Origin of the sequence: Streptomyces sp. KL2 (genome assembly GCF_046529545.1) — a bacterium.
Taxonomy (GTDB): domain Bacteria; phylum Actinomycetota; class Actinomycetes; order Streptomycetales; family Streptomycetaceae; genus Streptomyces; species Streptomyces radiopugnans.
Map to the genome: position 1 here is coordinate 2,039,457 of NZ_CP127170.1, position 56,561 is coordinate 2,096,017.

Consider the following 56,561-nt stretch of genomic DNA (forward strand, 5'->3'; position numbering starts at 1 on the left):
CCACCTGGACCCCGGGCTCCTCCGGCTGGCAGCAGCTGAGGACCTCCTTCACCACCGGCCCGAACACCACCTCGGTCACCGTCCACACCCACGGCTGGTACGGCCAGAGCGCCTACCTCGCCGACGACTTCTCCCTCACCGGCCCCGGCGGCGACCCGGGCGAACCCGACCCCGAACCCGAGCCCCCGGCCGCGCCCGGCGGACTCACCGTCGGCACGACCACCTCCTCCTCGGCCACCCTGAACTGGAACGCGGTCGCCGGCGCCACCGGCTACACCGTCTACCGGGACGGGACCAAGGCGCTGTCGGTGCAGGGCACCTCGGCGACCGTCACCGGGCTCGCGGCCGCCACCTCCTACGAGTTCCGCGTCAGCGCGGTCAACGGCGCCGGCGAGTCGGCGAAGTCCGCCCCCGTCACCGCCACCACCCGCAGCCGGGACGACGGCGGCCACAACCCCGGCACGGGCGTGCCCAAGCACGCCGTAACCGGCTACTGGCAGAACTTCGACAACGGCGCGCGGGTGCAGAAGCTGCGCGAGGTGCAGGACCAGTACGACATCATCGCCGTCTCCTTCGCCGACTCCACGGCCAGGACGGGTGAGATCACCTTCAACCTCGACCCGGCGCTCGGCTACTCCTCCGTGCAGGAGTTCAAGAACGACATCGCCGCCAAGCAGGCCGCCGGAAAGAAGGTGATCATCTCGGTGGGCGGCGAGAAGGGCAACGTCATCGTCAACGACTCCGCCTCGGCCGCGCGCTTCGCCGACAGCACCCACCGCCTGATGCAGGAGTACGGCTTCGACGGCGTGGACATCGACCTGGAGCACGGCATCAACTCCACCTGGCTGACGCAGGCGCTGCGCTCGCTGTCGGCGAAGGCCGGGCCCTCCATGGTGCTCACGATGGCCCCGCAGACCATCGACATGCAGTCCACGTCCACGGAGTACTTCAAGCTGGCGCTGAACGTGAAGGACATCCTCACGGTCGTCAACATGCAGTACTACAACAGCGGTTCGATGCTGGGCTGCGACGGGAAGGTGTACTCGCAGGGCTCGGTGGACTTCCTCACCGCGCTCGCCTGCATCCAGCTCGAGGGCGGCCTCGACCCGTCCCAGGTCGGCCTGGGCACCCCCGCCTCCACGCGCGGCGCGGGCTCCGGCTACGTGGACCCCTCCGTGGTGAACGCCGCCCTTGACTGCCTGGCCAGGGGGACGAGGTGCGGCTCGTTCAAGCCCGCGCGGACCTACCCGGGCATCCGCGGCGCGATGACCTGGTCCACCAACTGGGACGCGCTCAACGGCAACCGGTGGTCGGACACCGTCGGCCCGCACGTCCACGCGCTGCCGTAAGCGGCGAGACGTCGGAACAGCGGAACAACGGGACAACGGGACGACGGGACAACGAGAAAGGGGCCCGGTCCGCGGCGGACGCGGACCGGGCCCCGTGCCGTTCCCGCACGGGCGCCCGGCAGGGCGGTCACCAGGGCAGTTCGCGCACCTGCTGGACGCACAGCACCACGAAGAGCAGCCCGGCCACCGCCAGCATCACGTTGCTCAGCGGCCCGTTGCGCCACTGGCGCGGAGTACGGCCGGAGTTGAGCAGCCACAGCAGGGTCCCCGCCAGGAAGGGCATGAAGAATGCGCCCAGCACGCCGTAGGCGATGACCAGGCCGAAGGGCTGGTCCAGCCACAGCAGGCCCATCGGCGGGAACGTCAGCCACAGCAGGTAGCCGCGGAACGGCCAGGATCGCTCGCGCTGCCCGCGTGCGACCTCCAGGACGGGGGGCTCGCCGCCGGTGCCCTGCGCCCGTGCCGCGCGCGTACGCTCCACGAAGTCGGCGAACAGCAGGCTGACGCCGTGCCAGACGCCCACCAGGGAGGAGAAGGACGCGGCGAGGAAGCCGATCAGGAAGAGCTTGGCGGTGACGGCCCCGAAGCGCTCCTCCAGGATCCGGCCCAGGTCCAGCAGCCCCTGGTCGCCGGAGCCGATGGCGGTGCCGGCGGCGTGCAGCAGCTCGGCGCCGACGATCAGCATCGCCACCACGAAGACGCCGGTGGTCAGGTACGCGACCCGGTTGTCCAGGCGCATCATCCGCATCCAGCCGCTGTCGGTCCAGCCCTTGGCGTTGACCCAGTAGCCGTACGCGGCCATGGTGATCGTCCCGCCGACGCCGCCGACCAGGCCGAGGGTGTACAGCAGCGAGCCGTCCGGCAGCACCGGCAGCAGCCCGGCGACGGCGTCGCCGAGGTGCGGCGTGACGCGGACCGCCACGTAGACGACGACCACGAACATCACGCCGACGAAGACCATCATGATCTTCTCGACGACCGCGTAGCGGTTGAACCAGACGAACGCCAGGCCCGCCAGCCCGCACAGGATCGCCCATGTCTTCAGCCCGAGGGCGCCGGGGAAGAGCGCGACCAGCGGCAGCGCGCTGGAGGACATGGCGGCGGCGCCGTAGACGAAGCCCCACACCGTGACGTAGACCGCGAAGTAGGCGGTGGTCCACGCGCCCAGGCTGCGCCAGCCGTCGAAGATCGTGCGGCCGGTGGCCAGGTGCCAGCGGCCTGTCGCCTCCGCCAGCGCGATCTTCACCAGGCAGCCGACGACGGCCGCCCACAGCAGGGTGTAGCCGAACCTGCTGCCGGCGACGAGGGTGGCCACCAGGTCTCCGGCGCCGACGCCGGTGGCCGCCACCACGATGCCGGGGCCGACCAGCCGCCAGCTCGCCCTCCGTTCGGCCGGGGCCGCGGCGGTCCCCGCGGCGGTCTCCGCCCCGTCCGCGCCGCCCGTTCCGTCCCTCTCGCCCGTACTGGCCATGTACGACCTCCGCTCTCGTCCCCGCAACCGGCGTGGCGCATACAACAGCGCGCCGCCGGTCGGCACAAGAGGGCGCGTCGGTGCGCGCGGGCGCCTGGGCCGTTCGAGGCACCGGCCGTCAGGCTTCGGGCGTCGCTTGCCGTGCCTCGGGCGTCAGTCCAGTACGGCCATGGCGTCGATCTCGACCAGCAGGCCGGCGGGCAGGCCGACGTAGACGGTCGTCCGCGCGGCCGGAGGCCCGGTGAGGCCCGCCGTGCCGGCGAGGTACTCGTCGTAGATCTCGTTGAACTCGGCGAAGTGGCCGGTGTCGGTGAGGTAGACGCGGACCATCACCACGTCCTCCCAGCTCGCGCCGCCCTCCCTCAGGACCGCCTCGACGTTGGCGAGGGTCTGGAGGGTCTGCTCGCGCAGGGTCGGCCCCGCCGGGGTGGGCGGCTGCCCGGGGACGGCGGGCAGGAAGCCGACCTGTCCGGCCACCTGGAGGATGTTCCCCTTGCGCACGCCGTGCGAGAAGCGGGCGGGCGGGGCGGTGTGGGTCGGCGGGGTGAAGGCGGTCTTGGCGGGGGCCTGGGCGGGGGTGTCGCTCACGGTCGTCCTTCCGGATGGGGGCGTTCACAGTGTTCCGCGGGACTCAGGGGGGCTCAGGAGGCGGGCGGCCTGCCCGAGTACTCGGCGCTGACGGCGTCGGCCGTACGCCGCACCAGGGGCAGCAGGCGCATGAGTTCGTCGGCGCCCGCGACGGCGGCGGGCGCGGAGACCGACAGCGCGGCGGCGACCCGGCCGTCCGCGCCGCGCACGGGGGCGGCGACGCAGTTGACCGTCTCCTCGTGGCCGCCCAGGTCGGTGGCCCAGCCCTGCTCGCGCACCCGGGCCAGCTCCTTCAGGAAGGCGGCCGGCCCCGGCGTGGAGCGGGGCGTGTGGCGGGGGTAGTCCAGGCGTTCGGCGAGCGCGCGCCGCTCGTCCTCGGGCAGGTCGGCGAGGATGACCTTGGCGACCGCGGCGACGGTGACCGCCACCGGTCTGCCGATGCGCGAGTACATCCGCACCGGGTAGCGGCTCTCGACCTTGTCGATGTAGAGGACCTCGTCCTCCTGCCGCACCGCCAGGTGGACGGTGTGCCCGCACGCCTCGTTCAGCTCGGTCAGGTACGGGTGGGCGACGGCGCGCACGTCGATGTTCTCCACGGCCTCCTGGGCCAGCGCGATCAGCCGCGCCCCCAGGCGGTAGCGCTGGTCGCCCTGGCGGTGGACCATGCCGTGCTCGTGCAGGGTGCGCAGCAGCCGCAGGGCGGTGGACTTGTGGACGTCCAGGTGCCGGGCGACCTGTTCGAGGCCTGCCGGCCCGCGCGCGAGCAGGGGGAGGATGCTCAGCGCCCGGTCGACGGTCTGGCTCATCTGTCTCACGCCTTCCGTGTGGTCCAGCCGGGGGTGAGCCGCAGTCTGCCCCAGGCGGCGTCGTCGAGCGCGGCCAGCCGGTCGGCCAGGGCCCGGGCGGGCGGCTCGGCGAGGTCGCCCGGACAGGTGAGCGCGGCGGCGGCGGCCAGATGGCCGTGCCGCAGCCGTGTCCGCAGGGGCAGTCCGCGCAGGGTGGCCGAGAGGAACCCGGCGGCGAAGGCGTCCCCGGCGCCGACGGGGTCGGCGGTCTCCACGGACAGGGCGGGCACCTGGCAGGAGCCCGAGGGGGTGTGGGCCGCCGCGCCCCGGGCGCCGTCCTTGACGACGAGCACGGACGGCTCCGGCAGCAGCTCGCGTACGGCGGCGGGCCCCGCCGCGCCCCAGGCCGCCCGCGCCTCGTCCGCGCCGGTGAAGACCAGGTCGCAGCGGCGGGCGAGGTCGAGCAAGACGGCCGGGTCCCGCCTCTTCCACAGCCCCACGCGGTAGTTGACGTCGAAGGACAGCAGCGGCCGCCCGGGCCGGGGCGCGGTCAGCTCGTACAGCAGCGCCAGGCAGTCGTCGGACAGGGCCGCCGTGATGCCGCTGAGGTGGAGGATCCGGCCGGAGTCGGCGGCGGCGCGGTCGACGGTGGCCGGGGACATCGCGGAGGCGGCCGATCCGGTGCGGTGGTAGAGCACCTCGGCCAGGGCCGGGTCGGTGGGCCGCTCGCCGGTGGTGGAGCGCTCGCCGCCGGTGCGGAAGTAGACGCCGGTGGGGCGGTCGGGGTCGCGCACCGCGGAGACGTCCACGCCGTGGGCGGCGATCTCGGCCAGAACGTGGTCGCCGAAACCGTCCGTGCCCACACGCCCGATCCAGCGGACCCGGTGCCCGGCGCGGGCGAGCAGGCAGGCGGTGTTGGACTCGGCGCCGCCGACGCCGCGGACGAAGACCGGGGAGTCGGCGAGCCGGCCGGGGCCGGCGGGCCGGAAGGCCGCCATGGTCTCCCCCAGGCAGACCACGTCGAAAGGGGCCCCGGCGCGGGGTACGGAGGGCGCGGGGGGTGTGGGGCCCGCGGGGGGCACAGGGGGCTGGGAAGGCTGGGGAGACCCGGAAGGCACTGCCACGGTCGCCCCTCCCTCCCCGGCTTCCGGGCGGCTCGCGGGCCGCTCCCGTCCCGGCCGTCCGTTGACCGGGCGTTCGCGGGGATGCTAGACAGCAGCGAGCACTGTGCGCAACAAGCGTTGCACATGACGCAATACCAGTCCCTGGGTCAGCCCCGGGGCCCGTCCCGGAGTCCGGAGTTCACCATGGCCGCCGAGCACCCCGAGCACCCCGAACACCTCCAGCGTCCCGAACGCCCCCGGCGCACCGGGGGCCCCGGATCCCCCGGGCACGCGGACCCCGTCGCCCGCCTCGCCGACGAGGTCGTCGACCACCGCTTCAAGGGGCTGCCCCCGGACGCGGCCGGACTGACCGTGGGCGAGCTGGCGGCCGAGCGCCGCCCGCTGTTCACCGGCGGCTTCACCACCCCGGTGCTGACGCTGGCCGCCGGGGCGCTGGAGCACAACCTGCGGCAGCTCGGCGCCTACGCCGCCCGGCACGGTCTCGCCTTCGCCCCGCACGGCAAGACCTCGATGTCCCCGCAGCTCTTCCGCCGCCAGCTCGACCACGGCGCCTGGGGCATCACGGCGGCGGTGCCCTCCCAGGTGCGCGTCTGCCGGGCCTTCGGGGTGCGGCGGGTCTTCCTGGCCAACGAGGTGGTGGACGCCGCCGCGCTGCGCTGGATCGCCGCCGAGCTGGCGGCGGACCCGGAGGCGGTGATCGTCTGCTACGTGGACTCCGTGCGCGGCGTGGAGCTGATGGACGCCGCCCTGGCCCCGGCCCGCGGCGCCTCCCCCGCCCGGCGCCCCCTCGACGTCGTCGTCGAACTGGGCGTCCCCGGCGGCCGCACCGGTGTGCGCACGGCCGAGGAGGCGGCCCGGGTGGCACAGGCGGTGGCGGAGACGGCATCACTGCGGCTGGCCGGTGTCGCCGGGTATGAGGGCGAGGTGCCGGACGCCGACGCCGGGCGGGTGCGCGCCTGGCTGGAGGACCTGGTCGCACTGGCCGCCGACCTGGACGCGGCGGGCCGCTTCGCCGCTCTGGGGCCGGAGGAGCAGATCGTGGTGAGCGCGGGCGGCAGCGCCTGGTTCGACGTGGTGGCCGAGGTGTTCGGGCGCGTGCCCGAGCTGTCGCGGCCGGTGCTGAGGCTGCTGCGCTCAGGCGCGTACGTCTCCCACGACGACGGCCACTACCACCGCGCGACCCCGTTCAACCGCGTTCCCGGGCAGGGCTCGCTGCTGCCGGCGTTCCGGCTGTGGGCACAGGTGGTCTCCCGGCCCGAGCCGCACCTGGCCTTCCTCAACGCGGGCAAGCGCGACGCCTCCTACGACCTGGACCTGCCCCAGCCGGTGGCCGTCCGCACCGCCGGCGGCGCCGAGCGGGCCGCGGACGGGGTGGAGGTGGTGAAGCTGGCCGACCAGCACGCCTTCGTCCGCCTCGCACCGGGCGCGGAGCTGGAGGTGGGCGACTGGGTGGCGCTGGGCCTGTCGCACCCGTGCACGGTCTTCGACCGGTGGCAGCTCATCCCGGTCGCCGAGGCCGACGGCACCGTCACCGACTTCGTCCGCACCTTCTTCTGACACCCGCCCCCGCCCCCGCCCCTGCTGCCCCTGCCCTGTCCCCGAACGGAACCGGAGTCCGCCGTGGATCTCGTCCTGCGCGGCGCACGCGTCGCCGACGGCACCCCGTCCCCCGCCCACCGGGCCGACGTCGGCGTCGACGGCGGCCGGATCGCCGTGGTCCACCGCGAGGGGGACCCGGGACCGCGTCCCGGCGCGCGGCGCGTGCTGGAGGCGGACGGCCTCGTCCTCGCGCCCGGGTTCATCGACATGCACGCCCACAGCGATCTGGCGCTGCTGCGCGATCCCGCCCACCTTGCCAAGGTCGCCCAGGGCGTGACGCTGGAGGTGCTCGGGCAGGACGGCCTGTCGTACGCGCCGGTGGACGACCGCACGCTGGCGCGGGTGCGGCAGGCGATCACCGGCTGGAACGGGGACGGCTCGGACGTCGAGTTCGACTGGCGGACCGTCGGGGAGTACCTGGACCGGCTCGACCGCGGCACCGCCGTCAACGCCGCCTACCTCGTCCCCCACGGCACGGTGCGGGCGCTGGTGGTCGGCTGGGAGGACCGGCCCGCCACGGACGGGGAGCTGGAGGAGATGCGGCGCCTGGTGGCCGAGGGGCTGGAGCAGGGCGCGATGGGGATGTCGTCCGGTCTGACGTACACCCCGGGGATGTACGCCCCGGACTCCGAGCTGACCGAGCTGTGCCGGGTGGTGGCGTCCTACGGCGGCTACCACTGCCCCCACCACCGCTCCTACGGCGCCGGGGCGCTGGAGGCGTACGCGCAGATGGTCGAGGTCGCCCGCGCCTCGGGGTGCGCACTGCACCTGGCGCACGCCACCGTGAACTTCTCCGTCAACGCCGGACGCGCCCCCGAGCTGCTGGCCCTGCTGGACGCGGCCCTGGACGAGGGCGTGGACCTGACGCTGGACAGCTACCCCTACCTGCCCGGCTGCACCACCCTGGCCGCGCTGCTGCCGAGCTGGGCCGCCGAGGGCGGCCCCGACGCGACCCTGGCCCGGCTGCGGGACCCGGCGGCCTGCGCCCGGATCCGGCACGCGATGGAGGCCGAGGGCTCGGACGGCTGCCACGGGGTGCCGGTCGGCTGGGACACCGTGGAGGTCTCCGGGGTGACCGACCCCGCCCTGGCCGGATACGTGGGCCGCACGGTCGCGCGGTCGGCGGCCGAGCGCGGCGAGGAGCCGTTCGCGGTGGCGCGGCGGCTGCTGCTGGCGGACCGGCTGGGCACCACCGTCCTCCAGCACGTCGGGCACGAGGAGAACGTCCGGGCGATCATGCGGCACCGCGCCCACACCGGCGGCAGCGACGGCATCCTCGTCGGCGGACGGCCCCACCCGCGGGCGTGGGGCGCCTTCCCGCACTACCTGGGCCGCTATGTGCGCGAACTGGGCGTGCTGTCGCTGGAGGAGTGCGTGGCGCATCTGACCGGCCGGCCGGCCGCCCGGCTGCGGCTGCCGGACCGGGGGCTGGTGCGCGAGGGGTACCACGCCGACCTGGTGCTGTTCGATCCGGAGACGGTGGCGGCGGGGGCGACGTTCGACGCGCCGCGCACCCCGCCGCTGGGCATCCCCCATGTGCTGGTCGGCGGCCGGTTCGCCGTCGAGGACGGCCGCCGCACCGGTGTGCTCGCCGGCCGCTCGGTGCGGCGCGGCGGCTGACGTCCGGCCGGGGCAGGGATGGGGCCGCAGGGCCGGGTGTCAGGCGTCAGGCGTCAGGCGTCAGGCGTCAGGTGGCGTTGTAGGCCACCAGGGAGATCCCCACGTAGTGGACGGCGAAGGCGGCCAGCGTGAGGGAGTGGAAGACCTCGTGGAAGCCGAACCAGCGCGGTGAGGGGTTGGGCCGCTTGATGCCGTAGACGAGGCCGCCCACGCTGTAGAGGAGGCCGCCGACGATCACGCACACCAGGACGGCGACGCCGCCCGCGCGCAGGAAGTCGGGCAGGAAGAACACCGCGGCCCAGCCCATCGCGATGTAGCAGGGGGTGTAGAGCCAGCGCGGCGCGCCGACCCAGAAGACGCGGAAGGCGATGCCGGCGACGGCGGCGGCCCAGATGCCCCACAGCAGCAACTGGCCGCGGCCTCCGGGGACGAGCAGGATCGTCAGGGGCGTGTAGGTGCCCGCGATGATCAGGAAGATGTTCGCGTGGTCGAGGCGGCGGAGCACCGCGTTGGCGCGCGGGCCCCAGTTCCCGCGGTGGTACAGGGCGCTGACGCCGAACAGCAGGCAGGCCGTCAGCGTGTAGACCGCGCAGGCCAGACGGCCGCGCGGGGTCTGCGCCAGGGCGGTCAGGAAGATTCCCGAGATCAGCACGGCCGGGAACATCCCGGCGTGCAGCCAGCCCCTCAGACGGGGTTTGACGGGGTGGACGAACCTCTCGGCAGCGCGGTTCTCGTGGTCCTCACGGCCGTCGCGGTCGTCGGCGGGCAGAGTCCTGGGGGGTTCGGGCACTGCGGCGGTCATGCGTCTCATCGTACCTACGTGACCGTAGGTTTCCCCGCCGCGTGGCCATGCTCACCATACGGCCGTCTGGACAGAATCGCCCCGAAGGCGGAATATCAAATGAGCGTGGTCGGCACCGGATGAGCAACGCCGCAGCATCCGGGTCGCAGCCCCCACGGGGCCGTGTCTGAAGTACGGATGAACAAAACGGATACACGTGCGGTATCCGGCATGAAACCCTCGACATCTGGAGCGATTGTGGCGCGCAGTACTGCGGCTCCCGGCAACACGACCCCCACCCGTCACCAGGAGCTGACCACCTGGGTCGACGAGATCGCAGCCCTCACCCAGCCCGACCGCGTCGTCTGGTGCGACGGCTCGGAGGCGGAGTACGACAGGCTCTGCGCGGAGCTGGTCGAGAAGGGCACCTTCACCGAACTCGACCCGATCAAGCGCCCCAACTCGTACTACGCCGCCTCCGACCCCTCCGACGTGGCACGCGTGGAGGACCGCACCTTCATCTGCTCCGAGAGGGAGGAGGACGCGGGCCCCACCAACCACTGGATGGACCCCGCGAAGATGCGCGAGGTCTTCACCGGGACCGGCGGCGAGGGCGGCATCTTCCGCGGCTCGATGCGCGGCCGGACGATGTACGTCGTCCCCTTCTGCATGGGCCCGCTGGGCTCCCCGCTCTCCGCACTGGGCGTGGAGATCACCGACTCCGCGTACGTGGCCGTCTCCATGCGGACGATGACCCGCATGGGCAGCGCCGTCCTGGAGGAGCTGGGCGAGGACGGGCGGTTCGTCAAGGCGGTCCACACCGTCGGCGCCCCGCTCGAGCCGGGCCAGGAGGACGTCCCCTGGCCGTGCAACCCCACCAAGTACATCTCCCACTTCCCCGAGACCCGCGAGATCTGGTCCTACGGCTCGGGATACGGCGGCAACGCCCTGCTGGGCAAGAAGTGCTACGCGCTGCGCATCGCCTCGGTGATGGCGCGTGACGAGGGCTGGCTCGCCGAGCACATGCTGATCCTCAAGCTCACCCCGCCCCGCGGCGAGTCGAAGTACGTCGCCGCCGCCTTCCCCAGCGCCTGCGGCAAGACCAACCTGGCGATGCTGGAGCCGACGATCCCGGGCTGGACGGTCGAGACGATCGGCGACGACATCGCCTGGATGCGCTTCGGCGAGGACGGCCGCCTCTACGCGATCAACCCCGAGGCCGGATTCTTCGGCGTGGCGCCGGGCACCGGCGAGCACACCAACGCCAACGCGATGAAGACCCTGTGGGGGAACGCGATCTTCACCAACGTCGCGCTCACCGACGACGGCGACGTGTGGTGGGAGGGCATGACCGAGGAGCCCCCTGCCCACCTGACCGACTGGCGGGGCAACGACTGGACGCCCGACTCCGGCACCCCGGCCGCGCACCCCAACGCCCGCTTCACCGTGCCCGCCTCGCAGTGCCCGATCATCGCGCCGGAGTGGGAGGACCCCAAGGGCGTGCCGATCTCGGCGATCCTCTTCGGCGGGCGCCGCGCCAGCGCGGTGCCGCTGGTGACGGAGTCCTTCGACTGGCAGCACGGCGTCTTCCTCGGCGCCAACGTGGCCTCGGAGAAGACCGCGGCGGCCGAGGGCAAGGTCGGCGAGCTGCGCCGCGACCCGTTCGCCATGCTGCCGTTCTGCGGCTACAACATGGGCGACTACATGGGCCACTGGCTGGAGGTCGGCGCCAAGGCCGACCCGGCGAAGCTCCCGAGGATCTACTACGTGAACTGGTTCCGCAAGGACGACGGCGGCCGGTTCGTGTGGCCGGGCTTCGGCGAGAACAGCCGGGTGCTCAAGTGGATCGTCGAGCGCCTGAACGGCGAGGCGGAGGGCACCGAGACGCCCATCGGCATCGTCCCGACCAGGAGCGCCCTGGACACCGACGGCCTGGCGCTGGCCGAGGCGGACCTGGAGTTCCTGCTGAAGGTGGACGAGAAGGTGTGGCGCGAGGAGGCCGCCCTCATCCCCGAGCACCTGAACACCTTCGGCGACCACACCCCGAAGGCGATGTGGGACGAGTACCGCGCCCTGGTCGAGCGCCTGGGCTGAGCGGCCAGCGGGGGCGGCCGGAGTGAACCCGCCCCGTGAGAGGCCCGCGGGCCCCGTCCCGGCACAGGATGCCGGGACGGGGCCCGCGGGCCTCCCGTCCTCCGGGCGGCGCCGGCACGGCGGGCCTGCGGGTCTCGCCGTACCGGCGCCGGTCAGCCGACCTCGGCCAGGCCGAGCGCCCTGGCGTGGGCCTCCATCCGCTCGGCGGCCAGCTCGGCGGCCGCCGAGTCCGAGCGGGAGGTGGCCACGACGAGGGCCTGCCCGGCGAGCGTGTGGGCCCGCTGGTGGAGGGCCGCGACGCGGGAGGCGCCGGCCCCGGCGGCGGACGGCTCGGCCCGCAGCGGGGCACGCCCTCCGCACAACCGGGTGACCTGGGCGTCGAGCCGCTGCGCGGCGTCGTCCAGCTCCGCGTCCGGAGTGTGGACACGGAGTTCGTCGGTCACGGTCAGCAGCGCGGTCAGATGACCGGCGAGCCTGTTGTCCAGCTCCTCCTCACGGGAGCGGCGCGGGAGGAGTCCCTCGGTCCTGGCCGGATCGGCCATGGTGTGGACCGACGGCGTGCGAATCGGTTCGTACATGGGATGGCCTCCTGGCTGATGCAGGAGTCCATCTTAACTTGGACTCTGTCTAAAGTTGTCGCGGGTGCAGAAGGTTTCCCGGCTTCTTCCCCGCTCCCGCCAGGCCTTTTCCAGCCGTCCGGACTCCGGTCGCTCCGCACCGCCCACCGGGCGCGGGCGGCTCCTCAGCGTGTCTCAGTGCTGGCCGTAGCCGTCCAGGAACTTCCCGATCCGCCGCACCGCGTCCGCCAGGTCCTGCGCGGGAGGCAGCGTGACGATGCGGAAGTGGTCCGGCTCGGGCCAGTTGAAGCCCGTGCCGTGGACGACCATGATCTTCTCCGCCCGCAGCAGGTCGAGGACCATCTGCCGGTCGTCCTTGATCTTGTAGACCTGGGGGTCCAGCCGCGGGAAGAGGTACAGCGCTCCCCTGGGCTTCACACACGTCACACCCGGGATGGACGTCAGCAGGTCGTACGCGGTGTCGCGCTGCTCCAGCAGCCGCCCGCCCGGCAGCACCAGATCGTTGATCGACTGGCGTCCGCCCAGCGCGGTGGCCACCGCGTACTGGGACGGCATGTTGGCGCACAGCCGCATGTTGGCCAGGATCGTCAGGCCCTCGATGTAGCTGGCGGCGTGCGTCTTCGGCCCGCAGACGGCCATCCAGCCGCAGCGGTACCCGGCCACCCGGTAGGACTTGGACAGCCCGTTGAAGGTGACGGTCAGCAGGTCGGGCGCGATGGCGGCGGTGGGGGTGTGGGTGGCGCCGTCGTAGAGGATCTTGTCGTAGATCTCGTCGGAGTAGACGATCAGGCCGTGGCGGCGGGCGATGTCCGTCAGGCCGCGCAGCACCTCTTCGCCGTAGACGGCGCCGGTGGGGTTGTTGGGGTTGATGATGACGATCGCCTTGGTGCGGTCGGTCACCTTGCGTTCGATGTCGGCGAGGTCCGGCATCCAGTCGGACTGCTCGTCGCAGCGGTAGTGCACGGCGGTGCCGCCCGACAGCGAGACCGAGGCCGTCCACAGCGGGTAGTCCGGCGCCGGCACCAGCACCTCGTCGCCGTCGTCCAGCAGCGCCTGCATCGACATCTGGATCAGCTCGGAGACGCCGTTGCCGATGTAGACGTCCTCGACGTCCAGCTCGATGCCCTTGGTCTGGTAGTACTGCATCACCGCGCGCCGGGCCGCCAGCAGCCCCTTGGCGTCGCCGTAGCCGTGCGCCGACCCGACGTTGCGCAGCATGTCCTCGAGGATCTCCGGCGGGCACTCGAAGCCGAAGGGCGCGGGATTGCCGGTGTTGAGCTTGAGGATGCGGTGACCCGCCGCCTCCAGCCGCATGGCCTCCTCGAGAACCGGACCCCGGATCTCGTAGCAGACATTGGCGAGTTTCGTCGACTGGATCACCTGCATGACGGCCACTGTACGGACACCTCCGGCGAGGCGCTCCGTGTTTTTCCCCACGTGGACGCCGTACGGGTGACGCCACGGGCGGCGTACGGACCGCCGCGGGAGGGCGTACGGACCGCCGCGGGGGTGCCGCCCGCCCTCACGCCCCGGCGGACGCTCCCACCGTCCGCGCCAGCCGCTCCGGGTCGGCGGTGGGGGCGTCGCACGCGAAGTGCCGGCAGACGTACGCGGCCGGGCGGCCGTCCAGCAGCGGCCGGCCGCGCAGCAGCGCGGGCGTGTCCGCGTCCGCGCCGCCTCCACCGTCCGCGCCCCCGGCGCCGTCCGCCGCCGGCTCGCCGACGGCCACCACCGCGCCGGGCGCGGTGGCCAGCAGTGCGGTGCGGTGCAGCACGGCGGTGGCAGGGTCGCCGGCCGGGCCGACCACCGCGATCTCGCGCGGTCCGTCCAGCGCCGCCTCGGCCGCGGCCAGCCCCCAGCCGATGAAGCGCGGTACGCGCGGGGCCAGCGCCGTCACGACGCCCAGCGCCCGCTCGGCCGCCTCGCGGTGGCGGGAGGAGCCGGTGTGGGCGGCGTACGACAGCAGGGCCGCGGCGGCTGCCGTCCAGCCGGAGGGCGCGGCGTTGTCGGTGGGGTCCTGGGGGCGGCGGATGAGCCGCTCGGCGTCGTCGGCGGTGTCGTACAGGGTGCCGTCGGCGGCGGTGAAGCGCCTCAGCACGGTGTCCAGCAGGGTGCCCGCCAGCTCCAGCCAGCAGCTCTCGCCGGTCACCGAGTACAGGGCGAGGAAGCCCTCGGCCACGTCGCCGTAGTCCTCCAGCACCCCGGCGCCGGAACCCGCGGCGCCGTCGCGGGAGGTGCGCGCCAGGCGCCCGCCCGTATCGAGGTGGACGGCGACCAGCAGGTCGGCGGCGGCGGTGGCCGCCTCCACGAGGTCGGGACGGTCGAAGTAGGCGCCGGTCTCGGCGAGCGCGGCGATCGCCAGCCCGTTCCAGGCGGCGACGGCCTTGTCGTCCCGCTCCGGGCGCGGGCGCCGGGAGCGGGCGGCCAGCAGCCTGCTCCGTACGGATTCGATCCGCCCGGCGTCCGCGGGGCCGTCGGCGTCCGGGAGCCGGAGGACGGAGGCCCCCTCCTCGAAGGTGCCCTCCTCGGTCACCCCGAAGTGGGCGGCGGCCAGTTCGGCGTCCTCCTCCCCGAGGACCCCGCGCAGCTCGGCGGGCGTCCACACGTAGTACGCGCCCTCCCTGTGCCGCCCGGTGCCGTCGTCGCTGTCGGCGTCCAGCGCGGAGGCGAAGGCCCCCTGGGGGGTGCGCAGTTCGCGGACCATGAAGTCGGCCGTCTCCAGTGCGACCCGCCGCGCCCGCTCGCTGCCTGTGGCGCGCCACAGATGCGCGTACACCCTGCACAGCAGGGCGTTGTCGTACAGCATCTTCTCGAAGTGGGGCACGATCCAGGCGGCGTCCACCGAGTAGCGGGCGAACCCGCCGCCGAGCTGGTCGTAGATGCCGCCGCGGGCCATCGCCTCGCAGGTCGCCTCCGCCATCTGCAGCGCGCCCTCGGAACCGGTGCGGGCGTGGTGGCGCAGCAGGAACTCCAGCACCATCGACGGCGGGAACTTCGGCGCGCCGCCGAAGCCGCCGTGCCGCGCGTCGAACTCGCGGGTCAGTCCGAGCAGCGCCGCGCCCAGTTCCTCCGGCCGGGGCGGGTGCGGGGCGTCCCCGCCGTCGCCGTAGCCGATGCTCCGCCCCGCCAGGTCCCCCACGATCCGCCCGGCCACCTCGGCGACCTCCTCGCGCCGGTCGGTCCAGGCGGCGCGCACCCCCTCCAGCACCTGGCGGAAGGAGGGCAGCCCGTGCCGGGGCTCGGGCGGGAAGTAGGTGCCGAAGTAGAACGGCTCGCCGTCCGGCGTCAGGAAGACGGTCATGGGCCAGCCGCCCTGGCCGGTGGCGGCCTGGACGGCCTCCATGTAGACGGCGTCGACGTCCGGGCGCTCCTCGCGGTCGACCTTGACGGACACGTAGTGGGCGTTGAGGTACTCGGCGGTGGCCCGGTCCTCGAAGGACTCGTGCGCCATCACGTGGCACCAGTGGCACGAGCTGTAGCCGACGCTGAGCAGCACCGGGACGTCGCGCCGCCGCGCCTCCTCGAACGCCTCCGGCGACCAGGGCCACCAGTCGACGGGGTTGTCCGCGTGCTGGAGGAGATAGGGGGAAGTCTCGGCGGCGAGTCGGTTGGCCATGTCCCCATCCTGCCTCCTGTGTGCCCGGGAGGGGCAAACGCCGCGTCGCAGCCGCGTCGCGGCCGCAGCGCGGAGGCCCGCCCCCGGACGCCTTCCGGGGGCGGGCGGGGGCGGACGGCGTCAGGAACCCTCCGCCTGGAAGTCGGAGAGGGCCTGGTTGAAGCGGGTGAGCAGTTCGCAGAAGACCGTCCGCTCCTCCTCGCTCCAGTCCCGCGTCAGCAGTTCCATCAGCTCGCGCCGCGAGGCGCGCACCTGTTCCAGCCGCGAGACGCCGCGCGGGGAGAGCTGGAGGACCACGGCGCGGCCGTCGTCGGGGTGGGAGGTGCGTTTGACCAGGCCGGACTCCACCAGCGGGGCCACCTGGCGGGTCACGGTCGAGGAGTCGATCCCCATGCCCGCGGCGAGCGCCTTGACGCCCGTGGGCCCGTCCCTGTCCAGCCGGTTGAGCAGCAGGTAGGCGGCGCGGTCCATGGAGTTGCGGGCCTGTCCGACGCCGCCGAGCCGGGTCTGCTCCGCGCGGCGCGCGAAGAGGGCCACCTGGTGCTGCAGGGTGTCGAGAAGGGGTGCGGAGCCGGTCCGGTCCTGGTCGGGGTCCGGGCGGCCTGCTGTGGGGGGCATGCTGGCCTGCACGCTCTCTTCGCTCGTTTCGTCGTGGGGGTGGGCGGTCGTCATGTCCGGGTGCGTGGGCATGGCCGGTTGCTCGCTTCTTCGTGAATACGGGGTACGACGGGCTGAGGGTGTGCCACAGAGTACGCGCCCCGGGTCCGCCCCGTACCGGCACCGTACGAATGAGCGGCTCCCGCCGCGGGACACCGCGGGACCCGGCCAGGTCCCCGCGAGCCGCCCGCGAGCCGGGCTGCCAGACTGGCTGCATGGTCGCCAGCACTGTCCAGCACGCCGGCCGCGACGAAGCGCCGGCGCTCACCCTCGACGACGTACGCGCCGCCCAGAAGACGCTCTCCGGGGTGGCCCGGACGACCGCGCTGGAGGGCAGCCGCCACCTCGGCGAGCTGGTCGGCTCGCCCGTCCACCTCAAGTGCGAGAACCTCCAGCGCACCGGGTCGTTCAAGGTCCGCGGCGCGTACGTGCGGATAGCCGGGATGTCCGCCGGGGAGCGCGCCCGCGGGGTCGTGGCGGCCTCCGCGGGCAACCACGCGCAGGGCGTCGCCCTGGCCGCGTCCCTGCTGGGGGTCCGCTCGACGGTCTTCATGCCGGTGGGCGCGGCGCTGCCGAAGGTGGCGGCGACCCGCGACTACGGCGCCCGGGTGCGGCTGCACGGGCAGGTGGTGGACGAGACGCTGCGGGCGGCGCAGGAGTACGCGGCCGAGACCGGTGCGGTCTTCATCCACCCCTTCGACCATCCCGACATCGTCGCCGGCCAGGGCACGGTGGGGCTGGAGATCCTGGAGCAGTGCCCGGAGGTCCGCACGGTCGTCGTCGGCATCGGCGGCGGCGGGCTGGCGGCGGGGCTGGCGCTGGCGGTGAAGTCGCTGCGGCCGGACGTGCGCGTGGTCGGGGTGCAGGCCGAGGGGGCCGCGGCGTACCCGCCCTCGCTGGCCGCCGGGCACCCGGTGACCTTGGAGGCGGTCTCGACGATGGCCGACGGGATCATGGTCGGGCGGCCCGGTGACGTGCCGTTCGGGATCATCGCCGAGATGGTCGACGAGGTCCGTACGGTGAGCGAGGACGCGCTCTCCAGTGCGCTGCTGCTCTGCCTGGAGCGGGCCAAGCTCGTCGTCGAGCCGGCCGGCGCCAGTCCGGTGGCGGCGCTGCTGTCGGCTCCGGAGACCTTCGAGGGGCCGGTGGTGGCCGTGCTCTCCGGCGGCAACGTCGATCCCCTGGTGCTGCAGCGCACGCTGCGGCACGGCATGGCGGCGGCGGGCCGCTACCTGTCGCTGCGGCTGCGGCTGACCGACCGCCCGGGAGCGCTGGCGGCGCTCCTGGCGGAGCTGTCGGTGGCGGACGCCAACGTCCTGGACATCAGCCATGTGCGGACCGATCCCCGGCTCGGGCTGACGGAGGTGGAGGTGGATCTGCACCTGGAGACCAAGGGCCCGCAGCACTGTGCCGAGGTGAAGGCGTCGCTGGTCAGAGCCGGCTACACGGTGACGGGCTGAGGCGCGGGGCCGGCCGCGCGGGGCGGCGCGGAACGGGCCGCCGCCTCCCGGGAGCGGACATGCCGGGCGACACGCCCACGGAACACACCATAAATCGCTTGAAGCGATATATCGCGTTGCCGCATAGTGCTGACCCGCACCACGCCCGCGGCGCACCCGCCCGCACCGTCGCATTCGGCGCGGAACGGCTCCGCACCTCGCGCCGCCCGTCCTCTCCGGATTCATCGAATCCTCCGACCCCCACACCCATGGGAGACCTCCATGCCAGGTGCCATCCACGCCGAAGGGCTGGTCAAGACCTTCGGCGACGTCAGGGCTCTGGACGGTGTCGACCTCGACGTCCCCGAAGGCACCGTGCTGGGCCTGCTCGGACCCAACGGCGCCGGTAAGACCACCACCGTACGAGTGCTGACCACCCTGCTGCGGCCCGACAGCGGCCGCGCGGTCGTGGCGGGCATCGACGTGCTCGAGCATCCCCAGGAAGTGCGCCGCTCCATCGGCCTGTCCGGGCAGTTCGCCGCCGTCGACGAGTATCTGACCGGCCGTGAGAACCTCCAGATGGTCGGCCGCCTCTACCAGATGTCCGCACGCGACGCCAAGCGGCGGGCCGCCGAGCTGCTGGAGCGGTTCAACCTCGCCGACGCCGCCGACCGGACCGCCAAGACGTACTCCGGCGGCATGCGCCGCCGCCTCGACCTCGCCGCCGCGCTGGTCGTCAGCCCGCCCGTGATGTTCATGGACGAGCCGACCACCGGCCTGGACCCGCGCAACCGCCAGGCGCTGTGGGAGGTCATCGAGGAGCTGGTCGCCGGCGGCACCACGCTGCTGCTGACCACCCAGTACCTGGAGGAGGCCGACCGCCTCGCCCACGACATCGCCGTGGTCGACCACGGCCGCGTCATCGCCCGCGGCACCTCCGACGAGCTCAAGGCCCGCATCGGCGGCGAGCGCATCGAGGTCGTCGTGCACGAGCGCGACGGCATCCGCATCGCCGAGGAGGTCCTGCGGGGCCTGGGCCGGGGCGCGGTCGCGCTGGAGGAGCACACCCGCAGGCTGACCGTCCCGGTCGTCGGCGGCGCCAAGCTCCTGGCCGAGGCCATCCGGGAGCTGGACGCCCGCGGCGTGGAGATCGACGACGTCGGCCTGCGCCGCCCGACCCTCGACGACGTGTTCATCTCGCTGACCGGCCACGCGGCCGAGGAGGCCGGGGCCGGCGGGAACGGCGCGGGCGACCGGGCCGACGCGCAGGCCGCGGACCGGAAGGAGACCGCCAAGTGAGCACCGACACCGGTTCCGCGCCCGCCACCCGCGCGCCCCGCGCGGGCGGCGGCATCGGGCAGTCCGTGACGGACTCGCTGACCATCGCCAAGCGCAACCTGCTGCGGATGATGCGCATCCCGGAGATGGTGGTCTTCGGCCTCATCCAGCCGGTCATGTTCGTGGTGCTGTTCAGCTACGTCTTCGGCGGCTCGATCAGCGTCCCCGGCGCCGGTGTGGACGCCGGCGCCTACCGCGAGTTCCTCATGGCGGGCATCTTCGCCCAGACCGTCACCTTCGCCACGGCCGGCGCGGGCGCGGGCATCGCCGAGGACATGCACAAGGGCCTCATCGACCGCTTCCGCTCCCTGCCGATGGCGCGCGGCGCGGTCCTGACCGGCCGCACCCTCGCCGACCTCGTCCAGACCGCGCTGACCCTGGTGGTGCTGGCCGTCGTGGCGACGATCGTCGGCTGGCGGGCCCACGAGGGCGTCCTCAAGGCGCTGGCGGGCTTCGGCCTGCTGCTCCTGCTGGGTTACGCCTTCACCTGGATCGGCGCGCTGATCGGCCTGTCGGTGCGCACCCCGGAGGCGGCGACCTCCGGCGGGCTGATCTGGCTGTTCCCGCTGACCTTCATCTCGATCGCCTTCGTGCCCTCGGAGAACATGCCGTCGTTCCTCCAGCACGTCGCCGAGTGGAACCCGTTCAGCGCGACCGTGCTGGCGGCCCGCGAGCTGTTCGGCAACCTCCCGCCCGGCTACCAGGCGCCCGACGCCTGGCCCATGCAGCACCCGGTACTGGCCTCGCTGCTGTGGTCGGCGCTGATCATCGCGTTCTTCCGCACCCTGGCGGTGCGCAAGTACCGCTCGGCGGCCTGACCGCCCGGCCCGCGCGCCCGGCCCGTTCCCGGGCACGCCGGGAGCACGGCGAAACGGCCCCCGGCCGCCACGGAAGGCTTCCGTGGCGGCCGGGGGCCGCGCGTCGTCCGGAGCGGGACGGGGCGGGGCCGTCCCGGCCGCCGCGCCGCCGTCCCGCGGGGCTCAGCCCCGGTACGGCTTGGCCTCCAGGACCCGCACCGAGGCCGTCTTGCCGTTGGGCAGCTCGTACTCGGCGTCGTCGCCGACCTTCTTGCCGTTCACACCCCGGCCCAGCGGGGACTGCGGGGAGTAGGTCTCGATGTCCGAGCTCGCGTACTCGCGGGAGGCGAGGAGGAAGGTGATCGTGTCGTCCTCGTCACCGTCGAAGGCGACGGTGACCACCATGCCGGGCTCGACCACGCCGTCGTCCGCCGGAGCCTCGCCGACCTTGGCGTTCTCCAGCAGCTGGGTGAGCTGACGTACCCGCAGCTCCTGCTTGCCCTGCTCCTCCTTGGCCGCGTGGTAGCCGCCGTTCTCGCGGAGGTCGCCTTCCTCGCGGGCCGCCTCGATCTTCTTGGCGATCTCGATGCGGGCAGGACCCGACAGGTACTCCAGCTCGGCCTTGAGCTGGTCGTACGCCTCCTGGGTGAGCCAGGTGACGTTGTCGCTGGTCTGGGTCACAGGTGCTCCTCGTAGGTACTCTCGGGATATAAAGCAACGCCCTACCCGAAGGGTGCGCCTTCATGGGTGGGCGAAACCACGAGCCTAACAATTCCGCCGGAAAAGGGAAGAAGGTTAAACCTTCAGGGCTCGGGGAAGATCGTCAGTTTCCGCCGGCCGCCGTACAGCCGACCAGCTGGGCGCTGGTGGCCCGCTTGGTGGTGCGTACGGTGACGACCTCGTCGATGCGGCTCTGCGGCCCGTCGAAGGTGAAGTCGGCGCGGCCCACGTCCCCGCCGTCCTCCGCGAGGGTGTTGACGGTGCACACGCCGGTGACGCCCTCGTCCTTGCGGACCTCCAGGTGAACGGCCACCTCGCGGTCCGAGACGATCTCGAACTTGATCAGCTCGCCGCTGACCTTCGTCCCGGCGACGTAGGACACCCCGAACCAGGCGATCAGCGCCAGGAACACCGCGCCCAGCACCGCGCCGACCGCCATCAGGCGGCGGTCCGAGCGCGCGTCCCCGGAACGCCCGTAGCGCCCCTGGGGCAGTCCCGGGCGCGTGGGGTCGGCCGAACTCGTCGCCATGTCCTGTCGGTCCTGTCAGTCCTGTCGGGAATACAAGCGGATACCGCTTCGGTCACTATAGAAGCCGTCTCCCATGACCATGTAACGAGGATCGAGCCTTGACTGAACAGCTCAGACTGATGGCCGTGCACGCGCACCCCGACGACGAGTCGAGCAAGGGCGCGGCGACCATGGCGAAGTACGTGTCCGAGGGGGTGGACGTGCTGGTCGTGACCTGCACGGGCGGGGAACGCGGCTCCATCCTCAATCCCAAGCTCCAGGGCGACGCCTACATCGAGGAGCACATCCACGAGGTGCGGGCCAGGGAGATGGCCGAGGCCCGCGAGATCCTGGGCGTGAAGCAGGAGTGGCTGGGCTTCGTCGACTCCGGTCTGCCCGAGGGCGACCCGCTGCCGCCGCTGCCGGAGGGCTGCTTCGCGCTCCAGGACGTGGAGGAGGCCGCCGAGCGGCTGGTGCGCAGCATCCGCGCCTTCCGGCCGCATGTGGTCACCACCTACGACGAGAACGGCGGCTACCCGCACCCGGACCACATCATGACCCACCGGATCACGATGGTGGCCTTCGACGCCGCGGGCGACGCCGACCGCTACCCGGACGCGGGCGAGCCCTGGCAGCCCCTGAAGCTCTACTACAACCAGGGCTTCAACCGCCCCCGCACCCTCGCCCTGCACGAGGCGATGCTGGAGCGCGGCCTGGAGTCCCCCTACGGGGAGTGGCTCAAGCGGTGGGAGGAGTTCCAGCGTCCCGAGCGCACGCTGACCACCTATGTGCCCTGCGCGGACTTCTTCGAGGTCCGGGACAAGGCGCTGATCGCCCACGCCACCCAGATCGACCCCGACGGCGGCTGGTTCAAGGTCCCGATGGAGCTCCAGAAGGAGGTCTGGCCGACGGAGGAGTACGAGCTGGCCAAGTCCCTGGTGGACACGTCCCTCCCCGAGGACGACCTCTTCGCGGGCATCCGCGACAATTGATGCCATGAGCCCGACCACTCTCGCCCTCACCCAGGCCCCCGGCCTCGCCGACCTCGCCAAGGAGTTCGACGAGACCAAGGTGACGCCCGGCATCCTCGGCTTCCTCGTCTTCGCGGCGCTGGGGCTGGCCGTCTGGATGCTGATGAAGTCGCTGAACCGCCACATAGGGAAGGTCGACTTCGAGGAGTCGTCCGCCCCGGACACCGGGCGGTCCTGACCCCGTCCGGCACCGCCCCGTACAGACCCCGCACACCGGCCCGGCCGCGCGGCCGGGTACCGCACACGCGACGCACACCGCGCACAGGCCGGAGCGCCGCCGCACACCCCTCGGGTGTGCGGCGGCGCTCCGGTGTGCCCCGGCGGGCCGTGGCGCCGCGCCCGGACCCGCCGCCCGGGTCCGTCAGACCTGTGCGCCGCTGTCGCCCCGCTCGCGCCCGTCCCGCGTCCCGGAGCGTCCCGGCGCCGACGACCGGGACCGCGCCGGCCTCGGCGGCGGCGCGCTGCTGCGCGCCTCCAGCTCGATGGCCAGGGGCGTCGCGGTGAACACCGAGGACCAGGTGCCCACGACGATGCCGATCAGCAGCGCGACGGCGAAGTCGGTCAGGGTGTCGCCGCCGAGCAGGGCCAGCGCGGCCAGGATGAACAGCGCGCCCATGCCGGTGTTCACGGTGCGGGGCACGGTCTGGAGGACCGCGGCGTTGGCGACCCCTGCGAAGGGCTCCTTGCGCCGGGCCGTCCACAGCTCGCGCACCCGGTCGAAGACCACCACCGAGTCGTTGACCGAGTAGCCGATCACGGTGAGCAGGGCGGCCAGGAACACCCCGTCGACCGGCTTGCCGAGCCAGGCGAAGATCCCGACGAGGATCAGCACGTCGTGGACCATCGCCAGCACCGCGCCCACCGAGAAGGTCCAGCGGAAGCGGATCGCCAGGTAGAGCATCTGGGCGGCCAGCGCGATGCCGAGGGCGATCAGGGCGCCCCTGCGCAGCTCGTCCCCGAGGCTGGGGCCGATCAGCTCGTCGCGGATCTTCTCCGTCTCCCCTCCCAGCTCCTCGATCGTCTCGGCCACCTCGGCCGCCTCGGCGTTGGACAGCTCGTCGGTGCGCACCGTGAGGTCGCCGTCCCCCGAGGTCTGGACGACGGCGCGGGGGAAGCCCGCGTCCGCCAGCGCCGAGCGCGCCTGCTCCGGGTCGACGGGGGAGGCGGTGGAGTACTCGATCAGCCGCCCGCCGGTGAACTCCACCCCGAAGTCCAGCCCGCGGGCCACGATGCCCGAGCCCGCCAGGACGACGGCGGCCAGCGAGACCGCCAGCCAGCGCCGCCGCCGGCGCATCAGGTCCGGCTCGCGGCGGTTGATCCACTCCCGCACCCGGCCCACGCCCGCGATGCCGGTGAGCCCCGGCCGTCTGCGCAGCGCGTCGCGGGAGACGGCGAACTCGGTGAGCACCCGGGTGATCAGCAGGGCGCTGACCATGGAGGCGAGCACACCGATGGACAGGGTCACGCCGAAGCCGCGCACCGGTCCGGAGGCGAAGAAGAACAGCAGCCCGGCGGCCAGCAGCGTGGTGACGTTGGAGTCGGCGATGGCGCTGAGGGCGTTGCGGAAGCCCTCCGTCAGGGCCCTGAGCAGGTTCTTGCCGCGGCGGGCGGCGTACTCCTCGCGGGCGCGTTCGAAGACCAGCACGTTGGCGTCCACGGCCATGCCGATCGCCAGCACGAAACCGGCCAGTCCCGGCAGGGTGAGGGTGGCGCCGAGCGCGACCAGCGCGGCGTAGGAGATGAGCCCGTAGCAGGCCAGGGCCACGGCGGCGAGTGCGCCCAGCAGACGGTAGACGGCGATGATGAACAACGCGGTCAGCGCGGTGCCGATGACCGCGGCCCGGGCGCTGGCCTCGATGGCCTCCTGGCCCAGGGTCGGGCCGACGGTGCGCTGCTCGATGATCTCCACCGGCACCGGCAGGGCGCCGCCGTCGATGAGCAGGGCCAGCTCCTTGGCCTCCTCCTGGGAGAAGTTGCCGGTGATCTGGGTGGAGCCGCCGGTGATGCCCCGCTCGCAGGCGACCGAGGGATCGACCTGCGGCGCGGAGATGATCTCCTCGTCCAGGACGATCGCCACCCGCCGCCTGGGGTCGCCGGGCGGGGCGCAGGCGGCCTGGCCGGTCAGTTCGGCCCAGGCCGCCTCGCCGCCGCCGCGCAGGTCGACGGTGACGTACCAGCCGCCGCCGGTCTGCTGGTCGATGGCGGCCTCGGCGTCCTCCACCCCCTCGCCGGTCAGCTCGGCGGGCCCCAGGCGCAGCCGCTGGCCGGAGGTGTCGGGCAGGACGCGTTCGCCCTCCTCGGCCTCCTCCCCCTCGGCGGCGGCGCCGAGGACGGGGTGGAAGGTGAGCTGCGCGGTGCGGCCGAGGACGTCGGCGGCCTCGCGCGGGTCCTGCAGGCCGGGAAGTTCGACGATGATCCGGTTGTCGCCGGACCGGGTGATGTTCGGTTCCGCGACGCCGAGCGCGTCGACGCGGCGGCGCAGCACCTCCAGGGTGCGGTCGGTGGCCTCGCGGTCGGCCTCGGTGGTGGGCGAGTCGCGGGTCTCCAGCACGATCTGGGTGCCGCCGCGCAGATCGAGGCCGAGCCGCGGGGAGGAGGTCACCGCGGCGTAGACGGACAGGGCGATCACGGCGAGGGCGAGGAGCGCCCGCACCAGGGTGGCGCGTTTCAAGGTATGCCTCCAGCAGGGCGCCGCGGCCGGGTGCCGGCCGCGGCGGTGGGACGACGGGAAACGTCAACTGCCCGGCGAAGGCGGCGGCGCCCGGCCCTGATGGCGTGCGGTGTACGGGGGACGGCCGGCGGTGTGCGGCGGGGGCGCGGGCGGGCGTATGCCCGCGGTGGGCCGAGCGGGGCGGGCCCGGACCGGCAGGGCGGCCCCCGCGGGGTGCGGGGCGTGCCGCTCGGCCGCGGTGTCCCGGTGCAGCAGGGGCGTGCGGTCGCACTCGGCCGCGCAGGGCCCGTCGGCGGTCTGCGTGCCCGCGGCGCCCGGCGCGGCGGGCGGGGCGGGGGTGAGTGCGGAGGCGGTGGGCGCCAGGGCGCCCAGCAGGAGGGCCGCCACCGCCAGCAGGGCCCGGACCGGCGCGGCGCGGAGCACGGCGGACCGCTGGTCCATGCCGCCTCCTCCTCCGCCGTCCTCGGCCGCCCTGCGGCGGCACCCTCCGGTGCCGCCGGCGCCGCCGGTGCCCGCCCGCATCCTCCCGCATCCCCGGCCGGGCGCGGAACCGGGATCAGGGCTCGATCAGCCCCGCGCGGATCGCGTAGCGGGTCAGCTCCAGGCGGTCGCGCAGCCCGAGCTTGTGCAGCATGTTCGCACGGTGCCTCTCCACCGTCTTGACGCTGATGACCAGTGTCTCGGCGATCTCCTTCGAGGAGTGGCCCTCGGCGACCAGTTTGAGAACCTCCTCCTCCCGCGCGGTGAGCACCCGTTCGGGGACGTCCCCGCCCTGCCGGACGCGGTCGAGGTAGCTGCGGATCAGCGCGGTGACCGCACCCGGGTAGAGGAACGGCTCGCCGCGCACCGCCGCCCGGCACGCCTCCACCAGATCCCGGTCGGCCACCGACTTCAGCACGTATCCCGAGGCCCCGGCCTTGAGCGCCTCGAAGAGGTACTGCTCGTTGTCGTACATCGACAGGATCAGGATGCGCAGGCCGGGATGGCGGGCGGACAGCTCCCGGGCCGCCTGCAGACCGGTCATACGGGGCATGGCGACGTCGAGGACGGCCAGGTCGACGGGGTGCTCGCGGGCCGCGGCGACGGCCTCGGCACCGTCGCCGGCCTCGGCGACGACGCTCAGGTCCGGTTCGCCGTCGAGGATGAGCCGCACCCCGCGGCGCACCAGTGCGTGGTCGTCGGCGAGCAGAATGCGGGTGACGGCGGGCTCGGGCGCGTTCACGCGGCCGCCTCCTCTCCGGTCGTGTCCGTGCCGCCGGCCGTGTCCGTGCCGCCGGCCGGCGGTGCCGCGCACGGGTGCCCGCCGTCCACGGGCACCGCCAGGCGTACCCGGGTGCCGCCCTCCGGCGCCGGGCCGATGTCCAGGTCCGCGCCGACGAGCAGCGCGCGCTCCCGCATGCCGCGGATCCCGGCGCCCTCCCGGGCGGAGCCGATGCCCCGGCCGTCGTCGCGCACGCTCAGCACCACGCCGCCGGCGGCGCGCCGCAGCCGCAGCTCGACGCTGTCGGCGCCGGCGTGGCGGGCGACGTTGGTCAGGCTCTCCTGGGCCACGCGGTACAGGACCAGCTCCCGCTCGCCGTCCAGCGGCGGCAGCCCGCCGTCGAAGCGGCGGCGCACCGTCAGCCCGGTGTGGGTGGAGTAGTCGACGGCCAGCGCGGTGAGGGCGCTGACCAGGCCGAGGTCCTCCAGCACGCCGGGGCGCAGCCTGCGCGCCAGCCGCCGCACCTCGTCCAGGCTGCCGCGGGTGGTCTCCTGGGCGTGCTGGAGCTCGGAGCGCAGCTCCTCGTCCGGGGTGCGGTCGGCCGCCCGCTTCAGTTCCAGCAGCACGGCCGTCATGCTCTGGCCGACCTCGTCGTGGAGCTCCTGGGCGATACGGCGGCGCTCGGCCTCCTGCGCGGACAGCACCCGGGCGCTGCTGGCGGCCCGCTCGGCCTCCAGCCGGTCGAGCATGTCGTTGAAGGTGCGGATCAGATCGGCCACCCCGCCGTGCCCGGCCACCGGCAGCCGGTGGCCGGGCCTGAGCAGGTCGACCTCGGTCATCAGCCGGGTCAGCCGCTCCAGCGGCGCCAGGCCGACGCGCAGCAGGGCGGCGTTGGCCACCAGCATCACGGCCAGGCCGGTGACCAGGACGACGGCCTCGGTGAGCAGCACCGGCACCGAGACGGTCACCGGCGCCCACAGCAGCAGTGCCGTGGCCGCACCGAGCACCAGGGCGTTGAGCCCGAAGATCCGCCAGAACAGGGACACGGCGTGCACTTCCTCCTCGATCACCTGCGTCCCCACCACTATCCGCCACCGGCGCGGTCCGGCCGGCCTCGCCCGGCCCTCCCCGCCAGCCTGCCGCGGCGGAGGCGGCGCGGTCGATCGGTGGCACGGGCCATCCCTTCCGGGTCCGGCCCCTCTCCCCCATCCGGTGCGTGCAGCCCTCCCCCACCCCGGAATGGGTGATGCCACCGATGGACCGCGCGCGGCGCGCCGTCCATGGTGGGGAGCGCAGGGGCGCGTGGCCCCTCTTCGGGGACGGGCCGCGCGCCCTCCCGTATGCCATCGGTCTCCCTCACCCTCAGCACGGAAGGAACACGACCGCGATGACGATCGACGCGGGCCGCTCCGCGGACCCTCCCGAACGCCTCCGGGCGCACGACGTGCGCCTGCGCCTGGAACACGAGCGCGAATCCCGCCTCTCCCAGCTCGACGCCGCCGAGGAGGCCGCGGACCAGGCGTCCGCGGACCTGCTGGCCGTCCGGACGGACGCCGTCCGCCGGGTGCTGGGGGAGATCGACCTGGCGTTCGCCCGGCTGGAGAACGGCACCTACGGAGTCTGCGAGGGCTGCGGCAGCGCCATCCCAGCCGAGCGGCTGGAGATCCTGCCGTACGCGAGCCGCTGCGTCGGCTGCCAGCAGCGCACCACCTGACGGCATGGGGGGCGCCGGGGGCGCGGACACCGTACGCCCGCGCCCCCGTGATACCCGCCCCCGCGTACCACCCGCGCCCGCAGAGGACATGACGCATTGAACGACCAGGCCGCCGGCGTCCACGACGCCGCCCTCACCCAACGGGAACTGGCCGCGCTGCGCGAGGACCTGGAGGAGCAGCGCCGCTTCCGCCTCGACCAGTTGCGGGAGTTCGGCCGCCACCGGCCCGTCTCCCCCTCCGCTCCCCGGCAGGGACCCGCCCGGGCCGAGACGGCGCGTGCCGAAACGGCGCGTGCCGAGGTCGACGCCCGGCTCGCGGAGTCCGCCCGGATGGTCCTGGCGGATGTGGAGGCCGCCCTGGAACGGATGGACCGGGGCGGCTACGGACGCTGCCTGCTGTGCTCCCGCCCCATCCCCGCGCGGATGCTGGAGATCGTCCCGCAGACCCGGTACTGCGCGCACTGCCGGCGGACCGGAGAGACGCGGCGGTGACACCAGGGGCCGCCGCCCCTCCGCCTCCCGTGCAAGACGGCGGGGACCGCGGCCCCCGCCGCGATCCCCGCCGAGTTCGGTCCGGCCCGGTTCAGCCGAGCGCCTGCGCCAGATCCGCCACCAGATCGTCGGCCGCCTCGATGCCGACCGACAGGCGCACCAGATCCGAGGGCACCTCCAGCGCCGAGCCCGCCGCCGAGGCGTGCGTCATCCGGCCCGGGTGCTCGATCAGGGACTCCACGCCGCCCAGCGACTCCCCGAGCGTGAACAGCTCCGTCCGGTTGCACACCTCGACCGCCGCCTCCTCGCCCCCGGCGACCCGGAAGGAGACCATGCCGCCGAAGTCGCGCATCTGTTTGGCCGCCACCTCGTGCCCGGGGTGCGTCTCCAGCCCCGGGTAGTACACCTGGGCGACCCTGGGGTGGGAGACGAGCAGTTCGACGACCCGCGCGGCGTTGGCGCAGTGCCGGTCCATGCGCACCGCCAGCGTCTTGACACCGCGCATCACCAGCCAGGAGTCGAACGGCCCCGCGATGGCCCCCATCGCGTTCTGGTGGAAGGCCAGTTCGTCGCCCAGCCCGGAGTCGGCGGTGATCAGCGCACCGCCGACCACGTCGGAGTGGCCGCCCATGTACTTGGTCGTGGAGTGCACCACCACGTCCGCGCCGAGCTCCAGCGGCTGCTGGAGGTAGGGGCTGGCGAAGGTGTTGTCCACCACCAGGCGGGCGCCCCCCGTACGGGCCACGTCGGCCAGCGCCGCGATGTCGGCGATGCCCAGCAGCGGGTTGGACGGCGTCTCCACCCACACCGCCTTCGTGCGCGGGCGCAGCGCGGCGCGTACGGCCGCCGGATCGGAGGAGTCCGCCACGTCCCACTCCACGCCCCACCGCTCGGCGACCTTCGCGAAGAGCCGGAAGGTGCCGCCGTAGGCGTCGTTCGGGATGACGACGTGGTCACCGGGGGTGAGCAGGGTCCTCAGCAGGCAGTCCTCGGCGGCCAGTCCGGAGGCGAAGGCCAGCCCGCGCCGACCGCCCTCCAGCGCGGCGAGGTTCTCCTCCAGGGCGCTGCGGGTCGGGTTGCCGCTGCGGCTGTACTCGTAACCGCCGCGCAGGCCCCCCACCCCGTCCTGTTTGAACGTGGAGACCTGATGGATCGGCGGCACCACCGCCCCGGTCGCGGCGTCGGGCTCCTGCCCGGCGTGGATGGCGAGGGTCTCGAAGTGCTGCGCCGGGGTCCGCGCGGTGTTCCGCGCCTCGTCCCGTGCTGCGTGCTCGTCACTCATGGCCACGAGCCTAGTACCGCTGGCCGTACGGTGGAGGCATGGAAGCCCTGCTGTTCCTCATCGCCATCGCCGCCGTCGTCGGGTTGCTCATCGTGCCCGCGGTCCGCCGCCGCCGGGAGCTGAACGGCTCCGGTGGCTCTCCCGGGGTCCGGGCCGCCGGCGATCCGGACCGCTACGGCCTCGTACCGCCGGAACGGCTCGACGTGAGGCTGCCGGGCCCCGACCCGGAGCTGGTCGAGGCGCTGGAGGAGACCCAGCGGACCCAGGACTGGCAGCCCGTCGCCCGGCTGCTCGCCCTGACCGGCGACGACTGGGAGCTGCGCTGGCAGCGCGTGCAGTCGCTGGCGGGCGCCGCGGCCGTGGAGCTGGCGCGCTCGCGCACCACCCCCGCGCCCCCCGAGGCTCCGGCGGGCCCGGCCCCCTCGGCGGACCGGCCCCCCTCCCTCACCAAGGAGCAGCCGGCCCCCGCGCCCGCCCCGGACGCGCGCTGGCTGCGGAACTGGCGCACCGCCTCCCCGCGCGACGTCGGCTGCGCACAGGTGTACGCGCAGTTCCTGGTCTGGCAGGCGCTGGGCGACACCGGCCCGGCCGACCGGCGGATCATCCTGGAGGAGGCCCGCGAGATCGCCCGCGAGGCGATCCGGCTCGCCCCGGCCGACCCCACCGCGTACATCACCGACCTGTTCGCCGCCCGCGCCCTGGGCGTGCGCCGGCCCGAGTTCGAGGAGCGGTGGGAGGAGGTGCGCAGGCGCGCGCCGCACCACATGGGCGCGCACCTGGTGGCGCTGCCGTACTGGTCCGCCAAGGGCCACGGCTCCAAGGAGGACGCCTACGCCTTCGCGCAGCGCGCCGCGGGCGAGGCCCCCGAGGGCAGCCTGCTGCCGGCCCTGCCGCTCTTCGCGGTCTACGACCACCTGCCGGAGGCCAACATGGTGCGCGGCCTCTACCGGAGCGCGGTGGTGGAGCAGGCGATCGAGGGCGCGCGGTACGCCCTGCACCACGCCCCCGCCGGCCACCCCGTCGCCCCGCACGTGCGCCATCTGCTGCTGTGCTTCCTGGTGCGCGCCGAGCGGTACGCGGAGGCCCTGGAACAGGTGCGGGCCGTCGATGGTTATGTCGGTGCGCTGCCCTGGGTCGACGGCGGCGACCCGGCGGCGGAGTACGCGGCGTACCGCGCCCTGGCGGTCGCCGGCTACGAGAGCCTGGGCGGCGACGCCGCGCACACCCCGCCGGCGCACTGAGAGACGTACGGCGGCGTACGGCGGACGACACACGCCGTACGCCGCCCGAGGCGGCACCGGGCCCACCGGGCCCGCCGAGGCCACGAGGAGAGTTGAGCATGCTGTTCGGCCACTTCAAGAAGTCCCTCCCGACGGCGGAGGAGGCCCTCAAGGGCCGCCCGGAGCGCCCCTACACCGTCCCCGGGACCCACACCGTCCTGGGCAACCCCCTGCTGGGCCCCTACCCGGAGGGGCTGGAGACCGCCGACTTCGGCCTGGGCTGCTTCTGGGGAGCGGAGCGGAAGTTCTGGCAGACCGAAGGGGTGTGGACCACCCTGGCGGGCTACCAGGGCGGCCACACCGAGAACCCGACGTACGAGGAGGTCTGCTCGGGCCTGACCGGCCACACCGAGGTCGTCCGCGTCGTCTTCGACCCCTCGAAGGTCACCTACGAGGAGCTGCTGCGGGTCTTCTGGGAGTCCCACGACCCCACCCAGGGCTTCCGCCAGGGCAACGACGTGGGCACCCAGTACCGCTCGGCGGTCTACACGCACTCCCCGGAGCAGGAGGCCGCGGCGAAGGCGTCGCGCGACTCCTACCAGGCCGTCCTGACCTCCTCCGGCTACGGCGAGATCACCACGGAGATCCTCCCCGCCGGCCCCTTCTACCCTGCCGAGGCCTACCACCAGCAGTACCTCGACAAGAACCCCGGCGGCTACTGCGGCATCGGCGGCACGGGCGTCAAGCTGGATGCCCCGTCCGAGACGAACTGGGGCCGCTCCTGCCCCACCGGTATCGCCCCGGCTCCGGAAGTGTCGGAGAAGTAGCCGGTCCGCCGACCCGGGGCTGGTGCCCGACCGGCCATGGCATCGATCGCCACCCGCTCGGTGCCACGGCCGGGTCGGCTCGCCTGAGCGGCCGAGCTGCCTGTGCGTGGCACCAGCCGCAAAAGCACTGGTCGTAGAGATTACGACGCATCTGACTGGCATCGCACCCGCCGAGGCCGGAGACGCCGGTTCTGCCGCATCCGAAAATCAATGGCTTACAGGAACCGATCGGCCTCACCCTGGACGCCATGGAAGAACCGCAGCACAGGATCCGCGCGCTCCACACGGTATCCACGGTCACCGTCTACCAGGCATACCCCCCGGAGATCGGCGTGCCTGCGGTTCGTCAGGGCCGTTTCCCCACTGCGTGGAAGCGGGACCGGATGACGTGGGTCAAGCCGTCGTTCCTATGGATGATGTACCGCTCCGGCTGGGGTACGAAGACGGGGCAGGAGACCGTTCTTGCTGTCGAGGTCACTCGCGACGGCTTCGAGTGGGCGCTGCGCCACGCATGCCTGTCGAGTTACGTACGTGGACTGCACTCCGACCGCAGCGCCTGGCAACGCCAGTTGAAACGTGCCCCGACCCGCGTCCAGTGGGATCCCGAGCGCGATCTGCGTCTCCAGCCGCTGCCCCACCGCTCGCTGCAACTCGGGCTCTCAGGCGAGGCCGTACGACGATACGCAGACGAGTGGACGGTCTCCATCAGCGATGTGACTCCGCTCGCCCACGAGATCCACACACTCGTCAGCAGCGGCGACCCGGACTCCGCGGCTCGACTGCTGCCCAAGGAGCGGACATACCCCGTCAGTGATGAACTGATGACCCACCTGCGTTCGTGACCGGGCACGCTCGCCGGACAAACGGCTGCCGCCCATGGATCACATGGCAGCACACAACCGCGGGCACAGGCGTCTCCTGGCCGGTGGGCGTCGTGCCTGCCGGGGAGTGGGCGGCGCCTCGGCGGTCCCGCGCGGAACGCGCCGTGAAGGCCGGGCGAGGAACGGCGGTGACAATTCCTCACCCTCCGTACAACCATTTGCCGACACCGATGATCTATTACACGAGTCAGAAGACTCCATGGTCATCTGGGCCCGGTGCGACCATGAGCCGTTGGAAGTCGGCGCACGGGCCCCTCTCCACTTTGGGGAACGTATGCGTATTCGCGCCACTGTGGCCGTCGTCTCCGGCGCCCTGGCCCTTTCCGTCTTCGTCGCGCCCGCCGCGCAGTCCGACTCTCGCGGCGCCGCTGACCTGGACAAGCCGAGCGCCGCCGAGCGCTTCGGCGTCTCCTCCGCCAAGTCGGCTTTCAGCGCCGCCGCCGCGGCCGACGAGCCCGTCGTGTCCAAGGTGACGGTCAACTCTGGCAAGAGCGTCGTCGTCGGCACCACGTACGCCAAGACGTTCACGGTGTCGCTGACCGCCAGCCACGCCTCGGGTATCGAGGACGCCTACATCGACCTCTGGCACGGTACCGACGTCGAGACCGACATCGATGGCCTGCTGTGGCCGAACGAGGAGACCGCCACCTGCAGCGCCTCCAGCGCCACCACCTCCACCTGCAAGCTCACCATCACGGCCGAGCCGGGCACGGATCTGTACATGAACGCGCTGGCCGGCACCTGGCATGTCACCGCCGGTGTGCTCGCGGGCGACGGCACCGTCTTCTGGAACGACTACTTCACGACCCACAAGGTCCAGCGCGCAGCCAGGCTGACCGCCAACGCCTCGCCCGAGCCGGTGAAGAAGGGCAAGACGATCACGGTCACGGGCAAGCTGTCCCGCGCCAACTGGCAGACCTTCAAGTACGCGGGTTACACCAACCAGTCCGTCAAGCTCCAGTTCCGCAAGAAGGGCACCGACACCTACACCACGCTCAAGACCATCAAGTCGAACTCCACGGGCGATCTGAAGACCACCGTCACCGCCTCCACCGACGGCTACTTCCGCTACTCCTTCGCGGGCACCTCGACCACCCCGGCGATCAACGCCGCGGGTGACTTCGTCGACGTGCAGTAATCGCCGCCGGACAGTGCGCCGCCGATCCCGGATTCGCTTCGGGGTCGGCGGCGTTCGTCGTCCTACGGGGTCACACAGCCCTCTCCGCCTTCCCCCGCCGACCGCGCCCATCGGAAACGACGCCGAAGCACGGTAACCGCGCTGAGCAGGTACGTGGTCGAGCGCGGCCATCAGCGCGGGGGGCCCAGCCCGCCCTTCGCGCCGGACCATCAGCAGTTCCCCGAGACCTCGCGGACAGAGTCGGCAGATCCGGCGCGTGGAAAGGACGGCGGACATCGCGTCGAGGCCCGCTCCACGCCGTGACAAGAACGGCTACTGCGGCACGGGCGTCAAGCTGGATGCCCCGTCCGAGACGAACCGGGGCCGCTCCTGCCCCACCGGCACCGCACCGGTCGACGGCTGATCCGGCCCCGACGGCCTGCGCACCGCCCCGGTCTCCCCGCACGTGCGTACCCTCATGGCGACCTGCTGGCGCCTGCCCGGGCTGGAACCGCTGCGGCTGCGCGCCTGGGCCGGCGCCCTCGGCCACCGGGGCCACGTCCTGACCAAGTCCCGTGCGTACCCCACCACTTACGCGGCCCTGCGCGCCTACCGTGCCGAGTACGAGCGGGCCGCTCGGGGTGCGGAACCGTCCCCGGCCCGGACACGGTCACCGATGCCCACCGGCGCCACGTCGGCTCCGGCCGCTCCCCCGGCGCCGCGCCCATCGCCGCGGGCACCGCCGAAGACCTGGCAGCCGACAGAGAAGCTGCCCGGGATGCTCTGGGACCCACCTCTGGGGGCGCTTTTGGCGCCTGAGGAACTGAGAGAGCGGGTGGCCGTGTCCCGTGCCCGGCAGGGGCTTCCGCCCGTCATCGAGGACCTGGCGGTGATGGAGCGCGTGGCGCGAGTCCTCACCCTAGTGAGGCCTGGGACTCGCTCCCGTGCCGCGGTCCCTGCTCGGGGAACTTCACGGGCCGGTAGTCTCCCAGCGTTGGAGGGTGGGCGGAAGTAAGGGGGCGCGGGTCCGTGAGACGCTGGTCTCCCTGGAAAGTGGGATGCTCCGTGCTGGCCGCGGTGGCGGCGCTGCCCCTGGTGTTCCTGGCGGTCTTCGCTCTCCTGGTGGCATTCGACCCGGAGCAGGTGCCCCTGGGGAAGGCCGATGTCGTCGGTTCCTGGCGCGGCGATGACGGCCGGGGACGGGTCGACTTCCACGCTGATGGCCGGTTCGAGATGTCCGGTATCCCCCGTAGTGCCATCGACTCCGGCTTCAACGAAGCTCCGCCCGGGAGAGGGCCGCTTTCCGGAGAAGGCACCTGGGAGTTCGCGTACGACGAGCCCAGCACCGGTATCCATCTCCGCATCGAAGCCGGCGGTTCGTTCTCCGACCCCGAGATCGCTTCGCTCGAGTCGATCGAGGAGGACGGGAGAACGAGGATGTACTTCTCGGTCAACGTGGACAAGATGTACGGCTACGAGATCCGGCGTGTGAGCAAACAGCCGCAGTGATCCGCTCACGCGCCGGTCCCGTGCCGCTTTCCCAGGCGATCCAGTCGAAGACGAACCGGTCCGGGTCCCAGCGCTTGCGCGGGTTGGCGGGGGCCACCTCGATGGCCCGTACGGTCGCTGTGACGATCGCGCGGCGCTGGGAGTCGTTCATCTTCTCCCATCACTCCCGCATGTCCTCGTAGCCGCCCACGAACTCCAGCAGAACGGCCGCCCTCGACGTCTTCGACAGCTTCGCGCGGTTGCGCTCCAACCGCTCCTCGACCGACTGGCGCGCGATCATCCACTCCTTGCGGCTGACCTTGCGGTTGCCGAAGTCCCGGGCAAGCTCCTCCGACTCCTCCTCGCCGGCCCGGGTCTCCTCGGCAAGCCGCTGCCGTCCTCGTCCGGCCGCTGGAGCCGCTTCCGGAGCGCGGGCGAGTCCAGCGCGGTCAGGATCGTGTCGCGTACGTGCTCGTCCGTCTTCTCGGCGTTGGTCGCCGTTCCGGCGCATGCGTCGGCGCCCGGGGTGCTGGGAGCGGACGTGGCGCCTTCGGTGTTCAGGGGGTGTCGGGGGCGGGCTCGCCGGGGAGGTCCGCCAGTTCGGCCAGGTCCCGTCCGTCGGAGTCCAGCCAGTACCTGGGGCCGGAGGCATAGCCCGGCCGGCTCCCCGTCAGCTGCTCGACCATCTCCTTCACCAGCGACGTCGGCGCGTAGCACTGGCCGTCGTACTCCCACCGCAGGGGGCGGCTGCGGTCGCCGGTCCAGGTCGCGCGGCCGCGCCTGGGGTCCTCGGCGACCCACCTCTCGATCTCGTTGTTGTCCCAGGCCACGGACTCCGGAAAGGCGCGGAAGCGGAGTGTCTGGCCGGGCTCGACCGAGCCGTTGTCGATGATGCGCAGCACCGCCTTGCGGTTGCGGGTGCTGTTCGCGGCGCGCTGCGCCGTCTCGGCCTTCTCGGCACGGGCGGGGACCACGGTGAACTCCTCCAGCCCCGGTACCGGGTAGAGCACCGAGGTCGTCATCACATGTTTCCCGCCGGCGGCCCAGAGCCGGAACTGGACCAGTTTGACGTCGAGCCCCATCTCGTTCAGCCATACGGCCGACGAGGTCACCTGCTTCGGGAAGGAGCGGGCGACCAGCACGAGTCGAGGCTGTTTGAGCAGTGCGGCGTCCAGCTCGTCACCGCAGTGTCTCCGGATGTCCTGCATCGCTTTCGACACCTCGTGCTCCTCACCGGAGCGCCGCAGGAAGTCCGCGTGGATGCGGGCGAGGTCCTCCTCGGTGAAGCGGGACACCATGGCCGCATAGGTGATGGCCTGGAGGTGCACGTCGTCCGGGGCGTCGTCACGTTTCAGCTCGATGACGACGAGGTGCCCCTCGGAGTCGAGGGCCAGCAGGTCCAGCCGGTCGCGGACCCTGTCCCCGCCCGACGTGGCCCACTTGTCGTACTCCTCGGTGAGGATGAGCAGGCCCGGCTCGATGAGGGAGGGATCGGCGATGATCCACTTCTGCAGATCGGCCCGCTCCCGCAGTCCCAGATCGGCCAACCGGGCCTCCTCCGCTTTCACGGGCTGTGCTGCGTCGATGATCGACACCCGTTCAATCGCCATACCGGTTCCCCAGGTTGCCGTTCGCCTCGCGCTGCTCGAGAAGTCTAGGAAGGGACCGCGGTCCGCCGAAAGCGCCTGACGGACGGGAACCGGAGCCGCCGCCGGTCCGCCGGAGACGACGGTGGCAGGCGGAGGACGGCGATTTCGCGGGTGGGAGGCCGCTGGGGGAGGCCGGCCGGGTCCGGGGAGGTCCGTGGGTCCGTACGCCGGAGCGGGGTCTCCGTACGCCGGAGCGGGGTCGGGGGGCGCGGTCCGGTCGTATCGTCCTATGCTGCGCGCAGTCATGGCGGTGCGGCCGTCCGGAAGCGGGTTCACGCCGTCCGAGCGCCGGGGTCCGCCGGTTCCCCGAAGGTTCTGAGCGACACCAAGGAGACTTCCAGTGCTCTCACGGGACGAAGCCATCGGTTCGGCACGCCGGTTCCTCGACGAGGCGTTCCCCGAGGGGGAGTTCACGATCGTCGTGCAGCCCGAGCTGACGCAGGAGCATCCGGTGGCGTGGGCGGTGCGGTTCGACTCGCAGGAGCACATCGACACCGGGAACATGGCGCTGGCGCCCTTCGTCCGCGTGGTGGTCGTGCCCAAGGACGGCAGCGGGCCGCACTTCCCCCCGACCCACCAGCCCCTGGGCGAGTACCTGGGAGAGCTGGCCAGGGACGCCTACACCACCGGCGCCTGACAACCGGCCGCCCGCCGCCCCGCCCGGGATCGGGTGGGGCGGCGGGCGGGCTGCGGTGCGGTGGGCGCGCCCCGTCGCGGTCGGTCACACCCGCCGCGCCGGGCACCGGACGCGGGCCGGTTCAGGCCCCGGCCGCCGCGCGCAGTGCGTCGATCCTCTGCCGCGGGTGGTAGTCCGGCCCGACGCCCTCGACGAGGAGGGCTCCGCCGTCGATGTGGGCGGTGCGCAGCGGCAGGATCTCCTGGTAGGCGGCCGAGTCGTACCAGGCTCGCGCCTCGTCCGGCCCGGGGAACCCGATCACCACCACGGACGCCGGCGGCTCGCCTTCCCGGACCTCCATCCGGCCGCCGTGTACGAGGAAGCGGCCGGAGTAGGGGTCAAGGGTGTCCTGGATGCGCTCCAGGTAGGCGACGATGTCCGGGTGGGGGCCGGGGTGGTTGCGGAAGTGGGCGATGGCGTAGGCGGTCACGGCTCCTCCTCGGGCGCTGTCGGTCCTCGGTGCCGGGCGCGTCCCACGGGGCCCCGCCGGTGGGACGCGCCCGGCACCGGCGATGCTGCCGCCTCCCGGCGCGGCGGTCGATGACCTGCCGGGTAATGGCCCCGGGGGCCGGACGGACGGGGCGGAGGCGGTGGGCGCGCGTGTGGGCCGCCCGCGCGCGGCGGGCGGCCCACACCGGTCGGGGGCCGTGCGGCGGGGTCAGGCCGAGACGGTCTGGAACTCCCGCACGAACGCCTCGTCGAACGCCTTGAGGTCGTCCGGCTTGCGGCTGCTGATCAGGGTGTTCGGTCCTTCGGTGCAGACGGAGACCTGCTCGTCGACCCAGTTGGCGCCGGCGTTGCGCAGGTCGGTCCTCAGGCTCGGCCAGGAGGTGATCTTCCTGCCGCGCACCACGTCCGCCTCGATCAGCGTCCACGGGCCGTGGCAGATCACCGCCACCGGCTTGCCGGTCTGGAAGAACTCCCGGACGAAGGAGACGGCGCCGTCGTCCGTCCGCAGGAAGTCGGGGTTGGCGACGCCGCCGGGTAGTACCAGCCCGTCGTAGTCCTCGACCGCGGCCTGGCCGACCTGCTCGTCCACCTCGAAGGTGTCGGCCTTGTCGAGGTGGTTGAAAGCCTGGATCCGCCCGCCGGTGGTGGACAGCAGGCTCGGGGTGCCTCCGGCGTCGATCACGGCCTGCCACGGGTCGGTCAGCTCGATCTGCTCCACGCCCTCGGGGGCGACGAGAAAGGCGACCTTCACTTCTGCCACGTCCTTTCGGCAGCTCGGGTCCTCGGTGCATGCTCTGTACTCCCCCGTACTCGGGTACGGGTTTCCGCCGGAGGCGGCCTTATGCCGCTTTCCCCGCCTTTCCGGGCGGAATATCCCCGTCCCTTCCAGACCGCCGGCACCACCGCCACCTTGCGCCCCGCCCGTCCCGCCCGGAGACGCGGACGGCCCGCCGGAGCGGATGCTCCGGCGGGCCGTCGCCCGTGTCGCGGGCCGCCTTGTCACCGGTGGCTCACGGGCACGGTGCCGCCCGGGTGACAGCGGAGGTCACCTGGTGCGGTAGGCGTTGACGATCGTCTGGGACAGGGTGTTGCCCTTCTTGTCCTTCACGTTCGCCTTGAAGGAGACCGTCCCCTTCCTGCCGGGGTTCTTGAAGGTGATCTTCCCCTTCTTGACGGCGGTCTTCTTCCAGTTCTTGCCGCCGTCGAAGGAGACGTGGACGGTCAGCGACTTCAGGTTCCTGCCCGCGGCCGATCCCTGGACGGTGACCGGTACCGGCATGGTGGCCTTCGCCTTGGCCGTGCCGTCCAGGGCCAGCTTCGGCGTGAAGCGCACCGCCGTCGCCGGGAGGGCGGTCTCCTGGGAGGTGCGGGCCGAGGTGAAGGTGTGGGAGGTGCTCACCTTGGTGCTCAGCCTGGAGACCTTGCCGCGGCTGAGGGTGGTGACCAGCTTGTACTGCGCCTTGCCCTTGGGGAGGGTGAAGCCGGTGTAGTCGAGGATCTCCTTCTCCTCGGCGTACTTCTTGCCGTTGCGGTACAGGGTCGTCCGCGCCGAGTCGTACAGGCTGTCGCCGTGGTTGCCGGCGCCGTCCGCGAGCGGGTTCAGCGTGCCGTAGAGGTCGTCGCCGTCGCGGAAGATGCCGCTGTACTCGTCCAGGTGGGGTCCGAAGACGCCGTTGTTGAAGGTGCGCTCGTAGGTCCTGCCCGCGGTGAACTTCCGCTCGTCGGCGTAGTAGCCGGCCTCGAAGTCGCCCTTGGCGTCGAACTGCATGAAGTACTGCGACCACCGGGCGCCCTTGGCCTTGACGTAGACCGTGGTGGTGCGCGGGAGCTTGCGCTCGGCCCCGGTGAACGAGCCCGTGTGGGACGGCACCGTGGCCAGGACGCCGAGGCGGCCGGGGGCCGAGGCGCCCTGGCGGACGTTCAGCCTGGCCATCTCCGACTTCTCGGTGTGCGTCTTCAGGCCGGTGTAGAAGCCGCCCTCGCGGACGTGGAAGGTGTTGTAGTCGGTGTCCTTGCGGGTCCACACGGTGCTGGCGGTCGAGGTGGCCTCGACCCGGCCCGTGCCGCCGACCTGCGCGGTGCGCAGGCCCCGGTCGCCGCCCCCCGTGCCGCCGTAGACGCCGACGAAGCCGTCGTCGCCGAGGGCGCCGGTGTACTCGACGGACAGGTCGATCTGCTTCGCCTTGCGGTCCGGCACCGTCATCCTCACCTCCTTGGCCTTGCGGGCGTCGAAGGTGAGGGTGGTGTCGCGGTCGATCTCGACCGCCGGGGCCATGAGCCAGTCGCTGCCCTCGTACTCCTCCTCCGTGCTGCCCGGCAGGGCGATGTCGGTGGACAGGACGTAGGTGCCCTTGGGCGCCCGGACGGTGGTGGTGCCGTCCTTGCCCGTCAGGCTCTTGAACATGTCGGTTCGGTAGCCGATGAGCATGCTGCTCCACAGGGGAGCCGGCCTGCCGTCGCGGCCGAGTGCGCGCACGGTCAGGTCGTAGGACTCCACCTCGCGGTCGACGGCGCCCGCGGTGCGGACGCTCTGGCCGCCGCCGGTCGCGGTGACGGCCACGCTGTAGCCGCCGTTCACGTTGCCGCCGAGCCGGGTGTCGGCGGTGATGCCGACCGCGGCCGTGCCGCCCGCGGGGACGGTGATCTCGTCGGCGGCCAGGGTGAACATGCCCTTGGGCGCGGCCTTGCCCCGGGGGTCGGTGCCGGTGGCGGTCAGGGAGAGGGTGACGTCCTCGGTGCCCAGGTTGCGGTAGGTGATGTCCTTGGTGATCGGCTTGTCGTCGCCGTGCGGCCACTGGGCGGTGCCGAAGGCGATCGACACCGGTTCGGCGACGATCGTCTGCTTCAGCGCCTTGTTCACGTCGGCCCGGCCGGAGCCCTGCTGGAAGGCGGAGTAGCCCTTGCCGGGCTTGGCGGAGGCCGTCAGCGCGCCCTTGATCCGCTCACCGGTCCAGTCGGGGTGCTGCTGGGCCAGCAGTGCCGCCGCGCCCGCGACGTGCGGGGTGGCCATGGAGGTGCCGGAGATGGAGACGTAGCCGGCGGCGACCGGGTCGCCCTCCTGCTCGATGAGGCTGCCCTTGGCGGCCGCGGCGCCGATGTCCACGCCGGGGGCGGTCAGGTCGGGTTTGACCGCGCCGTCTCCGGTGCGCGGGCCGATGGAGGAGAAGTCGGCGAGCGCGTCCTGCTTGTCCACGGCGCCGACGGTCAGCGCGGCGTCCGCGCTGCCCGGGCTGGCGATGCTGGAGGCGTAGGGGCCCTCGTTGCCGGCGGCGATGACGAAGAGGGCGCCGCTGTCGCGCGACAGCCGGTTGACGGCGTCCTCCATCGGGTCGATCTCGGGGGTGTCGCCGCCGCCGAGGCTGAGGTTGACCACCTCGGCGCCCTGCGCGACGGCCCACTCCATTCCGGCGATGATCTCGGAGTCGTTGCCGTAGCCGTCGTCGTCGAGGACCTTGGCGTTGAGCAGCTTCGCGCCGGGGGCCACGCCCTTGTACCGGCCCTTGGACTTCGCTCCGGAGCCGGCCGCGATGGAGGCGACGTGGGTGCCGTGCCCGTAGCGGTCCTTGGTGTCCTTGGACGCGGAGAAGTTCTTCTCCGCGGCTATCCGCCCGGCGAAGTCGGGGTGGGTGGTGTCCATGCCGGTGTCGAGGACGGCGATGGTGACGCCCTTGCCGTCGTAGCCGGCCTTCCACGCCGCCGGGGCGCCGATCTGCGCGGTGCTCCTGTCGAGCGCCGCCTTGCGGATGCCGTCGAGGGAGACGGTGGCGACCCCGGGCGCCGCCGCGAGCTGTCCGGCCGCGGACGGGCGGGTCAGGGCCCTCCACGCCTCGGCGGCCCGGTTCTCGGCCACGGACAGCGCCTCGCCGTTGACGGACCGGAGGGTGGCGCGCACGGTCGGGTCCGCCTCGGCGTGGAGTTCGGCCCTGGCCGCGGGCTTCGCGCCGCGGTAGGTGACGATGACCGGTACGTCGGTGCCGGTCCTTGCGCGGTACTGCTCGCGGCTCAGCTCGGTGACGTCGAACAGCCTCCGGTCGAGCCTGCGTTCGGCGATGAGCCGGGTGACGTCCTGCGGGATCACATAGGTGTGGCCCTTGGTGCGGACGACCCGGACGGGTACGTCCTCGCGTCCTTCGGCTCGGACCATCCCGGTGACCCTGCCGCGCCCGTCCAGCACGACCCGGTCGCCGGTGACGAGGGTGACGGAGTGCCGGCCGCGCTCTGTCCGGTCGGCCTCCTGCGGTGAACCCGCCCTGGACGGCTGTGCGTTCGGGGTGTCGTTCGGACCGCTCTTCGGGGCGGCGGACGATGCGGTGGTCAGCCCCATCGTCAGTGCGACGGCCACGGCGGTGGCTATCGCGGCGGCGCCCGCTCTCTTACGTTGTGTCAATTTTCCCCCTGGTGAGTTCATCACCATGCGTGGGGGACCCCTGCGGCCCCCCGGCGCGATCAGTCTGCGGGAGGCCGGGACGCCCGCACCATACGGCCTCGTATGGGACAGGTGTTCTGGGTGTGACGCCGCGTCGGTCCCCCCTCGGTCCGGGTGGTCGGCGCGGGGCACTTCCGGCTCTCGCGGTGGTGAGGACGCCTCCGGGGCTCCTCCGGGTTCACCTTCGGTCCGGTCTTCTGCGGCATCCCCCGTGATTTTGCTCTTCCATGGTTTTCCGGTGCCCGGCCGCGGACCGCCCGGCGAGGGCGGCGGGAGACGGCGGAAGGCGGCGGGGAACGGCGCGGTGCGCCGTTCCCCGCCGCCTTCCGGTGGAGCTGTGCTCCCGGGAGCGGGGGATGCCGTCAGCGGGCCGTCACGGGGCCCTGGAAGGGATCAGAGGGCGGATCCGGCCTTCCAGTCCTCCCAGGACATGTTCCAGCCGTTGAGACCGTTGTCCGGGGTGATCTGCTTGTCGGGCGAGTTCTTGACTATGACCACGTCGCCCAGGAGCGAGTTGTCGAAGAACCAGGCGCCGTCCTGGCTGGGGTCGTTCGCGCCCTGGACGTCGTTCAGTCCGACGCAGCCGTGGCTGGTGTTGACGTTGCCGAAGACCGAGTCGGCGCCCCAGTAGTTGCCGTGGATGAAGGTGCCGGAGGTCGACAGCCGCATGGCGTGCGGCACGTCGGGGATGTCGTACTCGCCCTTGCCGTCGTCGTCGGTGAAGCCGACGGTCGCGCCGTTCATCCGGGTCTCCTTGTACTTCTCGGAGATCACCATCTGGCCGTTGTAGGTCGGGGTCTCGGGCGCGCCCGCGGAGATCTTGAAGGTCTTGACGGTCTTGCCGTCCCGGACGACCTCCATGGTCTTGGTCTTCACGTCGACCGTGCTGATCTGCGAGCGGCCGACGGTGAAGCTGAAGCTCTTGTCCTGGACGCCGGTGATGCCGTCGGAGCCCTCGACGCCGTCGAGGTTGAGGTCGACGGTGACCTTGGAGCCGGCCTTCCAGTAGTCCTTGGGCCGGAAGTCCAGGCGGGTGTCGCTGAACCAGTGGCCCACGACCTCCTGGCCGCTGGTGGTGTTGACCTCGATCGCGGCCTGGACGTCCTTCTTGTTGGAGATGCCCTTGTCGAAGTTGATGGAGACGGGCATGCCGACGCCGACGGTCGAGCCGTCCTCGGGCGTGAAGTAGCCGATGAAGCTGTTGTCGGGCGAGACCGTGGTGAAGGTCGAGTTCTCCAGCGCCTTGCGGCCCTCGGCGTCCTCGGCCTCGGCGGAGATCGTGTACCGGGTGGCGCGCTCCAGCTGGCCGTTGGGCTTCCAGCCGCTGCCGTCGGCCGCGAGGGTGCCCTCGACCTCCTGGCCGGTCGCGGTGGCCTTCATGGTCACCGAGGTGAGCTTGCCGCCCTTCACCTCCACCCGGGCCGCGTGGATGCTGGCGTTGTCCGCGCCGTTCTCGGGCTTGATGACTATTCGGGCCTCGGAGGACTTCTCCGCCGCCGCCCTGTCCACCTGGGCCTGCCCCTTGTCCGGCTTCTTGGCGGAGTCGGCTTCGGATTCGCCGCCGCCGCTCTCGCCCCCGCACGCCGACAGTGTGAGCACTCCACTGAGCAGCGCGGCCGCCGCCACGACACCCCTGCGGCGCTTGCCGTCCCTCATCACACGCTTCTCCATCCGCTTACGAACCTCTGGCTCCCCGTTCCGCGTCCCACGCCGTCCGGTGAAGGCGAAGCGGGACGTCCGCCCCACGGCCGCACACAACGAGAACGCGAGGGAACTGTGACCCGTTCCACCCAGGGTAAGACTGTGGGGTAAGACACCCTTCCGTCACCAGGGGTTGCACTGGCGGGCGGGAATTCCCCCGCGGTTCCGGATCGTTACCGGCAGGTCCGCCTCCTGTGACACCCGATCACATCACAGCGTTTTCCTCCTGTCACGGCGCTTATGTGGCAATGTGACCGATTTCGCATGAGGTGGTCGCGCGGCGGGGGCCGCGGAAGCCGGCCGCCCTTCACGCGGCGCCCCTCCCGTCGTTAGCATCGGTCGCAGCACCGCCTGTCCGCTGTACCGAGGGGGCCCTTCCGTGCGAGCACACCGTCGACCGCTGGTGACCGCCGCCGTCGCGGGCGGCCTCCTGTGCGGTCTGTGGTTCGTACCGTCCGCGAACGCCACCGGCGACGGCGAGCCGGCCGGAGCCGCCGCCTCCCGGGCACAGGCCGGGGCGCAGGTCCAGACCCGGACCGACTCCGGGGGCGAGGTGCTGCTGGCCGACACCGGCAGCTTCGACACCACGCCCTACCTCGTCGGCGGCCTCGGTTTCCTCGGCGCGGGCGCCGTCCTGCTGGTCAACGCCCGCGTCCGCGCCGGCCGCGAGGGTCTCACGCCAGCGGCCCGGTGACGGCCTCGGCCGCCGCCACCAGCCCTCCCCCGCGGACGAACGCCTCCGCCGCCGCCAACTCCGGCGCCAGATAACGATCTTCCCCCGGGCCCCGCACCCCGGCCTCGCGCGCCGCGGCCACCACCGCCGAGGCGGCGGGCGAGGGGGTCAGCCCGTCCGCCGCGCGCAGCTCGACCGCGCGGGCGGCGGCGCACAGCTCCACGGCCACCACGCGGGTCAGCCCGTCGACGGCGGTGCGCAGCTTGCGGGCGGCCGACCAGCCCATCGAGACGTGGTCCTCCTGCATCGCCGAGGACGGGATCGAGTCCACCGAGGCCGGGACCGCCAGCCGCTTCATCTCGCTGACCAGGGCGGCCTGGGTGTACTGGGCGATCATCAGCCCCGAGTCCACGCCCGCGTCGCCCGCCAGGAAGGGCGGCAGCCCGTGGCTGCGGTTGCGGTCCAGCAGCCGGTCGGTGCGGCGCTCGGCGATGGAGGCCAGGTCGGCCGCCGCGATGGCGAGGAAGTCCAGCACGTAGGCGACCGGAGCGCCGTGGAAGTTGCCGTTGGACTCCACCCGCCCGGTCTCGGGAAGCACCACCGGGTTGTCCACGGCCGCCGCCAGCTCCCGCTCGGCGACGGTGCGGGCGTGCGCCAGGGTGTCGCGCCCGGCACCGGCGACCTGGGGGGCGCAGCGCACCGAGTAGGCGTCCTGCACGCGCGGGGCGTCGTCCTGGTGGTGGCCGGTGAGCCCGGAGCCGGCCAGGACCTTGAGCATGTTGGCGGCGGAGGCGGCCTGGCCGGGGTGGGGGCGGACGGCGTGCAGCTCGGGCGCGAGCACCCGGTCGGTGCCCAGCAGCGCCTCCAGGGTGAGGGCGGCGGTGATGTCGGCGGACGTGAACAGCCGGGCGAGGTCGTCGCAGGCCATCACCAGCATGCCGAGCATGCCGTCGGTGCCGTTGAGGAGGGCCAGCCCCTCCTTCTCCCGCAGTTCCACGGGGGCCAGCCCGTGCTCGGCCAGCAGCTCGGCCACCGGCCGCACCCGCCCGTCGGGGCCCTCGGCCTCCCCCTCGCCCATCAGGGCCAGCGCGCAGTGCGACAGCGGCGCCAGGTCGCCGGAGCAGCCGAGCGAGCCGTACTCGTGGACGACGGGCGTGATGCGCGCGTTGAGCAGGTCCGCCATGGCGCGGGCCACCTCGGGCCGTACCCCGGTGCGGCCCGAGGCCAGCGTCTTCAGCCGCAGGAACATCAGCGCCCGCACCACCTCGCGCTCCACGCGCGGGCCCATGCCGGCGGCGTGCGAGCGGACGATGTTGCGCTGGAGCTGTACGCGCAGCCCGGCGGGGACGTGGCGCACGGCCAGGGCGCCGAAGCCGGTGGAGACGCCGTAGACGGGGTCGGGGGCCGCGGCCAGGTCCTCGACGATCCGGCGGGCGGCGGCGAGGGCGGCCAGCGCCTCGTCGGACAGTTCGACGCGGGCCAGGCCGCGGGCGACGGCGACGACGTCCTCGGCGGTGGTGCCGGAGGGGCCGATCACCACGCGGTTCTGCATATCCATATTCAGGAACACTAAAGAGTGAATCGAGTTCTGTCACGACCCTGCCGGAACCGCGCCGGTCCGCGTGGGCCGCCGAGTCCGCGCACCGGTGCTCACACGTCCAGGCCGCGCAGCCGGCGGCGGTCGCCCGGGGCCCCGATCCGCCCCTGCTCGGCCTGGTCCGCCAGGCGGACCACGGCGTCCCCTGCGCAGCCCGCACCGCCCTCTCCCCCGGCCGCCCCGGCGTCCGCGCCGCCCTCGCGCCCGGCCACCACCGGCTTGTCGGTGCGGGCGGCCTTGGCCCGGTACTGGGCGGCGTCGGCGAGGCGGAACAGCCGGCGGGCCGAGCGGACCGGGCCTATCGGGTCGCCCGTCGAGGCGACCCCGCAGGCCACCCCCTGCCCGGTCTCCAGCTCCGCGGCCCGGCGGCACACCTCGTCCGCCACCCGGACCACCTCGTCCGCCGACGGCCCCACCGCCAGCAGACAGAACTCGTCCCCGCCCAGCCGGGCGGCCAGGGTGTCCGGGAGCATCGCGCCGCACAGGGACAGCACCGAAGCGAAACGTTCCAGCAGCCGGTCGCCCGCCTCGTGGCCCAGGACGTCGTTGACCCTCTTCAGCCCGTTGACGTCGCAGACCAGCAGGCTGACCACCGTCCCGTCCGCACGGTGCCGCTCCAGCGCCTCGTCCAGCCCCGCGTCCACCGCCCGGCGGTTCGCCAGGCCGGTGAGGGGATCGGTGAAGGCCAGCCGGCGCACCTCCTCCAGCCGCTCGGCCTGGGCGATCCCGGCCGCGATCACCGACGCCAGCGCCTCGGCGAAGTCCGCGTCGGCACGGTCGAAGACCGGCTGCCCGGTCTCGCGCGCCACGTACAGCTCGCCCCACGCCCGCCCGTCCACGACGACCGGGGCGACCACGCAGCAGCCCCGCCCCCGCCGGCGCAGCGCCGGCGGCCGCCGCTCGTGGGGCGTCCCGGGACCGTACCGGGAGGTCCGGCTCCCGCCGGAGGCCGTCTCCACCCAGGCGCGCGTCCCGGCTCCCGGGCCGCTCCCGGGGCGCAGGCCGGTGATCTCGGGGAAGTCGTGGACCGGGTACGTCTCGTCCTCGGGGAACTCCTCCTCGTCCCCGCGCCGCTCGCCGGCGTTCACCAGCACCCGCAGCAGGCCGCGCTCGCGCTCCCAGACGGACAGGGCCGCGAAGGAGCCGCCCAGCGCGGCCCGCGCGCCCTCGGCGGCCGTGCGGGCGAGGTCGCGCAGGGTGTGGGCGGCGGCCATCTCCTGCGCCAGCCCCACCACGGTCCTCAGCCGCGCGTCGTCACCCATGCCGTACCCGATCCACACGACCCAGGTTATGGGCCTTCACTCCGGGTCGCCGACCGGCTCGCACCGGCCCGCTCCGGCTCACCGGGCTCGTGCCCGCTCAACTCCGGGTCACTCCCCCGGCCAGCGCGGGGCCCGCTTCTCGTTGAAGGCGGCCACGCCCTCGGCCCGGTCGCCGGAGAACGCCACCGAGCGCCAGGCCGCGTCCTCGACCTCCAGACCGGCGCGCAGATCCATCCCCCATCCGGTGCGCAGCGCCCGCTTGGCCGCCCGCAGGCCCACCGGGGAGTTGGCGGCGATGCGCCGGGCCAGCTCCAGCGCCTCGGCGCGGTCCTCGCCACGGGCCGCCAGACGGTCGACCAGACCCAGCTCGCGGGCCTCCTCGGCCTCCACCCTGCGCGCGGTGAAGATCAGCTCGGCGGCGCGGGCGGCGCCCACCCGGCGCGGCAGCAGCTGGGTGCCGCCGCCGCCGGGGATCACCCCGACCGACACCTCCGGCAGGCCGACCACCGCGGTGGGGTCGGCGACGATCAGGTCGCAGGACAGGGCCAGCTCGAAGCCGCCGCCGAGCGCGAACCCGTGCACGGCCGCGATCGTCGGCACCGGCAGCTCCAGCACCCCGGTGTAGGCGGCGCGGGCGTACGGCCGCTGCCGGGACAGGTCGGCGTCGCTGAAGGAGTTGCGCTCCTTCAGGTCCGCGCCCACGCAGAAGGCCCGCTCGTGGGTGGAGGAGAGCACCACGGCTCGCACCCGCCGGTCCGCGGCGAGCGCGGCGCAGGCGTCCCCGATGTTGCGGGCCATCTCGGTGGAGACGGCGTTCATCGCCTTCGGCCGGTCCAGCACCAGCTCGGCGACGTGCCCGTCCGGCTCCCGCCGCACCGCGACCCACTCGCCGAACCGCTCCTCGCCCACGCCCTCGCCCTCGCGCACGCTCACGTCGTCCACACAGCCCTTCCGGTTAACGATCGCTCACTGGTGTACGGGCGCATCATGCCATCCGCCCCGCCCGGCGGTCAGGGGCGAGCGGCGGGCGACGGGCGTGCGGAGAGGCGGGGAGAAGGGGAGGGGAGGCGGGACGGCGGTCAGGAGCCGGAGGAGCGGCGGGTCAGCAGCCAGGGCTCGATGACGCCGAGACCGCGCACCGGGCGCTGGTAGAGGGGGCGGAGCGCGAAGCGGTACGACGCGCCGGCGTCCGTCTCCTTCTCCGACTCCGGCGCATCCCCGGCGGCGACCAGCTCGGCGCGCAGCGCGCCGTCCACCAGCACCGCGTCCTTGGGCGCTATCGAGGTCAGCCGGCTGGCCAGGTTGACCGTGTTGCCGAAGACGTCGCCCATCCGGGTGGTGACCGTGCCCAGGGCCATGCCCACCCGCAGCTCGGGCATCGTCGCGTCGTTGGCCAGGGTCTCGATCAGCCGCAGCCCGATCTCGGCCGCGGTGCCCGCGTCGTCGGCGACGTAGAGCACCTCGTCGCCGAGCGTCTTGATCAGCCGGCCGCCGTGCGCGGCGACCAGGTCGGCGGCGGTGGTCTCGAACGCCTCGACCAGCTCGCCCAGCTCCTCCTCCTCCAGCCGGCGCGTCAGCCGGGTGAAGCCGACCAGGTCGGCGAAGGCGACCGCCAGGCGCCGGTCCACCATCTCCTCGTCGTCCGCCGCCTGCACCACCCGGCCGGTGGCGGCGGCGAGCTGCCGCCGCCAGACGTACACCAGGAACTCCTGGAGCTCCGGCAGCAGCAGCTCGACCAGCGGGTAGGCCACCTCGGTGCGGGTCATGCCCGGCTCGGGCGGCTCGGTCAGGCCCTCCAGGAAGGAGTCGATCTGCCACTCGGCCAGCCGCGCGGTGGTCTGCCCGGTGGACCGCGCCACCTGCACCGCCATCGCCTCGCTGAGCAGCCCCGCCTCCACCAGGCCGGCCAGCCGCCGCAGTGCGATCACGTCCGTCTCGGTGAGCGCCTTGGCCTGGCCGATGTCGGCGAACCCCATCGCGCGCCAGAAGCGGGCGGCCAGCTCCATCGGGACGTCGGCGGCGCGGGCCGCCTGGAAGGGCGTGTACTGCCGCCCGGCGCCGAGGATCAGCTGCTCGATGCGGAGCGCGAGGGGGTCCTCCTCCGGATGGGCCGGGTCGCCGGCCGCCTCGCCGTCCGTCGTCGGCTCTTCGGCTGGGGTGCCCGAGTCGTCCACTGCCCTTCCGATCCACTCACTGCCGCCGCGCCCGCCGCGCTGGGTCGACTCAACGATACGGCAGGTGTGCCCTGGCTCACTCTCCCGGCGACCGCTCCCGCGGCCGTCCCGGCGACCGCCCCTACGCCCCCTCCGGACCGGGCCTGAGGTGCACGATGTCGCCCGCGCCCACCGGCTGCTGCACGCCCTCGCCGCCGGCCAGGACCAGCCGTCCGCCGCCGTCCACCGCGACCGCCTCGCCCAGCAGCTCCCGCTCCCCGGGCAGCACCGCGCGCACCCGCCGGCCCAGCGTGGCGCAGCCGGCGGTGTACGCCTCGCGCACCCCGCTCGCCTCCGGGTCGCCGTCCGCGTCCCGCCAGCGGCCGTACCACTCCTGCAGCGAGCGCAGCACCGCGCGCAGCAGGGTGTCGCGGTCGGTGACGCGCGCGCCCGCCAGGGCCAGGGAGCCGGCCCCGGGCACCGGCAGCTCCTCCTCGCGCAGTGTGACGTTGAGCCCGATGCCCAGCACCACGGCGGCGGGGCCGCCGGGGCGCTCGACCCGTTCGGAGAGGATGCCGCCGATCTTGCGCTCCTCGTCCCCGGAGCGCACCAGGACGTCGTTGGGCCACTTCAGCACCACATCCGCCCCGGCGGCGCGGGACAGCGCGGAGGCGGTGGCGACCCCGGCGAGCAGCGGCAGCCAGCTCCACCGCTCGGCGGGCACCTCGGGGGCCAGCACCACGGAGAGGAACAGCCCCGAGCGGGCGGGCGCCGTCCAGGTGCGCTCCAGCCGCCCGCGCCCGGCCGTCTGCCGCTCGGCGACCAGCACCTGCCCCTCGCGCGCCTCGCCGCGGGCGGCCCGCGCGGCGAGGTCGGTGTTGGTGGAGCCGGTGGAGTCCACCACCTCCAGCGAGGTCCACAGCGATTCGGGCCGCACCAGCGCACGGCTCAGCGAGGCGGCGTTCAGCGGTGGGCGTTCCAGGTCCGACCAGGGACTGTCCGACGGGTCGTTCGGTGTCATGCAAGACAGGTTAGGTGTGGCAAACGCCGCACCGCCGGATCACTCCCGCGCCGATACGCTACGAGTCGGTAGCCAGACGCCATGACGAACCAGACGCCACGACGAGGAGCCGCAGCCCGTGTCCGAGCAGCAGAGCCCAGCCCCCGAGGACCAGGATCGTCACACGACCGCGGGCAGGATCGCGGATCTGCGGCGGCGCATCGAGGAGGCCACGCACGCGGGTTCGGCGCGCGCGGTGGAGAAGCAGCACGCCAAGGGCAAGCTGACCGCCCGCGAGCGGATCGGACTGCTGCTGGACGAGGGTTCGTTCACGGAGCTGGACGAGTTCGCCCGCCACCGCTCGACCAACTTCGGACTGGACGCCAACCGCCCCTACGGCGACGGCGTCGTCACCGGCTACGGCACGGTCGACGGCCGCCCGGTGGCCGTCTTCTCCCAGGACTTCACCGTCTTCGGCGGCGCGCTGGGCGAGGTCTTCGGCCAGAAGATCGTCAAGGTGATGGACTTCGCCCTGAAGACCGGCTGCCCGGTCATCGGCATCAACGACTCCGGCGGCGCCCGCATCCAGGAGGGCGTGGCCTCCCTGGGCGCCTACGGCGAGATCTTCCGCCGCAACACCCACGCCTCCGGGGTGATCCCGCAGATCTCGCTGGTGGTCGGCCCGTGCGCGGGCGGCGCGGTCTACTCCCCGGCGATCACCGACTTCACGGTGATGGTCGACCAGACCTCGCACATGTTCATCACCGGCCCCGACGTCATCAAGACGGTCACCGGCGAGGACGTCGGCTTCGAGGAACTGGGCGGCGCCCGCACCCACAACTCCACCTCCGGTGTCGCGCACTACATGGCCTCCGGCGAGGAGGACGCGGTCGAGTACGTCAAGGCGCTGCTGTCGTACCTGCCCTCCAACAACCTCTCCGAGCCGCCCGCCTTCCCCGAGGAGGCGGACCTGGAGACCTCCGAGACCGACCGCGAGCTGGACACGCTGATCCCGGACTCGGCCAACCAGCCGTACGACATGCACGACGTGATCGAGCACGTGCTGGACGACGGCGAGTTCCTGGAGACCCAGCCGCTGTTCGCGCCGAACATCCTCACCGGCTTCGGCCGGGTGGAGGGCCACCCGGTCGGCATCGTCGCCAACCAGCCGATGCAGTTCGCCGGCTGCCTGGACATCGACGCCTCCGAGAAGGCCGCGCGCTTCGTGCGCACCTGCGACGCCTTCAACGTCCCCGTGCTGACCTTCGTGGACGTGCCCGGCTTCCTGCCCGGCACCGACCAGGAGTACGGCGGCATCATCCGGCGCGGCGCCAAGCTGATCTACGCCTACGCCGAGGCGACGGTGCCGCTGATCACCGTCATCACCCGCAAGGCGTTCGGCGGCGCGTACGACGTGATGGGCTCCAAGCACCTGGGCGCCGACCTCAACTTCGCCTGGCCCACCGCCCAGATCGCGGTGATGGGCGCGCAGGGCGCGGTCAACATCCTGCACCGCAGGACGCTGGCGGCGGCGAAGAGCGACGAGGAGCGCGAGGAGCTGCGGGCCAAGCTCACCGCCGAGTACGAGGACACGCTGCTCAACCCGTATGTGGCCGCCGAGCGCGGGTACGTGGACGCGGTGGTGGTGCCCTCCGAGACGCGCCGCCACATCGTGCGGGGCCTGCGCTCGCTGCGCAACAAGCGCGAGTCGCTGCCGCCGAAGAAGCACGGCAACATCCCGCTCTGACCGCCCGCGACAGCGAGGAGACCGTGACGTGATCAAGGTCGTACGCGGCAACCCGACCCCCGAGGAACTGGCCGCCGCCCTGGCTGTGGTGCGCACCCGGGCCGCGGCCCTCGCGGAGGCGGGGTCCGGCGGGTCCGGCGCCGAACGCGGCTCGGAGTGGTCGGACCCGGCCCGCACCGTCCCCGGCCGCCGCCTGCCGCACCCGGGCCCGCGGGCCTGGCGGACGGCGTACTGGCCCGCCTGAACCGGCCCGCGCCGGGGGGGCACGCGCCGCACACGGGCGGGGGGGGGCGCCTGAGTACGCGTACTCAGGCGCCCCCGCCCGCCGTGGCGCAGGATCGGGAGCATGCTCTGGTCCGACCCGGCCGACGAACCCCCCGAGGAGCTGCGCACCACCCAGGCGATGCTCCGCCGCGCCGGCTGGCTGCTCGCCGTCGCCATGGTGGCGGTCTTCCTGCTGCTGTGAGCGCGGCCCCGGACCGGGGCGGCCGGGAGGCTTCCTAGGATGGGCCCATGGCCCACAACACCGCGCCCCGCCGCCGTCTCGTCCTCGCCTCCCAGTCCCCCGCCCGGCTCGGGCTGCTCCGGCAGGCGGGGATGGCTCCCGAGGTGATCGTCAGCGGTGTGGACGAGGACGCCCTGGACGCCCCCACCCCTGGCGAGCTGGCCCTGCTGCTGGCCGAGGCGAAGGCCGGCGCCGTGGCCGGGCGGCCCGAGGCCGCCGGCGCGCTCGTCGTCGGCTGCGACTCGGTGCTGGAGCTGGACGGGCGGCCGCTGGGCAAGCCGGCGGACTCCGAGGAGGCCACCGCCCGCTGGAAGGACATGCGCGGGCGGGCCGGCGTCCTGGTGACCGGGCACTGCGTGGTGGACACCGCCACCGGCCGCCGCGCCTCGGCGACCGCCGCCACCACGGTCCGCTTCGGCGAGCCGAGCGACGAGGAGATCGCCGCCTACGTCGCCAGCGGCGAGCCGCTGCACGTCGCGGGCGCCTTCACCCTCGACGGCCGTTCGGCGCCCTTCGTCGACGGCATCGAGGGCGACCACGGCAACGTCATCGGGCTGTCGCTGCCGCTGCTGCGCCGCCTCCTGGCCGAACTGGGCGTCCCGATCACGGAGCTGTGGGCCTGAGGGGCGGCCCGGCCGGCCCACCCGGCGCGTCCGGCCCACCCGGCGCGTCCTGTTCCGCCGTACGGCCGCGGGGGGCGTAGGCCGCCAGGGTCAGCACCAGCAGTCCCAGCACGAGCATCATGGCCGCGAACGCCGCCCAGCCCACCAGTCCGACGGTGAGGGCGCCGACCACCCCGTGCACCACGGCCGCGCCGACCAGCAGGGCGCGGGCGAAGCGGGCGGGCGGCCGGTCGGCCAGCCCCGTACGCAGCAGCAGGCAGGCGCACAGCAGCAGGTAGGCGCCGAGGACCGCGCCGCCGATCCAGGTGGAGAGGGCCGTCAGACGCGGGTCGAGCCCGGCCAGGGACATGTCCTGACGGTCGACCATGAGGCCCAGGACCCAGTGCAGCCACCCGGCGCCGACGGCTTCGGCCGCGAGCACCGCGGCCGCGGTCAGGGCCACCGGCCTTCTGTGCGCCATCCCGTCCCCCACCCGCCGTCCCGTGGGCGCGCGGTGCGCCGCCCCTTCGACAGCGCGCATGCTACTAACGGGTAATGGCTCGGGAAAGACCCCGCGCCCCGGCAAAGAATCACCCCGCCGTTCGTAGGAATCCCACAAAAAGTCAGAGACGCTCGCTTCACGCCTGGACAGTAACCTTGACCACACCGAAGATCTCCAGCCGGATGCGAGATCCCGGCGTAACGTGTACCCACAAGGGATTTGGGCTCCCCGGGTCTCCCGGGATCACATTCCGTGTGGGCAAGCTCACGCCCCTGGGCGACTCGGCCTGCGGTGTCGCCGATACCTAAACTCACATCGCTCATACTGTTGCGGCCCAGCGCCAAGGAGGAAGCCATCGTGCGCAAGGTGCTCATCGCCAATCGCGGTGAAATCGCTGTCCGGGTCGCCCGGGCCTGCCGGGACGCCGGGATCGCGAGCGTGGCCGTCTACGCCGACCCGGACCGGGACGCACTCCATGTGCGGGTGGCGGACGAGGCCTTCGCGCTCGGCGGTGACACCCCCGCCACCAGCTACCTGGACATCGCCAAGGTGCTGAAGGCCGCCGCCGACTCCGGCGCGGACGCGGTCCACCCCGGCTACGGCTTCCTGTCGGAGAACGCCGAGTTCGCCCAGGCCGTCATCGACGCCGGGCTGAACTGGATCGGCCCGCCTCCGCAGGCCATCCGCGACCTGGGCGACAAGGTCGCCGCCCGCCACATCGCCCAGCGCGCAGGCGCCCCGCTGGTGGCCGGCACCCCCGACCCGGTCTCCGGCGCGGACGAGGTGGTGGCCTTCGCCAAGGAGCACGGCCTGCCGATCGCCATCAAGGCCGCCTTCGGCGGCGGCGGACGCGGTCTGAAGGTCGCCCGCACGCTGGAGGAGGTCCCCGAGCTGTACGACTCGGCCGTCCGCGAGGCGGTGGCCGCCTTCGGCCGCGGCGAGTGCTTCGTGGAGCGCTACCTGGACCGGCCCCGGCACGTGGAGACCCAGTGCCTGGCCGACAAGCACGGCAACGTGGTGGTCGTCTCCACCCGTGACTGCTCGCTGCAGCGCCGCCACCAGAAGCTGGTGGAGGAGGCCCCCGCGCCGTTCCTGACACCGGAGCAGAACGCCGAGCTGTACCGGGCCTCGAAGGCCATCCTGAAGGAGGCCGGGTACGTCGGCGCCGGCACCTGCGAGTTCCTCGTCGGCCAGGACGGCACCATCTCCTTCCTGGAGGTCAACACCCGCCTGCAGGTCGAGCACCCGGTCACCGAGGAGGTCACCGGCATCGACCTGGTGCGCGAGATGTTCCGCATCGCCGACGGCGAGGAGCTGGGCTACGACGACCCGCCGGTGCGCGGCCACTCCTTCGAGTTCCGCATCAACGGCGAGGACCCCGGCCGCAACTTCCTGCCCGCTCCGGGCACCGTGACGAAGTTCGACCCGCCCACCGGTCCGGGCGTGCGCCTGGACGCGGGCGTGGAGTCCGGCTCGGTCATCGGCCCTGCCTGGGACTCGCTGCTGGCCAAGCTGATCGTCACCGGCGCCACCCGGCAGCAGGCCCTCCAGCGCGCCGCCCGGGCGCTGGCCGAGTTCCAGGTCGAGGGCATGGCCACCGCCATCCCCTTCCACCGCACGGTGGTCGCCGACCCGGCCTTCGCCCCCGAGGTCAACGGCCGCCCCGAGGACCCGTTCACCGTCCACACCCGGTGGATCGAGACCGAGTTCGTCAACGACATCAAGCCCTTCGCCGCGCCCGGCGCGGACGAGGAGGAGGACGAGCCCGGCCGCGAGACGGTGGTCGTCGAGGTCGGCGGCAAGCGCCTGGAGGTCTCCCTGCCCGCCTCGCTGGGCATGACCCTGGCCCGCACCGCCGCGGCCGGCGGCGCCCGCCCCAAGCGGCGCGCGGCCAAGAAGTCGGGCCCGGCCGCCTCCGGTGACGCGCTGGCCTCCCCGATGCAGGGCACCATCGTCAAGGTCGCCGTCGAGGAGGGTCAGACGGTCGCCGAGGGCGAGCTGATCGTGGTGCTGGAGGCGATGAAGATGGAGCAGCCCATCAACGCCCACCGCGCCGGCACCGTCAAGGGCCTGAACGCCACCGTCGGCGCCTCTCTCAGCTCCGGCGCCGTCATCTGCGAGATCAAGGACTGAGCCCGCACCACCCCGGCACACGGAAGGGGGCGGGACGGCCGGGGCCGTCCCGCCCCCTTCCGCTCGTACGCGCGGTACACGCCGCGGGCGGGCGGCTCAGTGGCGGCGGGGTGCCAGATCCGCGACCCGGCCCATCGTCTGGCCCTCGCCCGGGGCGACCGGCGGGGCCGCGCGCAGCTGGGCGCCGCCCCCGCCGCCCGGCGGGTGGTGCCTGCCGCGCTGGCCCGGCAGCGGCACCTCGCGCCGCGGCCGCCCCCGGGCCGCCGGCCGCGCCCTCGGCCTGCCCGCCCTGGCCGCTCTGCCCCGCCGCTCCGGCCGGCCCGGGATGCGCCACCGCGGTGCCCGGCACCGCGCCCATCGCACCGGACGGCGCACCCGCCGCACCGGCCACCGTGATCTGGACGCCCCGGTCCGCCAGCGCCTGGAGCTCGGCCGCCGCCCGGTCCTCGTGCGGCGGCGGCTCGTCGGTCACCAGGCGGGCGATGGCCTCCGGGGGA

At 73.2% G+C, this 56,561-nt stretch carries 51 protein-coding genes and 1 pseudogene (2 of these 52 cut by a window edge); 24 read left to right on the plus strand and 28 right to left on the minus strand.

All coding sequences use genetic code 11. The features are described from left to right. A protein-coding gene (locus tag QPK52_RS09095) for a chitinase (RefSeq protein WP_410536767.1) crosses the window boundary here: on the plus strand, positions 1-1,349 show its 3' portion. Its footprint begins 424 nt before the window's first position; the window shows 1,349 of its 1,773 coding nt (coding positions 425-1,773); the start codon falls outside the window, past its left edge; the stop codon is at positions 1,347-1,349. 127 nt (positions 1,350-1,476) lie between these two features. Here the strand turns inward: QPK52_RS09095 and QPK52_RS09100 are convergent, their stop codons facing one another. The 4 genes from QPK52_RS09100 to QPK52_RS09115 all read right to left on the minus strand — a co-directional run bounded on the left by QPK52_RS09100 (position 1,477) and on the right by QPK52_RS09115 (position 5,191). After that, the gene (locus QPK52_RS09100; protein WP_410536769.1) at positions 1,477-2,820 is read right to left on the minus strand and encodes an Nramp family divalent metal transporter; all 1,344 of its coding nucleotides are present in this window, start codon (positions 2,818-2,820) and stop codon (positions 1,477-1,479) included. A gap of 153 nt (positions 2,821-2,973) precedes the next feature. Next, entirely contained in the window at positions 2,974-3,408 is a 435-nt protein-coding gene (locus QPK52_RS09105) for a RidA family protein (protein WP_410536770.1), read from the minus strand. A 53-nt stretch (positions 3,409-3,461) separates the two neighbouring features. Further along, positions 3,462-4,214, minus strand: a complete 753-nt coding sequence (locus tag QPK52_RS09110; protein WP_093661735.1) for an IclR family transcriptional regulator — start codon at positions 4,212-4,214, stop codon at positions 3,462-3,464. A 5-nt stretch (positions 4,215-4,219) separates the two neighbouring features. Beyond that, the gene (locus QPK52_RS09115; protein ID WP_410536772.1) at positions 4,220-5,191 is read right to left on the minus strand and encodes a sugar kinase; all 972 of its coding nucleotides are present in this window, start codon (positions 5,189-5,191) and stop codon (positions 4,220-4,222) included. Positions 5,192-5,440: 249 nt separating this feature from the next. Between QPK52_RS09115 and QPK52_RS09120 the strand changes: the two genes are divergently transcribed. Both QPK52_RS09120 and QPK52_RS09125 read left to right on the plus strand, forming a co-directional pair. Beyond that, positions 5,441-6,874 (plus strand): amino acid deaminase, encoded by a 1,434-nt coding sequence (locus QPK52_RS09120; RefSeq protein WP_410536773.1) that lies wholly within the window; start codon positions 5,441-5,443, stop codon positions 6,872-6,874. A 63-nt stretch (positions 6,875-6,937) separates the two neighbouring features. Then, the gene (locus QPK52_RS09125) at positions 6,938-8,536 is read left to right on the plus strand and encodes an N-acyl-D-amino-acid deacylase family protein (protein ID WP_410536774.1); all 1,599 of its coding nucleotides are present in this window, start codon (positions 6,938-6,940) and stop codon (positions 8,534-8,536) included. Between the two features lie 67 nt (positions 8,537-8,603). Here the strand turns inward: QPK52_RS09125 and trhA are convergent, their stop codons facing one another. Further along, positions 8,604-9,338, minus strand: a complete 735-nt coding sequence (gene trhA / locus QPK52_RS09130; RefSeq protein WP_410536776.1) for a PAQR family membrane homeostasis protein TrhA — start codon at positions 9,336-9,338, stop codon at positions 8,604-8,606. Positions 9,339-9,575: 237 nt separating this feature from the next. On the opposite strand from trhA, the gene QPK52_RS09135 reads away from it, so the two are divergent. Beyond that, the gene (locus QPK52_RS09135; protein ID WP_410536778.1) at positions 9,576-11,411 is read left to right on the plus strand and encodes a phosphoenolpyruvate carboxykinase (GTP); all 1,836 of its coding nucleotides are present in this window, start codon (positions 9,576-9,578) and stop codon (positions 11,409-11,411) included. 152 nt (positions 11,412-11,563) lie between these two features. Here QPK52_RS09135 and QPK52_RS09140 read toward each other — a convergent pair whose 3' ends face one another. The 4 genes from QPK52_RS09140 to QPK52_RS09155 form a co-directional block, all read right to left on the minus strand. Next, positions 11,564-11,989, minus strand: a complete 426-nt coding sequence (locus tag QPK52_RS09140; protein WP_410536780.1) for a hypothetical protein — start codon at positions 11,987-11,989, stop codon at positions 11,564-11,566. Between the two features lie 174 nt (positions 11,990-12,163). Continuing rightward, positions 12,164-13,375 (minus strand): pyridoxal phosphate-dependent aminotransferase, encoded by a 1,212-nt coding sequence (locus tag QPK52_RS09145; protein ID WP_410536782.1) that lies wholly within the window; start codon positions 13,373-13,375, stop codon positions 12,164-12,166. Between the two features lie 136 nt (positions 13,376-13,511). After that, positions 13,512-15,605, minus strand: a complete 2,094-nt coding sequence (locus QPK52_RS09150) for a thioredoxin domain-containing protein (RefSeq protein ID WP_410536784.1) — start codon at positions 15,603-15,605, stop codon at positions 13,512-13,514. 120 nt (positions 15,606-15,725) lie between these two features. Then, the gene (locus QPK52_RS09155; protein ID WP_093661772.1) at positions 15,726-16,223 is read right to left on the minus strand and encodes a MarR family winged helix-turn-helix transcriptional regulator; all 498 of its coding nucleotides are present in this window, start codon (positions 16,221-16,223) and stop codon (positions 15,726-15,728) included. Between the two features lie 254 nt (positions 16,224-16,477). On the opposite strand from QPK52_RS09155, the gene ilvA reads away from it, so the two are divergent. The 3 genes from ilvA (at position 16,478) to QPK52_RS09170 (ending at position 19,857) form a co-directional block, all read left to right on the plus strand. Next, positions 16,478-17,722 (plus strand): threonine ammonia-lyase, encoded by a 1,245-nt coding sequence (gene ilvA, locus QPK52_RS09160; RefSeq protein ID WP_410536786.1) that lies wholly within the window; start codon positions 16,478-16,480, stop codon positions 17,720-17,722. Positions 17,723-17,983: 261 nt separating this feature from the next. Next, the gene (locus tag QPK52_RS09165; RefSeq protein WP_410536788.1) at positions 17,984-19,000 is read left to right on the plus strand and encodes an ATP-binding cassette domain-containing protein; all 1,017 of its coding nucleotides are present in this window, start codon (positions 17,984-17,986) and stop codon (positions 18,998-19,000) included. Next, complete coding sequence (locus QPK52_RS09170) at positions 18,997-19,857, plus strand: ABC transporter permease (RefSeq protein ID WP_410536790.1); 861 nt, start codon at positions 18,997-18,999, stop codon at positions 19,855-19,857. Before QPK52_RS09165 ends, QPK52_RS09170 begins: the two co-directional genes overlap by 4 nt. 162 nt (positions 19,858-20,019) lie before the next feature. Here the strand turns inward: QPK52_RS09170 and greA are convergent, their stop codons facing one another. Beyond that, positions 20,020-20,517: a transcription elongation factor GreA gene (gene greA, locus QPK52_RS09175; RefSeq protein WP_410536792.1), complete on the minus strand. Its 498-nt coding sequence runs from the start codon at positions 20,515-20,517 to the stop codon at positions 20,020-20,022. Between the two features lie 142 nt (positions 20,518-20,659). Beyond that, on the minus strand, positions 20,660-21,085 hold the full coding sequence (locus QPK52_RS09180) for a DUF4307 domain-containing protein (RefSeq protein ID WP_410536794.1): 426 nt from the start codon (positions 21,083-21,085) through the stop codon (positions 20,660-20,662). A gap of 98 nt (positions 21,086-21,183) precedes the next feature. On the opposite strand from QPK52_RS09180, the gene mca reads away from it, so the two are divergent. Beyond that, entirely contained in the window at positions 21,184-22,056 is an 873-nt protein-coding gene (gene mca, locus QPK52_RS09185; RefSeq protein ID WP_410536796.1) for a mycothiol conjugate amidase Mca, read from the plus strand. Between the two features lie 4 nt (positions 22,057-22,060). Next, positions 22,061-22,273, plus strand: a complete 213-nt coding sequence (locus QPK52_RS09190; protein ID WP_093661708.1) for a hypothetical protein — start codon at positions 22,061-22,063, stop codon at positions 22,271-22,273. Between the two features lie 183 nt (positions 22,274-22,456). Here QPK52_RS09190 and secD read toward each other — a convergent pair whose 3' ends face one another. The 4 genes from secD to QPK52_RS09210 all read right to left on the minus strand — a co-directional run bounded on the left by secD (position 22,457) and on the right by QPK52_RS09210 (position 27,013). Beyond that, positions 22,457-24,766, minus strand: coding sequence for a protein translocase subunit SecD (gene secD / locus QPK52_RS09195; protein ID WP_410536798.1), 2,310 nt, complete (start codon positions 24,764-24,766; stop codon positions 22,457-22,459). A 63-nt stretch (positions 24,767-24,829) separates the two neighbouring features. Continuing rightward, on the minus strand, positions 24,830-25,207 hold the full coding sequence (locus QPK52_RS09200) for a hypothetical protein (protein ID WP_410536800.1): 378 nt from the start codon (positions 25,205-25,207) through the stop codon (positions 24,830-24,832). A 115-nt stretch (positions 25,208-25,322) separates the two neighbouring features. Next, positions 25,323-25,988: a response regulator gene (locus QPK52_RS09205; protein ID WP_410536802.1), complete on the minus strand. Its 666-nt coding sequence runs from the start codon at positions 25,986-25,988 to the stop codon at positions 25,323-25,325. Continuing rightward, complete coding sequence (locus QPK52_RS09210) at positions 25,985-27,013, minus strand: HAMP domain-containing sensor histidine kinase (protein WP_410540260.1); 1,029 nt, start codon at positions 27,011-27,013, stop codon at positions 25,985-25,987. Before QPK52_RS09210 ends, QPK52_RS09205 begins: the two co-directional genes overlap by 4 nt. Positions 27,014-27,354: 341 nt before the next feature. Between QPK52_RS09210 and QPK52_RS09215 the strand changes: the two genes are divergently transcribed. Both QPK52_RS09215 and QPK52_RS09220 read left to right on the plus strand, forming a co-directional pair. Next, a complete protein-coding gene (locus QPK52_RS09215) occupies positions 27,355-27,681 on the plus strand; it encodes a TraR/DksA C4-type zinc finger protein (RefSeq protein WP_410536804.1) in 327 nt (108 codons plus the stop codon). A gap of 96 nt (positions 27,682-27,777) precedes the next feature. Then, on the plus strand, positions 27,778-28,173 hold the full coding sequence (locus QPK52_RS09220) for a TraR/DksA family transcriptional regulator (protein ID WP_410536806.1): 396 nt from the start codon (positions 27,778-27,780) through the stop codon (positions 28,171-28,173). A 91-nt stretch (positions 28,174-28,264) separates the two neighbouring features. On the opposite strand, the gene QPK52_RS09225 is transcribed toward QPK52_RS09220, so the two are convergent. Beyond that, complete coding sequence (locus QPK52_RS09225) at positions 28,265-29,455, minus strand: cystathionine gamma-synthase (RefSeq protein WP_410536807.1); 1,191 nt, start codon at positions 29,453-29,455, stop codon at positions 28,265-28,267. 38 nt (positions 29,456-29,493) lie between these two features. On the opposite strand from QPK52_RS09225, the gene QPK52_RS09230 reads away from it, so the two are divergent. The 6 genes from QPK52_RS09230 (at position 29,494) to QPK52_RS09255 (ending at position 35,009) form a co-directional block, all read left to right on the plus strand. Further along, on the plus strand, positions 29,494-30,696 hold the full coding sequence (locus tag QPK52_RS09230) for a hypothetical protein (RefSeq protein WP_410536809.1): 1,203 nt from the start codon (positions 29,494-29,496) through the stop codon (positions 30,694-30,696). A gap of 98 nt (positions 30,697-30,794) precedes the next feature. Continuing rightward, the gene (gene msrA, locus QPK52_RS09235) at positions 30,795-31,502 is read left to right on the plus strand and encodes a peptide-methionine (S)-S-oxide reductase MsrA (protein ID WP_410536811.1); all 708 of its coding nucleotides are present in this window, start codon (positions 30,795-30,797) and stop codon (positions 31,500-31,502) included. Positions 31,503-31,750: 248 nt separating this feature from the next. After that, entirely contained in the window at positions 31,751-32,344 is a 594-nt protein-coding gene (locus QPK52_RS09240) for a DUF4291 domain-containing protein (protein ID WP_410536812.1), read from the plus strand. 313 nt (positions 32,345-32,657) lie between these two features. After that, positions 32,658-33,521 (plus strand): DUF5707 domain-containing protein, encoded by an 864-nt coding sequence (locus tag QPK52_RS09245; protein ID WP_410536814.1) that lies wholly within the window; start codon positions 32,658-32,660, stop codon positions 33,519-33,521. Positions 33,522-33,978: 457 nt separating this feature from the next. Beyond that, complete coding sequence (locus QPK52_RS09250) at positions 33,979-34,515, plus strand: replication initiator (protein WP_410540261.1); 537 nt, start codon at positions 33,979-33,981, stop codon at positions 34,513-34,515. A 50-nt stretch (positions 34,516-34,565) separates the two neighbouring features. After that, entirely contained in the window at positions 34,566-35,009 is a 444-nt protein-coding gene (locus QPK52_RS09255; protein ID WP_410536815.1) for a hypothetical protein, read from the plus strand. A 536-nt stretch (positions 35,010-35,545) separates the two neighbouring features. On the opposite strand, the gene QPK52_RS09260 is transcribed toward QPK52_RS09255, so the two are convergent. Then, positions 35,546-36,598: a DNA-binding protein gene (locus tag QPK52_RS09260; RefSeq protein ID WP_410536817.1), complete on the minus strand. Its 1,053-nt coding sequence runs from the start codon at positions 36,596-36,598 to the stop codon at positions 35,546-35,548. Positions 36,599-36,977: 379 nt separating this feature from the next. Between QPK52_RS09260 and QPK52_RS09265 the strand changes: the two genes are divergently transcribed. Next, positions 36,978-37,274: a YrhB domain-containing protein gene (locus tag QPK52_RS09265; RefSeq protein WP_410536819.1), complete on the plus strand. Its 297-nt coding sequence runs from the start codon at positions 36,978-36,980 to the stop codon at positions 37,272-37,274. A 121-nt stretch (positions 37,275-37,395) separates the two neighbouring features. Here QPK52_RS09265 and QPK52_RS09270 read toward each other — a convergent pair whose 3' ends face one another. The 4 genes from QPK52_RS09270 to QPK52_RS09285 form a co-directional block, all read right to left on the minus strand. Further along, positions 37,396-37,743, minus strand: a complete 348-nt coding sequence (locus QPK52_RS09270; protein ID WP_410536821.1) for a DUF1330 domain-containing protein — start codon at positions 37,741-37,743, stop codon at positions 37,396-37,398. 228 nt (positions 37,744-37,971) lie between these two features. Then, positions 37,972-38,514: a type 1 glutamine amidotransferase domain-containing protein gene (locus QPK52_RS09275; protein WP_410540263.1), complete on the minus strand. Its 543-nt coding sequence runs from the start codon at positions 38,512-38,514 to the stop codon at positions 37,972-37,974. 294 nt (positions 38,515-38,808) lie between these two features. Then, positions 38,809-42,150, minus strand: a complete 3,342-nt coding sequence (locus QPK52_RS09280; protein ID WP_410536823.1) for a S8 family peptidase — start codon at positions 42,148-42,150, stop codon at positions 38,809-38,811. Between the two features lie 432 nt (positions 42,151-42,582). Beyond that, positions 42,583-43,860: a L,D-transpeptidase gene (locus tag QPK52_RS09285; protein ID WP_410536825.1), complete on the minus strand. Its 1,278-nt coding sequence runs from the start codon at positions 43,858-43,860 to the stop codon at positions 42,583-42,585. A 409-nt stretch (positions 43,861-44,269) separates the two neighbouring features. On the opposite strand from QPK52_RS09285, the gene QPK52_RS09290 reads away from it, so the two are divergent. Continuing rightward, entirely contained in the window at positions 44,270-44,584 is a 315-nt protein-coding gene (locus QPK52_RS09290) for a hypothetical protein (protein WP_410536827.1), read from the plus strand. Here QPK52_RS09290 and hutH read toward each other — a convergent pair. From hutH to QPK52_RS09315, 5 genes are all read right to left on the minus strand, one after another. Beyond that, entirely contained in the window at positions 44,565-46,121 is a 1,557-nt protein-coding gene (hutH, locus tag QPK52_RS09295) for a histidine ammonia-lyase (protein WP_410536829.1), read from the minus strand. The two genes, QPK52_RS09290 and hutH, sit on opposite strands and share 20 nt — an antisense overlap. A gap of 92 nt (positions 46,122-46,213) precedes the next feature. Continuing rightward, complete coding sequence (locus tag QPK52_RS09300) at positions 46,214-47,422, minus strand: diguanylate cyclase domain-containing protein (protein WP_410536831.1); 1,209 nt, start codon at positions 47,420-47,422, stop codon at positions 46,214-46,216. A 108-nt stretch (positions 47,423-47,530) separates the two neighbouring features. Continuing rightward, entirely contained in the window at positions 47,531-48,331 is an 801-nt protein-coding gene (locus tag QPK52_RS09305) for an enoyl-CoA hydratase/isomerase family protein (protein WP_093661758.1), read from the minus strand. A 170-nt stretch (positions 48,332-48,501) separates the two neighbouring features. Continuing rightward, complete coding sequence (locus tag QPK52_RS09310; RefSeq protein ID WP_410536832.1) at positions 48,502-49,596, minus strand: adenylate/guanylate cyclase domain-containing protein; 1,095 nt, start codon at positions 49,594-49,596, stop codon at positions 48,502-48,504. Positions 49,597-49,717: 121 nt separating this feature from the next. Next, a complete protein-coding gene (locus QPK52_RS09315) occupies positions 49,718-50,596 on the minus strand; it encodes a biotin--[acetyl-CoA-carboxylase] ligase (protein ID WP_410536834.1) in 879 nt (292 codons plus the stop codon). A 118-nt stretch (positions 50,597-50,714) separates the two neighbouring features. On the opposite strand from QPK52_RS09315, the gene QPK52_RS09320 reads away from it, so the two are divergent. The 4 genes from QPK52_RS09320 to QPK52_RS09335 all read left to right on the plus strand — a co-directional run bounded on the left by QPK52_RS09320 (position 50,715) and on the right by QPK52_RS09335 (position 53,450). After that, complete coding sequence (locus QPK52_RS09320; RefSeq protein WP_410536836.1) at positions 50,715-52,322, plus strand: acyl-CoA carboxylase subunit beta; 1,608 nt, start codon at positions 50,715-50,717, stop codon at positions 52,320-52,322. A gap of 28 nt (positions 52,323-52,350) precedes the next feature. Beyond that, entirely contained in the window at positions 52,351-52,566 is a 216-nt protein-coding gene (locus QPK52_RS09325; protein WP_410536837.1) for an acyl-CoA carboxylase subunit epsilon, read from the plus strand. A 102-nt stretch (positions 52,567-52,668) separates the two neighbouring features. Continuing rightward, positions 52,669-52,788: a morphogenic membrane protein MmpB gene (gene mmpB, locus QPK52_RS09330; RefSeq protein WP_410536839.1), complete on the plus strand. Its 120-nt coding sequence runs from the start codon at positions 52,669-52,671 to the stop codon at positions 52,786-52,788. Between the two features lie 47 nt (positions 52,789-52,835). Next, positions 52,836-53,450 (plus strand): nucleoside triphosphate pyrophosphatase, encoded by a 615-nt coding sequence (locus QPK52_RS09335; RefSeq protein WP_410536841.1) that lies wholly within the window; start codon positions 52,836-52,838, stop codon positions 53,448-53,450. Here the strand turns inward: QPK52_RS09335 and QPK52_RS09340 are convergent. Next, a complete protein-coding gene (locus QPK52_RS09340) occupies positions 53,431-53,970 on the minus strand; it encodes a hypothetical protein (RefSeq protein ID WP_410536843.1) in 540 nt (179 codons plus the stop codon). The two genes, QPK52_RS09335 and QPK52_RS09340, sit on opposite strands and share 20 nt — an antisense overlap. Before the next feature lie 318 nt (positions 53,971-54,288). Between QPK52_RS09340 and QPK52_RS09345 the strand changes: the two genes are divergently transcribed. Beyond that, the gene (locus QPK52_RS09345) at positions 54,289-56,064 is read left to right on the plus strand and encodes an acetyl/propionyl/methylcrotonyl-CoA carboxylase subunit alpha (RefSeq protein WP_410536845.1); all 1,776 of its coding nucleotides are present in this window, start codon (positions 54,289-54,291) and stop codon (positions 56,062-56,064) included. A 96-nt stretch (positions 56,065-56,160) separates the two neighbouring features. Here QPK52_RS09345 and QPK52_RS09350 read toward each other — a convergent pair. Then, positions 56,161-56,561 (minus strand): annotated as a pseudogene (locus QPK52_RS09350) (DeoR/GlpR family DNA-binding transcription regulator) (it continues 626 nt past the right edge of the window).

Bases quoted from the DNA above. Each gene is read 5' to 3' on its own strand.
- QPK52_RS09100 (WP_410536769.1), bottom strand. From the start codon at position 2,820: ATGGCCAGTACGGGCGAGAGGGACGGAACGGGCGGCGCGGACGGGGCG.
- QPK52_RS09110 (WP_093661735.1), bottom strand. From the start codon at position 4,214: ATGAGCCAGACCGTCGACCGGGCGCTGAGCATCCTCCCCCTGCTCGCG.
- QPK52_RS09115 (WP_410536772.1), bottom strand. From the start codon at position 5,191: ATGGCGGCCTTCCGGCCCGCCGGCCCCGGCCGGCTCGCCGACTCCCCG.
- QPK52_RS09120 (WP_410536773.1), top strand. From the start codon at position 5,441: ATGACGCAATACCAGTCCCTGGGTCAGCCCCGGGGCCCGTCCCGGAGT.
- trhA (WP_410536776.1), bottom strand. From the start codon at position 9,338: ATGACCGCCGCAGTGCCCGAACCCCCCAGGACTCTGCCCGCCGACGAC.
- QPK52_RS09140 (WP_410536780.1), bottom strand. From the start codon at position 11,989: ATGTACGAACCGATTCGCACGCCGTCGGTCCACACCATGGCCGATCCG.
- QPK52_RS09145 (WP_410536782.1), bottom strand. From the start codon at position 13,375: ATGCAGGTGATCCAGTCGACGAAACTCGCCAATGTCTGCTACGAGATC.
- QPK52_RS09150 (WP_410536784.1), bottom strand. From the start codon at position 15,605: ATGGCCAACCGACTCGCCGCCGAGACTTCCCCCTATCTCCTCCAGCAC.
- QPK52_RS09155 (WP_093661772.1), bottom strand. From the start codon at position 16,223: ATGCCCCCCACAGCAGGCCGCCCGGACCCCGACCAGGACCGGACCGGC.
- ilvA (WP_410536786.1), top strand. From the start codon at position 16,478: ATGGTCGCCAGCACTGTCCAGCACGCCGGCCGCGACGAAGCGCCGGCG.
- QPK52_RS09165 (WP_410536788.1), top strand. From the start codon at position 17,984: ATGCCAGGTGCCATCCACGCCGAAGGGCTGGTCAAGACCTTCGGCGAC.
- QPK52_RS09180 (WP_410536794.1), bottom strand. From the start codon at position 21,085: ATGGCGACGAGTTCGGCCGACCCCACGCGCCCGGGACTGCCCCAGGGG.
- QPK52_RS09190 (WP_093661708.1), top strand. From the start codon at position 22,061: ATGAGCCCGACCACTCTCGCCCTCACCCAGGCCCCCGGCCTCGCCGAC.
- QPK52_RS09200 (WP_410536800.1), bottom strand. From the start codon at position 25,207: ATGGACCAGCGGTCCGCCGTGCTCCGCGCCGCGCCGGTCCGGGCCCTG.
- QPK52_RS09215 (WP_410536804.1), top strand. From the start codon at position 27,355: ATGACGATCGACGCGGGCCGCTCCGCGGACCCTCCCGAACGCCTCCGG.
- QPK52_RS09225 (WP_410536807.1), bottom strand. From the start codon at position 29,455: ATGAGTGACGAGCACGCAGCACGGGACGAGGCGCGGAACACCGCGCGG.
- QPK52_RS09230 (WP_410536809.1), top strand. From the start codon at position 29,494: ATGGAAGCCCTGCTGTTCCTCATCGCCATCGCCGCCGTCGTCGGGTTG.
- msrA (WP_410536811.1), top strand. From the start codon at position 30,795: ATGCTGTTCGGCCACTTCAAGAAGTCCCTCCCGACGGCGGAGGAGGCC.
- QPK52_RS09240 (WP_410536812.1), top strand. From the start codon at position 31,751: ATGGAAGAACCGCAGCACAGGATCCGCGCGCTCCACACGGTATCCACG.
- QPK52_RS09245 (WP_410536814.1), top strand. From the start codon at position 32,658: ATGCGTATTCGCGCCACTGTGGCCGTCGTCTCCGGCGCCCTGGCCCTT.
- QPK52_RS09250 (WP_410540261.1), top strand. From the start codon at position 33,979: ATGGCGACCTGCTGGCGCCTGCCCGGGCTGGAACCGCTGCGGCTGCGC.
- QPK52_RS09260 (WP_410536817.1), bottom strand. From the start codon at position 36,598: ATGGCGATTGAACGGGTGTCGATCATCGACGCAGCACAGCCCGTGAAA.
- QPK52_RS09285 (WP_410536825.1), bottom strand. From the start codon at position 43,860: ATGGAGAAGCGTGTGATGAGGGACGGCAAGCGCCGCAGGGGTGTCGTG.
- hutH (WP_410536829.1), bottom strand. From the start codon at position 46,121: ATGGATATGCAGAACCGCGTGGTGATCGGCCCCTCCGGCACCACCGCC.
- QPK52_RS09300 (WP_410536831.1), bottom strand. From the start codon at position 47,422: ATGGGTGACGACGCGCGGCTGAGGACCGTGGTGGGGCTGGCGCAGGAG.
- QPK52_RS09315 (WP_410536834.1), bottom strand. From the start codon at position 50,596: ATGACACCGAACGACCCGTCGGACAGTCCCTGGTCGGACCTGGAACGC.
- mmpB (WP_410536839.1), top strand. From the start codon at position 52,669: ATGCTCTGGTCCGACCCGGCCGACGAACCCCCCGAGGAGCTGCGCACC.
- QPK52_RS09335 (WP_410536841.1), top strand. From the start codon at position 52,836: ATGGCCCACAACACCGCGCCCCGCCGCCGTCTCGTCCTCGCCTCCCAG.
- QPK52_RS09340 (WP_410536843.1), bottom strand. From the start codon at position 53,970: ATGCGCGCTGTCGAAGGGGCGGCGCACCGCGCGCCCACGGGACGGCGG.